Source organism: Microcoleus sp. A006_D1 (genome assembly GCF_036702805.1).
Lineage (GTDB): Bacteria > Cyanobacteriota > Cyanobacteriia > Cyanobacteriales > Microcoleaceae > Microcoleus.
In genome coordinates, this window is the sequence record NZ_JAUBVZ010000016.1 from 75,853 (window position 1) to 133,523 (window position 57,671).

Annotated in this window: 39 protein-coding genes and 2 pseudogenes (1 of these 41 running past the window's edge); 17 read left to right on the forward strand and 24 right to left on the reverse strand. The window is 46.0% G+C overall.

The genetic code is table 11. The annotated features are described in order from the left end of the window. A pseudogene (locus QUB68_RS23600) lies at positions 1–548 on the reverse strand (WD40 repeat domain-containing protein); the annotation flags it as partial. Continuing rightward, on the reverse strand, positions 545–2,599 hold the full coding sequence (locus QUB68_RS23605; RefSeq protein ID WP_332997007.1) for an ATP-binding protein: 2,055 nt from the start codon (positions 2,597–2,599) through the stop codon (positions 545–547). The pseudogene QUB68_RS23600 and the gene QUB68_RS23605, both read right to left, overlap by 4 nt. A gap of 603 nt (positions 2,600–3,202) precedes the next feature. Here QUB68_RS23605 and QUB68_RS23610 point away from each other — a divergent pair. The 5 genes from QUB68_RS23610 (at position 3,203) to QUB68_RS23630 (ending at position 11,561) form a co-directional block, all read left to right on the forward strand. Then, positions 3,203–3,583, forward strand: coding sequence for a photosystem I reaction center subunit IV (locus QUB68_RS23610; protein ID WP_332997008.1), 381 nt, complete (start codon positions 3,203–3,205; stop codon positions 3,581–3,583). Positions 3,584–3,585: 2 nt separating this feature from the next. Further along, complete coding sequence (locus QUB68_RS23615) at positions 3,586–4,500, forward strand: DNA-formamidopyrimidine glycosylase (RefSeq protein WP_332997009.1); 915 nt, start codon at positions 3,586–3,588, stop codon at positions 4,498–4,500. A gap of 354 nt (positions 4,501–4,854) precedes the next feature. Then, on the forward strand, positions 4,855–5,070 hold the full coding sequence (locus QUB68_RS23620; RefSeq protein ID WP_332997011.1) for an NAD(P)H-quinone oxidoreductase subunit O: 216 nt from the start codon (positions 4,855–4,857) through the stop codon (positions 5,068–5,070). A gap of 115 nt (positions 5,071–5,185) precedes the next feature. Continuing rightward, positions 5,186–6,157 carry a malate dehydrogenase gene (gene mdh / locus QUB68_RS23625; protein ID WP_332997013.1) on the forward strand — a complete coding sequence of 324 codons (972 nt, stop codon included), beginning with the start codon at positions 5,186–5,188 and terminating at the stop codon, positions 6,155–6,157. A gap of 835 nt (positions 6,158–6,992) precedes the next feature. After that, positions 6,993–11,561 (forward strand): PAS domain S-box protein, encoded by a 4,569-nt coding sequence (locus tag QUB68_RS23630; RefSeq protein ID WP_332997015.1) that lies wholly within the window; start codon positions 6,993–6,995, stop codon positions 11,559–11,561. A gap of 537 nt (positions 11,562–12,098) precedes the next feature. Here the strand turns inward: QUB68_RS23630 and QUB68_RS23635 are convergent. From QUB68_RS23635 to QUB68_RS23650, 4 genes are all read right to left on the reverse strand, one after another. Beyond that, positions 12,099–13,106 carry an aldo/keto reductase gene (locus QUB68_RS23635; protein WP_332997017.1) on the reverse strand — a complete coding sequence of 336 codons (1,008 nt, stop codon included), beginning with the start codon at positions 13,104–13,106 and terminating at the stop codon, positions 12,099–12,101. 365 nt (positions 13,107–13,471) lie between these two features. Beyond that, the gene (locus QUB68_RS23640) at positions 13,472–13,978 is read right to left on the reverse strand and encodes a DUF1993 domain-containing protein (RefSeq protein ID WP_332997019.1); all 507 of its coding nucleotides are present in this window, start codon (positions 13,976–13,978) and stop codon (positions 13,472–13,474) included. Positions 13,979–14,043: 65 nt separating this feature from the next. Beyond that, positions 14,044–14,277: an SDR family oxidoreductase gene (locus QUB68_RS23645; RefSeq protein WP_332997021.1), complete on the reverse strand. Its 234-nt coding sequence runs from the start codon at positions 14,275–14,277 to the stop codon at positions 14,044–14,046. 1 nt (position 14,278) lies between these two features. Continuing rightward, positions 14,279–18,259, reverse strand: coding sequence for an EAL domain-containing protein (locus tag QUB68_RS23650; protein WP_332997022.1), 3,981 nt, complete (start codon positions 18,257–18,259; stop codon positions 14,279–14,281). A 332-nt stretch (positions 18,260–18,591) separates the two neighbouring features. Between QUB68_RS23650 and acnB the strand changes: the two genes are divergently transcribed. The 6 genes from acnB (at position 18,592) to QUB68_RS23680 (ending at position 23,893) form a co-directional block, all read left to right on the forward strand. Continuing rightward, positions 18,592–21,207, forward strand: a complete 2,616-nt coding sequence (gene acnB / locus QUB68_RS23655) for a bifunctional aconitate hydratase 2/2-methylisocitrate dehydratase (RefSeq protein ID WP_332997024.1) — start codon at positions 18,592–18,594, stop codon at positions 21,205–21,207. 232 nt (positions 21,208–21,439) lie between these two features. Further along, positions 21,440–21,826 carry a hypothetical protein gene (locus tag QUB68_RS23660; RefSeq protein ID WP_332997026.1) on the forward strand — a complete coding sequence of 129 codons (387 nt, stop codon included), beginning with the start codon at positions 21,440–21,442 and terminating at the stop codon, positions 21,824–21,826. Further along, positions 21,823–22,275 (forward strand): nucleic acid-binding protein, encoded by a 453-nt coding sequence (locus QUB68_RS23665; protein ID WP_332997028.1) that lies wholly within the window; start codon positions 21,823–21,825, stop codon positions 22,273–22,275. The genes QUB68_RS23660 and QUB68_RS23665 overlap by 4 nt, the downstream gene beginning before the upstream one ends. A 193-nt stretch (positions 22,276–22,468) precedes the next feature. Next, positions 22,469–22,894 carry a hypothetical protein gene (locus QUB68_RS23670; RefSeq protein ID WP_332997029.1) on the forward strand — a complete coding sequence of 142 codons (426 nt, stop codon included), beginning with the start codon at positions 22,469–22,471 and terminating at the stop codon, positions 22,892–22,894. A gap of 135 nt (positions 22,895–23,029) precedes the next feature. Beyond that, entirely contained in the window at positions 23,030–23,359 is a 330-nt protein-coding gene (locus QUB68_RS23675) for a type II toxin-antitoxin system VapC family toxin (RefSeq protein ID WP_332997031.1), read from the forward strand. 153 nt (positions 23,360–23,512) lie between these two features. Continuing rightward, positions 23,513–23,893, forward strand: a complete 381-nt coding sequence (locus QUB68_RS23680; protein WP_442923117.1) for a cupin domain-containing protein — start codon at positions 23,513–23,515, stop codon at positions 23,891–23,893. A gap of 185 nt (positions 23,894–24,078) precedes the next feature. On the opposite strand, the gene QUB68_RS23685 is transcribed toward QUB68_RS23680, so the two are convergent. The 6 genes from QUB68_RS23685 to QUB68_RS23710 form a co-directional block, all read right to left on the reverse strand. Beyond that, positions 24,079–24,738 (reverse strand): pentapeptide repeat-containing protein, encoded by a 660-nt coding sequence (locus QUB68_RS23685; RefSeq protein WP_332997033.1) that lies wholly within the window; start codon positions 24,736–24,738, stop codon positions 24,079–24,081. A 164-nt stretch (positions 24,739–24,902) separates the two neighbouring features. Further along, complete coding sequence (locus QUB68_RS23690) at positions 24,903–26,561, reverse strand: ABC transporter substrate-binding protein (protein ID WP_332997035.1); 1,659 nt, start codon at positions 26,559–26,561, stop codon at positions 24,903–24,905. Between the two features lie 161 nt (positions 26,562–26,722). Next, entirely contained in the window at positions 26,723–28,261 is a 1,539-nt protein-coding gene (locus QUB68_RS23695) for an adenylate/guanylate cyclase domain-containing protein (RefSeq protein ID WP_332997037.1), read from the reverse strand. Between the two features lie 2 nt (positions 28,262–28,263). Continuing rightward, positions 28,264–28,608 (reverse strand): slr1659 superfamily regulator, encoded by a 345-nt coding sequence (locus QUB68_RS23700; RefSeq protein ID WP_332997039.1) that lies wholly within the window; start codon positions 28,606–28,608, stop codon positions 28,264–28,266. A gap of 46 nt (positions 28,609–28,654) precedes the next feature. Then, on the reverse strand, positions 28,655–29,233 hold the full coding sequence (locus QUB68_RS23705) for a slr1658 superfamily regulator (RefSeq protein WP_332997041.1): 579 nt from the start codon (positions 29,231–29,233) through the stop codon (positions 28,655–28,657). 160 nt (positions 29,234–29,393) lie between these two features. Then, positions 29,394–31,337, reverse strand: coding sequence for a SpoIIE family protein phosphatase (locus tag QUB68_RS23710; protein WP_332997043.1), 1,944 nt, complete (start codon positions 31,335–31,337; stop codon positions 29,394–29,396). Positions 31,338–31,892: 555 nt separating this feature from the next. Between QUB68_RS23710 and QUB68_RS23715 the strand changes: the two genes are divergently transcribed. Continuing rightward, positions 31,893–32,483, forward strand: a complete 591-nt coding sequence (locus QUB68_RS23715; protein ID WP_332997045.1) for a hypothetical protein — start codon at positions 31,893–31,895, stop codon at positions 32,481–32,483. Between the two features lie 211 nt (positions 32,484–32,694). On the opposite strand, the gene mnmA is transcribed toward QUB68_RS23715, so the two are convergent. Beyond that, the gene (gene mnmA / locus QUB68_RS23720) at positions 32,695–33,786 is read right to left on the reverse strand and encodes a tRNA 2-thiouridine(34) synthase MnmA (protein ID WP_332997047.1); all 1,092 of its coding nucleotides are present in this window, start codon (positions 33,784–33,786) and stop codon (positions 32,695–32,697) included. 299 nt (positions 33,787–34,085) lie between these two features. On the opposite strand from mnmA, the gene QUB68_RS23725 reads away from it, so the two are divergent. Next, the gene (locus QUB68_RS23725; protein WP_332997049.1) at positions 34,086–35,726 is read left to right on the forward strand and encodes an NAD(P)H-hydrate dehydratase; all 1,641 of its coding nucleotides are present in this window, start codon (positions 34,086–34,088) and stop codon (positions 35,724–35,726) included. Between the two features lie 247 nt (positions 35,727–35,973). Then, positions 35,974–36,501, forward strand: coding sequence for a peptidoglycan-binding domain-containing protein (locus tag QUB68_RS23730; RefSeq protein ID WP_332997051.1), 528 nt, complete (start codon positions 35,974–35,976; stop codon positions 36,499–36,501). Positions 36,502–36,551: 50 nt separating this feature from the next. Here QUB68_RS23730 and QUB68_RS23735 read toward each other — a convergent pair whose 3' ends face one another. The 5 genes from QUB68_RS23735 to QUB68_RS23755 form a co-directional block, all read right to left on the reverse strand. Further along, positions 36,552–42,425, reverse strand: a complete 5,874-nt coding sequence (locus tag QUB68_RS23735) for a trifunctional serine/threonine-protein kinase/ATP-binding protein/sensor histidine kinase (RefSeq protein WP_332997052.1) — start codon at positions 42,423–42,425, stop codon at positions 36,552–36,554. 335 nt (positions 42,426–42,760) lie between these two features. Next, positions 42,761–43,234, reverse strand: coding sequence for a tellurite resistance TerB family protein (locus QUB68_RS23740; protein ID WP_332997054.1), 474 nt, complete (start codon positions 43,232–43,234; stop codon positions 42,761–42,763). Between the two features lie 359 nt (positions 43,235–43,593). Continuing rightward, positions 43,594–45,495, reverse strand: a complete 1,902-nt coding sequence (locus QUB68_RS23745; protein WP_332997056.1) for a M61 family metallopeptidase — start codon at positions 45,493–45,495, stop codon at positions 43,594–43,596. Continuing rightward, positions 45,492–46,172, reverse strand: a complete 681-nt coding sequence (locus QUB68_RS23750; RefSeq protein ID WP_332997058.1) for a Crp/Fnr family transcriptional regulator — start codon at positions 46,170–46,172, stop codon at positions 45,492–45,494. Before QUB68_RS23750 ends, QUB68_RS23745 begins: the two co-directional genes overlap by 4 nt. A 239-nt stretch (positions 46,173–46,411) precedes the next feature. Beyond that, the gene (locus QUB68_RS23755) at positions 46,412–47,296 is read right to left on the reverse strand and encodes a 3'(2'),5'-bisphosphate nucleotidase CysQ family protein (protein ID WP_332997060.1); all 885 of its coding nucleotides are present in this window, start codon (positions 47,294–47,296) and stop codon (positions 46,412–46,414) included. A gap of 420 nt (positions 47,297–47,716) precedes the next feature. Here QUB68_RS23755 and QUB68_RS23760 point away from each other — a divergent pair, with 420 nt between their 5' ends. Further along, positions 47,717–48,766, forward strand: coding sequence for a glycosyltransferase family protein (locus QUB68_RS23760; RefSeq protein WP_332997062.1), 1,050 nt, complete (start codon positions 47,717–47,719; stop codon positions 48,764–48,766). Between the two features lie 312 nt (positions 48,767–49,078). Here the strand turns inward: QUB68_RS23760 and QUB68_RS23765 are convergent, their stop codons facing one another. The 3 genes from QUB68_RS23765 to QUB68_RS23775 form a co-directional block, all read right to left on the reverse strand. Beyond that, entirely contained in the window at positions 49,079–51,004 is a 1,926-nt protein-coding gene (locus QUB68_RS23765; protein WP_332997065.1) for an alpha-amylase family glycosyl hydrolase, read from the reverse strand. Between the two features lie 254 nt (positions 51,005–51,258). After that, positions 51,259–52,152, reverse strand: coding sequence for an Rpn family recombination-promoting nuclease/putative transposase (locus tag QUB68_RS23770; RefSeq protein WP_332997067.1), 894 nt, complete (start codon positions 52,150–52,152; stop codon positions 51,259–51,261). Between the two features lie 311 nt (positions 52,153–52,463). Then, entirely contained in the window at positions 52,464–52,958 is a 495-nt protein-coding gene (locus QUB68_RS23775) for a hypothetical protein (protein ID WP_332997068.1), read from the reverse strand. Between the two features lie 199 nt (positions 52,959–53,157). On the opposite strand from QUB68_RS23775, the gene QUB68_RS23780 reads away from it, so the two are divergent. Beyond that, a complete protein-coding gene (locus QUB68_RS23780; RefSeq protein WP_332997070.1) occupies positions 53,158–53,376 on the forward strand; it encodes a hypothetical protein in 219 nt (72 codons plus the stop codon). A 216-nt stretch (positions 53,377–53,592) separates the two neighbouring features. After that, positions 53,593–54,597, forward strand: a complete 1,005-nt coding sequence (locus tag QUB68_RS23785; RefSeq protein ID WP_332997072.1) for an MvdC/MvdD family ATP grasp protein — start codon at positions 53,593–53,595, stop codon at positions 54,595–54,597. A 203-nt stretch (positions 54,598–54,800) separates the two neighbouring features. Here QUB68_RS23785 and QUB68_RS23790 read toward each other — a convergent pair whose 3' ends face one another. From QUB68_RS23790 to QUB68_RS23800, 3 genes and pseudogenes are all read right to left on the reverse strand, one after another. Beyond that, positions 54,801–55,664: an Npun_R2479 family HD domain-containing metalloprotein gene (locus QUB68_RS23790; protein ID WP_332997074.1), complete on the reverse strand. Its 864-nt coding sequence runs from the start codon at positions 55,662–55,664 to the stop codon at positions 54,801–54,803. Positions 55,665–55,901: 237 nt separating this feature from the next. Then, positions 55,902–56,006, reverse strand: a pseudogene (locus tag QUB68_RS23795) (Mo-dependent nitrogenase C-terminal domain-containing protein). Positions 56,007–56,832: 826 nt separating this feature from the next. Continuing rightward, positions 56,833–57,671 carry the final stretch of a hypothetical protein gene (locus QUB68_RS23800; RefSeq protein WP_332997076.1) on the reverse strand. It continues 3,208 nt past the right edge of the window, so 839 of the gene's 4,047 nt are visible here — the last part of the coding sequence; its start codon lies beyond the right edge, outside the window; the stop codon is at positions 56,833–56,835.

Here is a 57,671-nt window from a genome sequence, read left to right on the forward strand (position 1 = left end):
TCCCAGATTTTCAGGGTATGATCATAGGATGCCGAAATCGCCGTGAGGCCGTCGGGTGCGATCGCCACTGCTGTTACCGAGGAACTATGACCCGTGAGAGTCCGCAGCGAACCTTCTAGCGGTCGCTCTAAATTAGCCTTCACAGGCCGCAACCAAGGAGAATCTTTTGACTCCTTTGCTTGTGCCAGCATCGCCTGAATCTGGGGCATTTCAAAATCCAAAAACCTCCCCAACAACTGCCCTACGAGTTGCGTTTTATCCTTCTCCAAAAGGTGCGCCGACTTGCGAATTGCCCCTTGAATCAATCTCAGAGTTTGACTTTGCTCCTCCGACAGCAACACATCAGAAATTCTCGCCAAATTGTAGTCATCAATTAGCGCTTGCACCCCCAAAAAATCCAGTTTCATCTCAATAAAACCGAAATCCGTCAACCAAGCGCAATAACGGTCAACCTTCCCCCGTTTCGCAAATCTCTTCGGTTGGTATTTCAACAGCAAATCTCGATCTTCCTGACACTGCTGCGCCAACCACACACCTAAATCGCTCATAGTGGCGCTCCTCCTGTAGAACTATCGCTAATGTCATCGTTAATGTCATCCAGTGTTATTCCCGCCGACTGCACAGTTTCATCCGCTTCGAGAAACTGCCTAAAAATGTTGTGATAGATAGTGTATCGAGTTTCCTTCCCTACTTTCTCATGTCGCAAAAACGAATTCCATTTTCCGAGAACCTGCTGTACTTTTATCACATTTTTCTCACGGGCAGATTTAGCCAACCAGCGACCAGAAACTGCTTCCTCTGCTTGCGACAGGAAATAGATAATCCTAACCTTCAATTCCAGCAGAGGATCGTCTTCCCTGCCTATCATCTGTGCCCAGTGTTTTTGATAATATTCCTCCAAACCCGCGGGCAAATCATTTAAATTCACATCATTGTACGTGCCGCCTTCAATCTCATCAAGTACGTGGCGGAGATAGATAAACTTCTTTTCGCTTTTTTCAGCTACCGCCGTCACAAACTGTTCCCGCTGCAAATTTCTATCCTTAATCCAATCCTGAATTAACTGGCTTCTATCCGTGCGTTTTGCCAGAAAAGCCTTGACATCTTCGAGACTTTCTGCATCGTACTTCATCAAATCAAAAACAGTCTTATTAGCTGTCGAAATTTGCAAAGATTCCGGCCGCTTGGAAACAATAAAATAAACGTTATCATGCAAAAGATTAGGCAAATGCAAAACATTGCTGCCACTATTTTGCAAGCTCAAATCAACTTCATCCAGCGCATCGATAATAAAAATTATTTTTTTGTTCGTGCTAGACTTAGCGCTAACTTCCTTCAGCAACTCGTCTAGAAAGCTGTTATTGTCGAGGGCATTTGCCGGCAGTCGCGGATACTTGTCTTTAAGACCAAAACCTTCAATCAACTGAATGTAAGCATTTTCCAAAAAAGTTTTAGCGCTGACAATCCCGTCCGGTTGCGAGTTGAAATGAGTAATGCAGCGGCGCTTCAACAGCACGACACAAGCAGCCATAATCGCGCTTTTCCCAACACCCGGTTCCGCTTCTAAAACAAAATAGCCATTCCGTTTTGTCCTCAGAAACTCGTTAATTGCTTCAAACACAAATTTCCGACCAGTAAAGTCTTTAATTCTGTCCTGAATAATCGTCTCAGACTTGAAAGAAATCGGCAAACCGGGTGCAGTAGGATCGATATATCTTTGCAGCAAAGCCCGAATCTGCGCCAAGTCGTCGCGGATGCCAATTTCCATCGCGCCCAATTTTGCCATCACTTGACAAATATCTTCGCGAGTCGCCACCGCCTCCAACTTGTCGAGAATCTCCCGATTTTGCAGCCCCAACTCCTTGAGATCCGCCAAAGCAATTTGGTGCAAATTCAACAGCATCGCCGCAAACTTTTCTCCTCCCTGCGCCGCATCTCGTTTCAGCACTTCGCGGTACGCCTGCGGGAATGTTTCGTAGAGTCTTTGCGCCACAAAATCCACGATTTCGGCATCAAAAGTTTTCCCCTCGCTGCGGGCGAATTCCCTGATGAATCTTGCCCAATCTGCCGGTGTCAATCCCGTAACTCGATCGAACTCCGCAGCATCCGCCGAAAAAATCAGAGTCAGTTGCTCTTCGGAAATATTTAAACTCCTTGACAAATCTGCCCCTTGTGTGTTAATATTCTGCCAATATTCAGGAGTCTTGTCGGCTAATTTATCTAAATCCTGTTCTGGATAGGGCCAATTTTTCGTTTCGGCGATCGCAATTAACTCATCCGACTTCGCCACATCCTTGAGAATATAGCCGATCGCCTCACCAGCCGCCTTAATCAAATCGTGATTATCAAGAATATTCGGATTTTTTGCCAACTTTTCGGCCATCCGATTCCCCAAATCATTAGCCGCAATATTCCCCGCGATACCGCCCGCGATCGTTGCTAAAATAGCAATGCCCCCAACGACGGGATTAGCCATCGCACCCAATGCTGCTGTCACACCCGGATTGGCGATCGCGCTAGCAATCATTGGCGCAACACCCATCACCGCACTGCATCCAATAACCCTAACTTTAGTATTAGCTAAATCAACTAACGACATACTTTAAATATTCCCCGCACTTTGCAATAGTTTAGCGCGGCAAGATAATTAAATACAAGGTTAATTAAGCAAATCAACAACACGGCAAATTCGGACACGGCAGTGCCGTTTCCCTACCCCAAAATCATCGGTAGGGACACGGCACTGCCGTCTCCTCTTATAGGTAGGTTCATATCACCATCGCGAGATTAATTGTAGGGACACGGCACTGCCGTCTCCTCTTATGGCTGGGATCATCTCACCATCGCGAGATTAATTGTAGGGACACGGCACTGCCGTCTCCTCTTATGGCTGGGTATCCCACCCAAAAAATACAATGCCCCCGCCAAAAAAACACAATCCGCCCGCCACCCTACAAAATCGGATTTGTAAACTTTTCTATCAAGCCGATCGCACAGCTTGTATTTAACGGATAATGTCTGTTTATTTATTTTTGTCCCCCAGCGATCGCCCTCAAACATATTTACTTTTCTTTACAAACCAGCAACCAAAACACAGCGCGGGAAACAATAATTTCGTTACAGACTTTAAATGCGTCGCGCGATCGACTAAAGTAAAAAAAATGGCTTTATCCGTTTATTTATCGCAAAGGAAACAAAGCTCATGGTTCAACGCGGTTCGACAGTTCGGATTCTCCGCAAAGAATCCTACTGGTATCAAGAAGTGGGCACCGTTGCTACGGTAGACCAAAGCGGCATTAAATACCCAGTTATCGTTCGCTTTAACGCCGTAAATTATGCAGGCGTCAACACCAACAACTTCGCCCAAAGCGAATTAGTGGAAGTGGCAGCACCCAAAGCCAAAGCCAAAACAGCAACTCCAGTCGCTTCCGGCGGCAAGCAAACCACCCTCGACGAGAAAACCCGCAAAACCGGCAGCGGAGCAACCCCCCAGCAGCCGAAAACTGACGCCGACAGCAAGCCCGGTGCCGAAGCTCCCGGAACCGTCGAAGGTTCGCCCAATCAAGGAACAGAACAGCGCTAATTGTGCCGGAACTGCCAGAAGTTGAAACTATTTGCCGGGGTTTGAATCAACTTACCCTCGATCGCGAAATTTTGGGCGGAGACGTGCTGTTAAATAGCTCGATCGCCCGCTCAATCTCTGCGACCGATTTTTTGACAAAACTCAAAGGAAAGTCGATCGAACGGTGGTACAGGCGTGGCAAATACCTTCTGGCAGAACTATCCCAATTGACAGAAGCAGAAAGGAAGACGGACAAAGTTGGGAATTTTCCAACTCAAAATCCCAGTTCTTCCCTTCTGCCTTCAAAAGCCGGCTGGTTGGGCGTTCACCTGCGGATGACTGGACAATTGCTGTGGGTAAACGAATCCGAACCCGTGCCAAAACACACGCGAGTGCGGCTATATTTTGAGGGAAACCAAGAACTGCGCTTTGTGGATCAGCGCACCTTCGGGCAAATGTGGTACGTGCCCGCAGAAACAGAAGTGGACAGCACAGTCACCGGCCTGAAACTCCTAGGCCCGGAACCGTTTTCAGACGAATTTACCACAGAATATTTAGCCCGCAAGCTGCACCGACGGGCGCGACCAATTAAAACAGCATTGCTAGACCAGTCACTGGTAGCGGGTTTGGGCAATATTTATGCAGATGAAACTTTGTTTTTGTCGGGAGTAATGCCGACAACTCTGTGCGCGGATTTGACCGCAGAGCAAATCGATCGCATCCATTCAGCTATCATTCAAGTTCTACAAAAGGCGATCGCCTCCGGCGGCACCACATTTAGCAATTTTCTCAACGTCCAAGGCGTGAATGGCAACTACGGCGGCGTTGCTTGGGTGTACAATCGCGCTGGTCAACCCTGCCGCACTTGCTCTACAACCATCGAAAAGATAAAATTAGCAGGGCGATCGACTCATTACTGCCCCGCGTGTCAGAAATAACTTCTCACTCTCTTTGTCTGCGGAGGCAGACTTCGTTTGTGTAGTCGCGGTTTCAACCGCCGAGTCTATCTTGAGTCTGCGGAGGCAGACTTCGCTTGTGTAGTCGCGGTTTCAACCGCCGACTCAATCAACCGCCGACTCAATCAACCGCCGACTCAATCAACCGCCGACTCTTCCGACTCTTCAGTCTGCGGAGGCAGACTTCGCTTGTGTAGTCGCGGTTTCAACCGCCGACTCAATCAACCGCCGACTCAATCAACCCCCGACTCAATCAACCCCCGACTCTTTTAACTGGTATTAAAGCCAAATCAGCATTAAAATTTATATACTTTTATAAACAAAACAGAGCAACCTATGGCAATCAAAAAAGGCAGTATAGTCCGCGCAATTCGCGAAAAACTGGAAAACAGCCTAGAAGCCCAAGCCAGCGATCCGCGCTTTTCCTCCTATCTATTTGAAACAAAAGGCGAAGTGATGGATGTTCGCGGCGAGTACGCCTTCGTCAAATTCGGCAAAGTCCCCACCCCGAATATTTGGCTGCGGGTAGACCAACTCGAAGATTTTAAGTAACTCATCGAAACTAAACATCACGGTTCTTAATCTCAAGTAGGGTGCGCACCGCGCACCTTCCCGAATTAAGCTCATTCCTAAAACCTAACATCTAAGATCTAACATCTAAAATCGAATGAATTCCCCCTCAAATTATCCATCAACCCGCGTCTCAATTATCGGTGCCGGCAAAGTCGGTAGCACCTTAGCCCAACGAATTTCCGAGAAAAATTTAGCAGATGTAGTATTGCTAGATATTGTCGAAGGTTGGCCGCAAGGCGTTGCTTTGGACTTGATGCAAGCCCGGGGAGTCGAACGCCACGATCGCCAAATTATCGGTACAAACCATTATACAGATACAGCTAACTCAAATATCATCGTAATTGCCGCCGGCATCCCACGCAAACCCGGTATCAATCGGGAAGATTTAATTAAAATCAATGCTGCAATTGTCACCGAAGCTGCAAAAAGCGCGATCGCCCATTCCCCCGAAGCAATCTTAATCGTCGTCACAAATCCCCTAGATATTATGACTTATCTAGCATGGGAAGCTACGGGTTTACCAAAACACCGAGTTATGGGTATGGCGGGAATTCTCGACTCATCCCGCTTTCAAACTTTTATTGCTATGGAATTGGGCGTTTCAATCGCCGAAGTCAATGCAACTGTCCTCGGTTCCCACGGCGATTTGATGGTTCCCTTGCCGCGATATTCCACTGTCAACGGCATTCCCATCGCTCAACTTATGGATGCTGGGGCGATCGATCGCATTGTACAACGCACACGCCACGGCGGCGCAGAAATTGTCGGATTGATGAAGACTGGTAGTGCTTATTTTGCACCCGCATCTTCTACCTGTTTGATGGTGGAATCTATTTTATTAAATCAATCGCGACTCTTGCCTTGCTCAGTTTATTTGGATGGTCAATATGGCGTACAAGATATCTTTTTAGGAGTTCCCTGTCGCTTGGGATATCACGGCGTTGAACAGGTAGTCGAACTTGAACTCAGCGATACCGAAAAAGCAGCTTTAATTGAATCTGGTAAAGTGGTTTCCAAAAATATTGAGGAAGCAAAGGCGATACTAAAAACTGCTGCAACTAAGTAATCGCGAGTCAACGGAAACTACAAAAAAATCACGGCTATCGTAAAATCGGGCGGTTTCAACCGCCATCTTATCTATATTAAAATTATCTGCGTTCATTTGCGTCGATCTGCCTTACATCTGCGGTTCACCGATCGATCAAAGATTTATAGAATTCAAATCTAGTATATTTTAATAATTTCAATAAATAACAGCGACCGCCTAAAATAATTAGAGTGCCCAGAAAGCTATCTCAAAGATCGAATCAGCCCAAAAACTATATAAAAGTGAATTTATGACTAATAAATCGAGAATTAGCGAAAACTAGAGAAAAAGCCGATCGCTCAATTTAGACAAAATTTAATAGAGGCGCTCCCAACAGGATATTCGATCGCAAAGCCGAGGAAACCATAGATCGAGTTTTCGGTAATAATAAAAAAGTGACAATTGCAACCGCAGGCGATCGCAAAAAATGTCACGATTAGTCAAGACTCTGGGCGCACTCCCGCCATGAAACCGGGTTTCTCGTTTCCAGTTTCCCAGCTTCCCGGACTCAATTACGTTAAGAAACCGGGTTTATGCGTAAGTTGGGCGAGTACAATTCTCAATTATTGACAATTGATGACGCAGCCAATCACCGATCGCCCGTTTTTACCGTAAATATACTGAGTCAAGATACTCGATTGACCTCCAAATCTAGAAAAAATACGGATATGCAGGACGAGTAGCTGCTAAGTGCTAGCAGAAGCAGCAGAATTTGTCCTTTGCCTTGTTGATTTACCAGGCTCGACTTGCAGAGCGCTATGGGGATGCTATGTACCTCGATACCAAATCGCAAAATAACTAAACAAATAACATTATGTTTCATGAATACCTGTATCAAGAAGTAAGCAATCTGCGCGAAAAGCTAGCTCGCCTAGAAAGAGAAACCCAGTCTCAAACCTGGTTCAAAAAGCTGCAAGCGCTGATGGGAGTAATTGGCAAAATTCGGGAATCCCTAGACTTAGACACAATATTCAAAATCACAGCCACCGAAGTCCGGCAACTCCTAAATGCCGATCGAGTCGCCGTCTACCGCTTTCTCCCCGAGTCCGATTGGAACGAGGGCGAAGTAGTCTCCGAAGACGTGCTGCCCCAATACAGCCCATCTTTGGGCGCAAAAGTTCACGACTACTGCTTCGGCGAACAATTTGCAGCCAACTACGCCAAAGGATACGTTCAAGCTGTCAGCGACATCTACAAAGCCCGGTTGAGCGGCTGCCACCTCAAAATCCTCAAGCGATTTCAAATCAGAGCAAACTTAGTTGTACCCCTGCTGCAAGGGCAACATTTGTGGGGATTGCTGTGCATTCACCAGTGCGGCGAACCCCGCGATTGGCAGGAAGACGAAATCGAATTTGCTAAACAAGTAGGAGAACACCTAGCAGTCGCAATTTATCAGGCCGAATTGCACTTGCAAACCCAGAGGCAAATAGCAGAAATCGAATCGGCGCAGCAGAAACTCCGCGACAGCGAGCAAAAATATCACCAAATTCTCGATTCGATCGGCGATATGGTATTAGTCAAAGGCCCGCAATCGAAAATCGTCTGGGCAAATCAAGCATTCCGCGACTACTACGGCATGACTGAAGAGGAACTTCAAGGCATGGTAGACGCACCTTTCGCCGATCCCGATAATACTCTCCAGTACATCAAAAATGACGCCTTCGTATTTGAGACCGGACAGACTCTGCAAATTTCCGAAGAACCGGCGACGCGCTACGACGGAGAAGTGCGGCTGTGGAGCACAGTCAAAACACCCATCCGCAATCAAGACGGCTTGGTCACAATGACTGTCGGCGTCTCCCGCGACATGACAGAACGCAAAGCAGCAGAAGAAGCCGTCAAAGCCAGCGAAACCAAATACCGCAGCCTGGTAGAAACCTCTCAAGACATGATTTGGTCGGTCGATGCGATCGGCCGCTACACCTTCGTCAACCCAGCAGTTAAATACATCTACGGTTACGAACCAGAAGAAATGATCGGTAGGCCCTTCTCCGACTTTGTGACACCAGAACAAAGCCGGAAAGATTTAGCAGTTTTCGCCCGCCTGCTTACCGGAGAATCAGTTTTTCAGTACGAGACCACCCAAATCGCTAAAGACGGCAGCATGAAACATTTGATGTTCAATGCGATCGCCCTGTACGATGAAACCGGAAACGCGATCGGCACCACCGGTACAGCCACCGACATTACCGATCGCAAGCGCGCAGAAGCAGCCTTACAACACGCCAACGCCGAACTAGAAAGCAGAGTAGAACAACGCACCGCCGAACTGCGCCAGACTTTTGCCGCCCTGGGTGCCAGCGAAGCCAAGTTCCGGACGATCGCAGCTACCATCCCCGGAGCTCTGTTTCAATTTTGCAGCAGCCAGGGAGTGTGGAGAGTTGACTACATGAGCGATGGCATCGAAGATATCACCGGCATCGCAGCAGCAGACATAATGCGAGACATCACCTCCTTCATTTCCCGTATCCATCCCGAAGACTTGGAAAGCTACATTGCTTCGGTGAACGAAGCCGTCGAAAATATCGACCTGTGGCACTACGAAGGGCGGTTAGTCAAGCCCGACGGCGAGATTCGCTGGTGGCAGGGCGACTCCATGCCCACCCGCAGCGAAACCGGCGAAATCGTATTTTCCGGCGTCGCGCTCGACATTACCGATCGCAAAGTTGCCGAAACCGCCATCCGCGACAGCCAGCGGCAGCTCAAAGAAGCCCAGAGACTCGCCCACGTCGGCAATTGGGAATTCGACCCAGCTACCGGAACCACCACTTGGTCGGAAGAACTCTTCCGCATTTTCGGGCTCGAACCTGCCGCCTTTGCGCCCACCCTAGCCGAACAAATCGCTCTGATCCATCCAGAAGATTTGGAATTGTGGCGGACCCAAGTACAGCGGGGACTCGAAGCAGGCACTCCCTTTGATTTTGACTTCCGCATTTGCCGTCCCGACGGCACGGTGCGGCACCTCAACGCCTTGGGCCGCGCCGAAACCGATGCCAGCGGCAAGGTAGTAAAATTGTTCGGCACGGCGATCGACATTACCGATCGCAAAGCCGCCGAAGCAGCCCTGCGGCAAGCAGCAGCCGAGTTGGAAGACAGAGTGAGCGATCGTACCGCCGAACTTTCCCAAGCAGTCACTCAGTTAGAACAAGAAATTGGCGATCGTAAACAAGCCGAAGCAGCCGTACAAGTTTCCGAGCAAAACCTCCGAACCATCTTTAACAATGTCTACGACGCTATCTTCATTCAAGACTTAGAAGGTAACATTCTTGATGTCAACGATCGAATGTTAGAAATGTACGGAGTTAGTCGGGAACAAGCAATTAAATTATCAATTACAAAGGACTATTCAAGCGATGAAAATCCTATTCAACTAATGAGAGAACTTTGGGAAAAAGTATTATCAGGCGAAAGCACCCGTATCGAATGGAAATCTAGGCGACCCAATGATCGTTCCACCTTTGATGCAGAAATTGCTGTGTCCAGAATTCATCTCAACGGCAATCTCAGCGTCATTGCCAATGTGCGAGATATTAGCGATCGAAAAAAAGCAGAAGCAGAACTACAACGCACTCAACAATTTATGGAATCCGTGCTCAACACCATACCCGTAGGAGTAGTTGCCAAGGATGCCCAAGAACTGCGATTTGTACTGTGGAATCCCGTAGCCGAAGAGTTGCTCGGTTTCAGTGCAGAACAAGTTATGGACAAAAATGATTACGACTTGTTCCCGACAGAACAAGCTGATATTTTTACTGCCAAAGACAGGGAAGTGCTCAACAGCGGGCAAATTGTAGAAATCGACGAAGAAGATGTTCAAACCGGCCAAGGAGAATCGCGGATATTTCACACCAAGAAAACATCCATACTCGGTGCTGACGGCACTCCGCAATATCTTTTAGCTGTCACCGAAGATATTACCGATCGCAAACTATCAGAAATTGCCTTGAGGCGCTCGTCAGCCCAACTCAAGCAACAAGCCGATCGAGAAAAATTGCTCAACAACCTCACTACTCAAATCCGCAATTCCCTCGACTTCGACAGCATCGTTACAGTCGCAGTTCAAGAAATTCGCGCTTTTATGCAGATCGATTGCTGCAATTTTGCCTGGTACCGCGACGACGGAGACCAGCCATACTGGGAAATTATTAAAGAATCTCGCCGGGCCCAACTTCCCGATTTAACAGGTCGCTATCAAGCTTCCGATTTCGGTCTGATTGGACAACAAATCTTGCAGATGGAAATGCTGCGGGTGGATGATGTCGAAACAGTCGCCGATCCTGTCTGGAAACAAACCGTTAGAGCAATGGGCTACCAATCGCTATTAATCATTCCCATGCAGGCACTTTCCGGGGTAGTGAGTGCAGTTAGCTGCTGCAACAGCCGTTCTGTGAGGCCCTGGACTGATAGCGAAGTCGAATTGTTGCAAGGGATTACAGTTCAATTGGCGATCGCCCTCAATCAAGCCGATCTTTACGCCCAAACTCGCAATAAAGCTCGGGAATTAGAGCAAACCTTAGAGCAATTAACCAGCGCTCAATCGCAGTTAATTCAAAGCGAAAAAATGTCATCTCTCGGTCAACTCGTGGCAGGAGTCGCCCACGAAATCAACAACCCAGTTAACTTTATTTACGGCAATCTCAGCCACGCCAACGACTATACTCAAGACTTGCTGCACCTGATCGAACTTTACCAAAACCACTATCCCGATCCCGTCCCGGAAATTCTAGAGGAAGTAGAAGCAATTGAACTCGACTTTTTGATGGACGACTTGCCGAAACTGCTTACCTCGATGAAAGTCGGTGCAGACAGAATTCAGCAAATCGTGGCATCTCTGCGCACCTTCTCCCGCATGGACGAAGCAGAAATGAAAGCAGTCAACATCCACGACGGCATAGATAGCACTCTGATGATTTTGCAGCACCGGTTCAAAGCAAAACACAATTCTCCCGAAATTGAGGTGATTAAAAAATACGGTCAATTGCCGTTAGTAGAATGTTATGCCGGACAGCTAAATCAAGTATTTATGAATGTCTTGAGCAATGCTTTAGATGCTTTGGAAGAAAGAGACTCGCGACTTTCTGCCGACCAAATGCGGCAAAATCCTAGTATCATCTCCATCAAAACTGAAATGCCCCAACCCGATCTAGTGCTGATTCGGATTTCTGACAATGGGCCGGGAATGACAGAGAGTATCTGCAATCAACTTTTTAACCCATTTTTTACCACTAAACCTGTGGGAAAAGGCACTGGGATGGGCTTGTCAATTAGCTATCAAATTGTTACAGACAGACACAACGGCTCGCTGAAATGCACTTCATCGCCGGGAAATGGTGCAGAATTTGCGATCGAGATTCCGCTCAAAGCTAATTGCTATAACAGTTGACAGTTGACAGTTGACAGTTGACAGTTGACAGTTGACAGTTACATATAGCCTTTCTCAGAAAGATGAGGTACTATCCGACATAGGGCATAGGGCATAGGGCATAGGGCATAGGGCATAGGGCATAGGGCATACCTCACCACGCTTGAGAACCGCTATAGTACGAGAATCAAACCGTTTATGTTATAGCAACCGCCACATCGGTGAGGACATAAATAACTTCATGAATAGAGCCGATACCCGTACGGAATCAATGGTTTGATTCGGGTTATGCAACTGTCAACTGTCCACTGTCAACTGTCCACTGCTATAAGTAGCTGGACATAAACAAATATAATAATGTCCGAAGAGAGGAACGAAGCAATCGCAGGGTTTTGGGATTACTTGGTTGTCTCTTCGGACACGAAATATATATGTCGATCTACTTAAAAGGCTACTAGGATCTATTCATGACATTATTTATTGTTGTCGGTCTCTTCGGACATGATATAATTGGCGATCGAATTCGCTTTTCCGGCGATTTGTGATGCGGCGACAGAATCAAGCCTGTGCACTTTCACTATCTAGCATCTTCATCTGAGGTTCGCCGTAGCGTGTTCCAGCGATCGCAGATGCAGAAATCACTGCTTCAATCTGAGTCAAGTCTTCCGAGGATAAATTCACCTCAACGGCTGCCAAAGATTCCGACAATTGAGTTCGTTTGCGAGCACCAATTACTGGTACAATGTTATTGCTTTTGGCAAGTACCCAAGCAATCGCAATTTGGGTCGGGCTAACTTTTTTCTCGGCAGCGATTTGCTTGAGTTGTTCAACTAAACGCTGGTTCAGAACCATGTTTTCCCCGCTGAATCGGGGCAAGAAGGCACGGAAATCATTGGGTGCAGTGGGGATGGAACCGCTCAGCAATCCCCGCGAGAGCACGCCATAGGCTGTCACTCCGATGCCAAGTTCTTCAAGCACTGGAAAAATTTCAGTTTCAGGGCCGCGGCTAATCAGGGAATACTCGATTTGAAGGTCACAGATGGGATGAACTGCATGGGCGCGGCGAATTGTGTCTGCACCCACCTCCGACAGTCCGATATGGCGCACGTAGCCAGCTTTTACTAAATCGGCGATCGCGCCAATGGTATCCTCGATCGGCACATTGGGATCGAGTCGCGCCATGCGGTAGATATCGATATGCTCGACTCCCAGGCGATTCAGGCTGTAAGAAGCAAAGTTTTTCACCGATGCGGGTCGCCCATCTACACCAATCCATCCGCCATCAGGCGATCGCAAAGCACCGAACTTGACAGACAGCATAGCGCGATCGCGACGGTCTTTGAGCGCCCGACCAATCAGCATCTCGTTCTGTCCGCATCCATAAAAGTCACCCGTATCCAATAACGTCATACCGCGATCGATCGCAGCATGGATCGTAGCAATACTTTCATCATCATCCGATGAACCGTACATCCCAGACATTCCCATACATCCGAGCGCTAACGGGAAAACTGTTGGGCCTGTGGAGCCGAGTTGACGGGGTTGGATGGTATTTGCAGCAGTCATTGTTTTTTGGTTGAGTATTTTGCGTTTGCTAGTATCGAATTCTTCACAATTAGTAAGGGTTAGCAGTGGGGCGGACAATTATCTCGCTGAGATGGAGATCGTCGGGTTGCGCGATCGCAAATGTAATTGTATTTGCGATCGCCACAAGCAGGAATACAAAGTTTTCTCAATCCTTTTATTCCTATTCTGGCATTTTCACCGCCGCTCCTACCTCGAACTAAGGAATGAAAATTTAATAACTGTTGCTTATTGCTTGTTACCAGGCAGAGCCTGGTAACGCAGATCCGGAGGAAGAGCCTCCTTTTAGCTCGCAGCTTACAGGAGAGAGGACTGTAGGAGGTGTTTAAGTTATTAAATTTTCGATCCTAAGAGGGTTTACCTAAGAAGTCCATTTTACCCAGCTCTACACCGTTATGGCGGAGAATGTCATAGGCAGTAGTGACATGAAAATAGACATTGGGAAGAATGAAAAAAAGCAGATAGGGCATCCCCTTAAAACTCATGGATTCTTTTCCCATGGGTAAGACAATTTCCTTCTCCTCCGAGCCATCGATTTGAGCGGCAGTAAGCGTATTGAGATAAGCAATCGTATTATGAACGCGAGCGATTAGTTCGGCAAAAGTAGTTTCATCATCTGCCATCGCAGGCGCATCTAATCCTGCCAATCTTGCAACACCCCTGCGTGCAATGTCAGAAGCGATTTGAACTTGCTTGCTCAACGGGAGCATATCTGGATACAGGCGACTACCGATCAGCACAGGTTCGATCTTTTTGGCTTCGGCGTGAGCAGCACCTTTTTCCAGAATGACTGCTAGATTATTCAGCGATCGAATCAGCGATGGTACTGAGGCTTGATACATAGAAATAGTCATCAGTATTTTTTCCTAAGATCGCGTCATCACTAATCTTATCTCACAACACGGGGTCGGCTCGATCCCTAATAGGTGCTAGCGGTGGGGCGGACAATTATTTCGCTGACATCGACCTGATCAGGTTGCTCAATCGCAAATACGATCGATCGCGCGATCGCATCCGCCGGAATACAGATTCTTCTGAATTCTTTCATCCCCATTCTGGCATTTTCATCACTGATGCTATCAGCTAATTCCGATTCCGTGACTCCCGGAGAAATCACCGTCACCCGAATATCACCGCCGACTTCTTGTCTCAATTTAACCAGACTTCATATTGCCCATATTTATCAACATTTCTGTCACCGTTAAACTGTCCAAAGGTTTAGAAAACCAATATCCCTGAGCTAATTCGCAGTCTAGTTCCCGAAGCTGTCCTAATTGTTCGGCTGTCTCCACACCTTCGGCGATCGCATTTAATCCCAAATTGTGAGCCAAAGTTACGATCGCCCGCACAATCTGCAAAGGCTGACCCCCGCCGTCACCGTTTTCGACAGCACCCAGCCGACTCACAAAAGATCGATCGATCTTCAGCGTATCCAGCGGAAAGCGGTGCAAGTAACTCAAAGACGAATAGCCAGTACCAAAATCGTCGATCGACAATCGAATATTTCTACCTTTTAATTGGGCGAGTACAATATTAGCTTTAGCCACATTTTCTACGATCGCGCTTTCAGTGATCTCCAATTTCAAACAATTCGGATCGCAGCCTGTTTCTGCCAAAATTTCATCGATTTGCTCAATTAAATTCGGGAAACCTAACTGTTTCGGAGAAAGATTGACGCTGATTGTTAATTGCGAAGGGTCAATAATTGGAAAGTGGAAATTGGGAATTGGAAATTGGGAATCGGTAATTGGCAATTTTCCCCCTGTTCCTCCTGCCCTGTTCCTCCTGCCCTGTTCCTCCTTCCCTGTATCCCTTACATCCGTTAAATCCGTTACACAATCCGCTGCCGAACTGCCCTTTTCCTCCTTCCCTGTATCAGTTAAATCCATTACATCCGTTAAATCCGTTACAAAATCCGCTGCCGAACTTCCTTCTTCCATCAACATTTCTTGCCAAAGGCGCAATTGTCGGCAAGCTTCCCGCAGCACCCAGGCTCCCAAAGGCACGATCAAGCCAGTTTCTTCAGCTACAGGAATAAAAGTAGACGGCGGCACTAGACCCCGAACCGGGTGCTGCCAGCGCACCAAAGCCTCAAAACCCTCGATCGCACCGCTGGCGATCGAAACAATCGGTTGGTAGTGCACAATAAAGTGCGAACATTCATCTTTACTCGAACCTAATTCCTCCTTACCAAAAATAGCCGACCGCAGGTCAGTTTCTAACTGCAACAGCGAGATAGTTTGATCGTGCATCGCCAAATTAAACACCTCGTAACGCGCCTTTCCCAAAGCTTTAGCGCGGTACATAGCAATGTCAGCATCGCGCAGGAATTCTTCGGGGTGAGCGTACAGATTCGATTCGCCTCTTGCGTCGGATGCTGGCACTTCGCCTCCACTGAAAACAATGCCGATACTAGCGGTGGTAAATACTTCGTGTCCTTCGATATTAAACGGTAAAGTCAGTTCTGTTTGTATCCTGTTAGCTGCTTGGGTGGCGTCGCTGAGGCTCTGAATGTGGTCTAGCAAAATAGTGAATTCGTCTCCCCCCAGCCGGGCGACGGTATCAGAAGCGCGCACGCAGGTTTGCAGTCGGTGCGCGAAGGCGACTAGCAGTTTGTCTCCTAGAATGTGTCCTAAAGAATCATTAACTACTTTGAAGCGGTCTAAATCTAGGAAAAGTAAACCAAATTTGTATTCGGGGGAATGTTTGGATCGGCGGATAGCTTGTCCTAGTCTGTCGATGAACAAAACGCGGTTGGGCAAACCCGTCAACGCATCGTGAAAAGCGCCGTGCAGGAGTTGCTTTTCTACTCGCTTGCGCTCCGTGACATCTCTGATAATAATCTGGGCGGCGGCGGAGCCTTGATAAGTAGCGGGGATGCCGACAACTTCAACGTCGATTATTTGTCCGTCGAGCCGCATCAGTCTTTCTTCCGCAAGCTCTATCGGCTGATTTTCTTCTTCGACTTGCCGAATGCGTTCTCTGGTTGTTTCCACATAATTTGGATGGACGAAATTCAATACCGGAAAGCCGATTAGCGCTGCCGGAGAGCTGGCACCCAGGAGTTTAGCGCCTGCTGCATTGATGTAGGCGATTTTCCCTTGACTGTGAACGGCGATCGCCTCGGGAGATAATTCTACTAAACGGCGATAGCGTTCTTCACTTTCTTGAAGAGATACTATCAACTCGCAGCGCTCTTTTTCCGCTTGCTGGCGTTCCAGTTCCATTTTGTGAGCCGCCAGAAATTTACCGATGCTTTGAGCCATCAATTCTATGATTTCTCTTGCCTGCGATTCAAAATTTTTCAGCCTGACTTCTGGCGCACAAAAGCTCAAAGTGCCATAAATTTTATCGTTGACAAATATCGGCGTCCCAATGTAAGACTGTATGTTCAAATCTTGATAAACTTTATGGTCGCCCGTTTGCAGTATTTCTTTGATGCGAGAAGACGCGATGGTTTTTTTCGATTTAATCACTGGCGCACAGTAAGTATCGCTAAGATTTAATTTTAATCCTGTTTTAAAATATTTAAACTCGCTGATCGCGGAACGAATAATAAACGATTGACTTTCAACTTTAGCCAGGATACCAATAGAGAGTCCAAAAATCAAACAGCCTGCTGTTAGATAATCATCAACCAGTTCTTGAAAATTTTGATAATGATAAGTTGTAATCCGGTGCAAGTGTTTGAGATTTGCACTGAAGCTGGCTAAATCTTGAGACTTTAAAAATAGTTCTTCTTCCGAGCGCTGGCGGTCGGTGACATCGGTTTGAACTCCAATAAAGTGAGTCAACTGTCGCTGCGAGTTGTAGACCGGAGCAATAGAAAGTTCGTTCCAAAAAGCCGTGCCGTCTTTCCGAAAATTACGCAATATGACTTGGCATTTTTTACCTTCGGCAATAGCAGTTTGCAGCTCTTTTGCAGCAGCGGAATTCGGGTTTTCCCCCTGCAAAAATTGGCAATTTTTCCCAATTAATTCGTCTCGCCCATAACCGGTGATCCGCTCAAAACTGGGATTGACATAAATGATTGGATAATCTGCAACTGTGGCGTCGGCGATCGCAATGCCGTTGCTGGTACTCTCCATCGCCCGTTCCATCATTTGCAAGCGCTCTTGCGATCGAATGCGCTCGATCGCCGCAGCTAACAGATTGGCGATCGCTTCTACAAAATAAACGTCATCTTGATTGAAAACCCGCGGTTGCTTGGTGTACACCCCCAAAATCCCCCAGACAGGCGACTCAGCAGTATTCGCTGGTTCTGCTTGTCCCCAGTTCTTTTTTGCCACTCCCCGATTGCCGGGAACAATCACAGTCACGCCGCTGACAGCATGGTGGTTGTGCAGCAGCGGCGACTCGCTAAAGCGCGTTTCCCCCCGCAAATCTGCGACAATCGTCGGTTCATCGACTAGCAATGTGTAACCTGCTTGCGATCGGGCAGAAGCGGTAACAGTAGCACTACCGACAAGTCCGGGCTGCCAGCCAACTCCCGCTCGCAGCAGAAAAGTATGACTCGATGGCAACAGTTCCAAAAACTGGCAATACTCGACATCTAGGGTTTGGGCAATTAACACCGCAGCTTTGTCCATCAGTGCGGACAAATCCGTTTCCGCCAGCGCCTGCTGCCCCAAGTAAGCGACGGCTGCTTGCTGGCGGGCCCGCAAGTGGATTGACGCCAGCAATTCCTGCTCCTTGGCGGCGGCTAGCTTGCGCTCGGTAATGTCGCAGAACACCGACAGCACAGTTTTTTGTGACAGCAATGTCAAATACCGCATCGATACTGTTGCCCAAAACAGCGCGCCGTCAGCTTTTTTGAGGCGGACTTCTGTTTCGCGCACGTGTCCGTTGCGAGCGAGCATATTCAGCAGTTCCTGGCGCTCTGCGGGGTTGTTGTAGAGGATGGAGGCTTTTTGGCGGTCGATCGACTCAAATGCTGTCAGCCCGAAAGCCTGATGGCATAAATCGTTGCTATAAAGAATTGTGCCGTCAGCCAGACTGCTGACGATCATGGGCATCGGCATCGAATTGGCGATCGTCAGCAGTAATTCTTTAGTTGCTTGCAACTCTTGGTACAAGTCTGGCTTAGATGCACAGCCCTGATAGTCTTGACAGTTTTCAGGGATAAAACTTTCCATTTTTTAATTGATCCATTTCTTCGGACAAATTTTTTAAACTTGTGGTAACTGACGATTCTCAGATGCAGAGGACGATCGACAGTACCCCCACCACATTAATCTTAACCAGAAGAATGCAACTGAAGAGCCCAAAACTGCTCCCTTGGAGTTTAATGTGCCCTCCAGATGGAGGGCACATCTGTCTTTAGTATGAATATCTACAGTTTCTGATGTTGCGTTAAGTTTTTATGTATAGCGGGGTACTTTGCCCAACAAGAGAGCACCAGCCCCTAATCTAAAAAGTAATGTCACCTGCAAACAACTACCCAACAGTATCCGAGGAGAGAAGAGAAATGCTTGAATCTTACCGCCAACACGCTGCCCAACGCGCCGCCTTGGGAATTCCACCGCTGCCGCTAGACGCCCAGCAAACCTCAGAACTTTGCGAATTGCTGAAAAATCCGCCCCCGGGGGAAGAGGAAGCCTTAATTGAATTATTGCGCGATCGCGTGCCCCCCGGCGTAGACAGCGCCGCCTACGTCAAAGCTGGTTTTTTAACCGGCATTGCTAAAGGCGAAATCCACAGCCCCCTAATTGCTCCCAAATGGGCAGTCTACCTGCTGGGGACAATGATGGGCGGTTACAACGTCCAATCTTTAATCGATTTACTCAATCCCACTGCCGAAACCGCCATTCCCGCCACCGCAGCCCGCGCCTTGAGCAAAACTCTGTTAGTATTCGACGCTTTCCACGACATTCTCGCCCTGTCGGATACCAATCCCTACGCCAAGCAGGTAGTGGATTCTTGGGCTGCTGCCGAGTGGTTTACGGGCCGCCCCGAACTAGCCGAAGCCATTACCGTTACAGTCTTTAAAGTCCCCGGAGAAACTAATACCGATGACTTGTCTCCCGCACCCGAGGCTACCACACGGCCGGACATTCCCTTGCACGCTTTGGCGATGCTGGAAAGCAAGATGCCCGGAGCTCTGGAAACGATCGCCCAATTGAAGCAAAAAGGCCATCCCGTCGCCTACGTCGGCGATGTTGTCGGCACCGGTTCCTCGCGGAAATCGGCGATCAACTCCGTGCTGTGGCACATCGGTAACGATATTCCGTTTGTGCCCAACAAGCGCAACGGCGGTTATATTCTCGGAAGTGCGATCGCCCCGATTTTCTTCAATACCGCTGAAGATTCCGGCGCATTGCCGATCGAATGCGATGTCGCCAAAATGGAAACCGGCATGGTAATCACCATCCATCCCTACAAAGGCGAAATCACCAACGAAGCCGGAGAAATCATCTCCACCTTCACCCTCAAACCCGACACAATCCTAGACGAAGTTCGCGCCGGCGGCCGAATTCCGCTATTAATCGGACGCACTTTAACCGACAAAATCCGCGAAGCTTTAGGACTAGAAATCAGCCCGATTTTCACTCGCCCAACTATTCCCGCCGATACCGGAAAAGGCTTCACCTTAGCCCAAAAGATGGTAGGGAAAGCTTGCGGTTTGTCCGGCGTTCGTCCCGGTACATCTTGCGAACCATTAATGACCACAGTCGGTTCCCAAGATACCACCGGGCCAATGACTCGCGACGAATTGAAAGAACTTGCTTGTTTGGGATTTAGCGCCGATTTGGTAATTCAAAGTTTCTGCCACACCGCCGCTTATCCGAAACCAGTTGATGTCAAAACTCACCACGAATTGCCCGATTTCATGGCACAGCGGGCGGGAATAGCTTTGCGTCCCGGAGACGGCATTATTCACTCTTGGCTGAACCGGATGTTATTGCCCGATACAGTGGGAACTGGCGGCGATTCTCACACTCGTTTTCCTTTGGGAATTTCCTTTCCGGCGGGTTCGGGATTGGTGGCATTTGCTGCTGCCTTGGGCGTGATGCCTTTGGATATGCCGGAATCGGTCTTAGTGCGCTTCAAAGGTGAATTGCAACCGGGAGTAACGCTGCGGGATGTTGTGAATGCAATTCCCTATATTGCAATTCAAAAAGGTTTGCTGACAGTCTCGAAACAGAATAAGATCAACGTCTTTTCTGGGCGGATTATGGAGATTGAAGGTTTGCCCGATTTGAAGGTCGAGCAGGCTTTTGAATTGACCGATGCCTCGGCCGAGCGTTCTTGCGCCGGATGCACGATTAAATTGAGTGTGGAGACTGTTTCTGAGTACATTCGTTCTAATGTCGCGCTGCTGAAAAACATGGTGGCGCGGGGCTATCAAGATGCGCGGACGATGATGCGCCGGGTGGCGAAGATGGAGGAATGGCTGGCTAATCCGGTGTTGCTGGAGGCTGATGCTGATGCGGAGTACGTGGAAATCATCGAAATCGATCTCAACGAGATTACTGAACCCATTGTGGCTGCACCGAATGACCCGGATAATGTGAAGCTGTTGAGTGCGGTTGCGGGCGATCGGGTAGATGAAGTATTTGTCGGTTCCTGCATGACAAATATCGGTCACTACCGCGCCACTGCGAAGGTGTTGGAAGGTTCAGGAGAAGTGAAAGCTCGACTGTGGATTTGTCCGCCAACTCGGATGGATGAACAGCAACTGAAAGAAGAGGGTTATTACAGCATTTTTGGAGCCGCTGGAGCGCGTACAGAAATGCCGGGATGCAGTCTTTGTATGGGCAATCAAGCCCGGGTTAAAGATGCGACGACTGTGTTTTCAACTTCGACTCGCAATTTCAACAACCGCATGGGAAAAGACGCGCAAGTTTATCTCGGTTCGGCGGAATTGGCGGCTGTTTGTTCGCTGTTAGGTCGCATTCCCACAGTCGAAGAATATATGGAGATTGTGGCGAAGAAAATCAATCCTTTTGCTAGCGATTTGTATCGCTATTTGAATTTCGATCAAATTGCTGGTTTTGAGGATGAAGGGCGAGTGATTGCTTTGGAAGATATGCCTCGGATTGAGGATATTTTGGGGATTCCTGAGGGTGTGTTGAGCAAGTAAATTTGGGGCGGGCGATCGCCTGCCTTTTGTTTACAATATAAGTAGGGGCGGGTTCACCAACAATCTCTAATTCACATCCAGGATATTGAGAAACCCGCCCTAGCCCCACTAGAAACCAGATTTCTGTCTGGATCTCTAACAGCCCAATCCTAGATTTATCATAGAAACCGGGTTTCTTTTCGTAAATCGTGCGATCGCACTTCATAATAAATCCGACAAAGGATAAAAAAATATGTCTGACCAAGCTTTAATCAGTGAAAGTCCAGCGACAGCAACTTCAGCGCCAGAAACTCGCATTGGCAATGAAATTGTAGAGTTTCTCAGTGTAATTCAGCAAACTCCGAGAGCATATTGGCCGAATTTGCTTCAGATGATGCGGTTATTTCTGGAAACTGTGACAGTTAAGCCCGAATTATCGGAACCCGCCGAGACACCTGAAAATGTAGATTTTACTAAACTCTCGAAGGAGGAAAGGATCAAAAGAAATCAACCTGCGATCGAATTATTGCGATCGTGGCGAGAGGATGATGATGATAAACAAGAACAAAAAGAAACTGCGGAATATCTTGAACAAGTGATAAATGAAGATCGGATGTCTAATCGACCATTGTTTCCATGAGCAGAATAATTGTTTTGGATTCCGGCCCATTAGGAATGGTGACAAATCCTCAAGCCAAACCTCCTTATTTGGAATGCCAACTTTGGCTAGCATCGTTACTAGATAATGGCGCAATGGTAATCCTGCCTGAAATTGCTGACTATGAGGTGCGGCGCGAGTTAATTAGAGCCGGAAAAGAGAATGGTCTTAAAAAGCTTGACAAATTTAAAAATGTCCTGACATACCGTCCTTTGACTACGGAGGTAATGCTTTTAGCTGCTCAGTTGTGGGCGGATGCACGAAAGAGAGGAAGGCCAACGGCAGAACCCAATGCACTTGACGGCGATGTGATTCTGGCGGCTCAAGCAATCTTGGAAGCAAATGCAGGGAATGAGGTGGTAATTGCTACAACAAATGTGGGGCATTTGTCTCAGTTTGTGGATGCTCGCGAATGGCGATCGATCCAGTAAAGTTCAAGTTTTAACAAGTAACAAATTTCAATATATAGCGGTTCTCAAAAAAGTCAGGTATGCCCATAGCCCTATGCCCTATGCCCTATGCCCTATGCCCTATGCCCTATGCCGTTCGCGTACCTGATCTTTCTGAGAAAGGCTATAGACTATTTTGCTAAACTAAAGAGTAAGTGACACCAAGGAGATGATTATGCCTGAACAAGTTAAAGAAAGCGAACTCCCGCCAGCTAGCTCTGTTTCATCGGAAACATCCCCAGCTATTTCTGTAGCGGAGAAAGAAACCGCATCTCCTCAACCTACCTCTGTTTCACCGCCCAAAGCGTCTATGGAATGGATCGTTTTGGAGATTGATAAAATTCCTCAAGCATACTGGCCGAATTTACTTGAGATTATTCGCCTGTTTCGCGAAAGTGTGATGATTAAAGGCGAACCAGTAGATGCTTGGGAAAAAGTTAAGTACGATTTGAACAACCCCGATCCAGTTGTGGATGCAGCAAGGCAGAAAGCTTTGAGCGAAACCCTGAGATTATGGCGAGAAGAGGGAGATGAAGAGGAGCAAAAAGAAACCTGGGAAATTCTCAGTAAGGCTTTAGATCAAGGTGGCGTTTCTATCTAATAAACTAGATCCATGAGCAAATTTGTAATTTTGGATTCTGGGCCTCTCGGAATGATCACAAATCCCAGATCCACGCCCCTAACTCTAGAGTGCCAACTTTGGCTGGACTCTTTACCGTCGCAGGGTTATAAGGCTGTGCTCCCTGAACTCGCTGACTATGAAGTTCGACGCGAGTTAATTCGTGCGGGTAAGGTGGCAGGCATCAGACAACTTGACTTACTCAAAACTCTGATTCAATACCTTCCTATTTCCACAGATGCAATGCTTCTAGCTGCTCAGTTGTGGGCGGATGCGCGACTGAGAGGAAGGCCAACGGCAGATCCCAATTCACTTGATGGCGATGTGATTTTGGCGGCTCAAGCTATATTATTAGCAAATCAAGGAAATGAGGTGGTGATTGCTACCACAAATGTGGGGCATTTGTCTCAATTTGTGGATGCTCGCGAGTGGCGATTAATTTCATAAAGCTGGATGATGAGAGAAAAACTTAAGCCAAAGCCCGTTAGCGAAGCCCGCCCCTACGGGAGGCTCATCAACGAAGAGGATCGCACTTACGCAGTCCCTGATATACTTTCAACTATAGATATTTCTACAGACACCGTTAGCGAGATCAACAGGATGGTGGAAACAGTGGACACAATCGAAAAAATGGACGATGCCTCGCAAACCCGGTTTTGGGGTAAAGTTACAGTCATAGACGCGGGCGATCGTTACAAGATCAATCGCATCGAAGTCAAACCGGGACACCACATCCGCACCCAAATGCACTATCACCGCAGCGAGCACTGGGTTGTCGTCTCCGGTACCGCTAAAGTTATCTGCGACGACAAAGAGACCATTCTCATGCAGAAACAGTCAACCTACGTGCCCATGAATACGGCTCACCGCGTGGAAAACCCCGGCGTGATTCCTCTGGTGATGATTGAAATCCAAAATGGCGAATACCTGGGTGATGATGACATTATCCGTTTCCCCCAAGATGCCGCTGACGAAGATTGATCTCAAATCAAGTTAAATAACTCTTAGGTTTGATCGTTCGGACTTCAGTCCTCATTCATCTGAGGCTGAACGGAAAACTAAAATTACGGCACTTAAAATTGTAGGGGCAATTTCGGAAATTGCCCCTACATCATTATATTAAGGTTGTTAAACACGATAGTGTGATATAGCAATTGGCGATCGTCCTACGGCAAAGCAGCGTTTTTCAAATCCACATTTGCCATATTGGCATCCTTTAAATTAGCACCAGTCAAGTCCGAACCGTTCAAATTAGCGCCCGTCAAATTAGCGCCGGTCAAATTAGCATCCCGCAAGTTGACTCCCATCACATCTATTCCCGACAAACTGCCGCCCCGGAGGCTGACATTAGCTAAATTCGCTACAGACTGACGGGCATTTCTCAGGTTCGCACCTGCCAAATTAGCACTTTCCAAATTAGCGCCGATTAAATTAGCGCTGGTGAGGTTGGTATTTTTCAAACTGGCAATTACTAAACCAGCGAGACTCAGGTTAGCGCGGCTCAAATCAGCACCTTCCAAATTTGCCCCGTGCATTTTAGCCGCAATTAAACTCGCACCTTGCAATTTAGCTTGTGTAAGATTTACTTGGTTGAGTTTGGCTTCGTTGAGGTTAGCACCGTTCAAATTTGCACCGCTCAAATTTGCACCGCTCAAGTCTGCCCCGCTGAGATTCATACCACCAAGCTGCGCTCCTGTCAAGTCACATTTGCTGCATTTTTTAGTTTCTAATAGTTGCTTGACTTGCGATACGTTTTCTGCTTTCACTCCAGAAGCAAAAGCGATCGCGATTAGCAGCCCTGTTGTTGTTAAGATTCCAAATTTCATATACTCACCCTCAGCGATGTCTCTCTCTCTCTAATAATATCCAACATTTTTTGAGAGAGTTGGGTGATTAGTCTCTTCGATAAACTGTGACAATCATCACCCTGTTGTGCACAAAATATGATATGGTTATGAACGTTTCAACTCCACAAATTGATTGTAAACAATTATTGCTTTTTCAGGAACCAAAAAGGAAAGGATTGCGTCGGTTCTAGACGGACACCAGTAATATTATTCTGAGCAAAAGTATAGTCCTTATCCTGCCAAAGAGGGATGAAAGGTACATCTCTACCTAGTATGTCCTGAATTTCGCCAAACAAAGCTTTGCGGGTTTGAGGGTTTGCTTCTTGGCGCTGCTTGGCAATCAGTTGATTTACTCGATCGCTATAATAAAACGAACCCTGACCCTGACTAGCACCCTTAGAGCACCCGCTGGCCGCCGAACCCGTCGCACAATCCAAAAACGGCTGAATGTAATTGTCAGCGTCGAAAAAGTCGGCGTACCAATCCACTAACACCGCAGGATAAATCCCCTTCTCTATATTCTGAAACAAAGTCGGAGATTCGACACTGTTAACTTCTACCTGCATTATCCCGTCCATTTTGAGTTTGGCTAGCGCTGCGATCGTACTCGCCACTAACGCTCGCTTTGTGGAACCAGTAGGATGCCAAATTTGCAGAATAAACGGATTGGCGGCCGAATATCCCGCTTTGGTTAACAATTCCTTGGCCTTGGCGGTGTTGGCGTCGCCGTACAGTTCTTTAAACACCGGTTTATTAACGTCGAAGGTTGTGGGAATCAGACTGTACAGCGGTTGTGCTTGTCCCCGGAGGACGCGATCGTTAATCAGGGGCCGATCCATCGCCGCGGCGATCGCCTGTCTCACCTCTAACTTATCCAGCGGTTTAGAATTGATATTCAGCGTCATATAACTAACTGTACTGCTCTCCCCCGCGATTTCCTGCCATTTCCCTTTTTTCGCTCCCTCGTCCAAGCTGCGAACTTGATCCGCATCCAGGGATAAATAAGCTATATCGATCGCACCAGTCCGAAAAGTATTGAACAAATTTGACGAACTAGAAAGCAGCAAAATGTCAATACCTTTATTAACCGGCTTTTCTCCCCAATACTTATCAAACACGTCAAACCTGAGAGAATCGCTACCGTACTTCGCAAGTTTATAGCGCCCAGTTCCCACAAACGTATCCGGTTTAAATTTACCGTCCCCAATTTCGTAAGCTTTCGCAGAAATCGGACAAAGACCGGCAAATGTCAGCAGAGAAGGAAACGCTGCAAAAGGTTTTTTGAGTTGAAAAGTTAATTCATATTCGCCCGTCGCTTTCACCGATGCTACTGCATCGCCCAACAAGAAAGACGGACGGCCGCCATTTTTGATAAACCGCTGCAAGGAAAATTCCATTGCTGCGGCGTTAAACGGTGTGTCGTCGTGAAAAATAACGCCTTGACGCAGGGGGATTGTATATGTCAATCCGTCTTTGCTAACTTTTGGCATTGCTGTGGCCAAGTGGGGGATTAACTTTGTCGTTCCCGACTCGTAGGTGTAGAGAGTGTCGCCCAAATTTCGCAGCAATTGCCCAGATATGGTTTCGTAAGCGTCCGCAGGGTCGATCGTCCGCAATTTCAAGGTTGTGCCAATTGTAACGCGATCGTTGTTGGGCGAATTGGGCGAATTGGGCGAATTGGGCGATCGAGAAGCTCCTTGTCCGCAACTTGCCGTTAACAAGCAGCACAGGCAGAACAGAGCTATAATTTTGATCGCTGAAGGTTTTATAGATATTCTCGGCGGCAGCTTGTTGATTTTCATAGTTATTTGTTGACACTCCAAATTACTAATTATATTATCAGGACTTATGGACTTTTAGACTAAAAACTCAGTTTCTTCTACTTGTTTCTATTTGTTCCCAGGCAGAGCCTGGGAACCAGTTACTAAACTAATGACTACTGACTACTGACTGCTGTCAACTGTCAAATTCCTTTGAGGAGCGATCGCCAATCCCGACAGCGTTTCAAGTAAATGCGAGCTACCCGATCGCTCGGATTAGTCCGCAAACACTCTTCAAACAATTTTCCCGCTTCTCGGAACTCCTTGCGATCGCACAGTAACATCGCTTCAGTATATACAGCCAAATTTGCTAGCTTTGCTGCCAGAATTTCCGGCGGATCGGCATCAAATACCTCATAGACTATGACATATTGAGATTTTCCTTTTACCTGTACTTTATCCACAATCCGAATACAATAATCAGCCGAATTTCGCAACCGTTCCAAAGTCTGCTGAGAAATTAACAGAGGTACGCCGTAATCTTTAGTCAATCCTTCAATCCGAGAGGCCAAATTAACAGCATCGCTAATCACAGTGCTGTCCATGCGGCTGTCACCGCCCACTGTCCCCAGCATCAAAGAACCAGAATTTATCCCAATGCCAATTTCAATCGGGATGTAGCCGACACTTTGACGGTGTTCGTTGTAATCAGTCAGAATATTTAACATTTCAATACCAGCTTTCACTGCATCATCTGCACAGTCGCTAAACAAAGCCATAATTGCATCGCCGATGTATTTGTCAATAAAGCCGTTATTGCTAGTAATAGCAGGCTCCATCCGCGAAAGGTAAGCATTGATAAAATTAAAATTTTGTTGCGGCGTCATAGTTTCCGAAAGCGTCGTGAAGTCGCGGATATCCGCAAACAGCACCGACATTTCCGACTGCACTTGGTCGCCTAAATTGACATCAAGAATACTTTCATATCCCAATAAATATAGAAATTGATGAGGCACAAAGCGCCCGTAGGCATCAGTTAATTCTGATTCGGCATCCAGGGATTTTTCCAAATTCTGATTCAGCTCAAATAGTTCCTTAATTAATTTCTGACGCTCGGCTTCAGCTTGTTTGCGTTCCGTAACATCTTGAAAAACTGCGATCGCAAAAGCAACTTTACCAGCCTCAAAAATGGGCGTTCCCCAAGTCTCAAGGGGAATTTTCTTGCCTGGTTGATGAATTTCCAGATCGTCAGCAGTCGCATTTTCGCCCCTCAAAGCTCGAACGATCGGCAAATTCTCAAAAGGATAGATATTATCAGTTCCCGCGACATAAATTTGATATGTTTCTGACAAATTCTCAACTTTGTTTAACGTTAAAACCCCCTGACCGAGCAACTGCTGTCCGGCGTGATTGACGTAGTAAGGTCTGCCTTGAGCATCGAGCACGGCCACGCCTACCGGAATTGCTTCCAGAAATTGAGCCAGCTTGATTTCGCCTTCGCGCACCGCCTCCAATGCCCGATAGCGCAACTCACTTTCCACTGTATCGGAATGTTCGGCAGTAGTTTCCAGCAAGATTTCCAGATCCGCTTTTTCCTCCTTCAAGTCTTCCACTTGCTGGCGCAATCTTTCTATCTCTAAAAGTAGCTGTTCTCTAGATGGTTGTTCTTCCAGCATAACCCGAGAATTTGCGCCTCGACTAACAAAAAATTGCTCAACATCCTGCACTCTAAAAGTCATCATTTCTATATTAATTCCAACTGTAAAGCAGGCATCAGCCGCTGCAAATTCTTCAAAGATTTACTTTGCCAAGCTATGCGTTGAGAGCCTTGTACTGCCATTTGCAGCCGGGATTTTTTACGCACCTCAATAATAAACTTCGAGAGCATATTAATGCCCGAACTGTTCAAAAATTCTAAGTGCTGCAAATTAAGGGTAATTTTCGCGGGTTCTTTGTCGGCTACCTTGCCCAGCAACTGCACTATCGGCGCGTACTCCGCAGGCCCGCTCAGTCTCAGAGAGCCAATAAAACTCACAGTTGCCGTTGCTGGATCGTAGCAGATCAGGTAATCTTGTGTTTTAATTTCCATTTTCTCAAAAAAAAGTCCCTTAGATAAGATCGATCGCCCACGAGGCCTATACTATCAATTGCACCATCGTTGTCACCGCAATTACTTCCGGGTCTTTTTGCACGGTCTGGAACTTCCAGCCGATTTTGGCGGTATAATCGCTGAGCATGGTCAGCAAGCCCAATCCAGAATCAGTACAGCTTTCCTCAGCAGCATTTTTTTCCAGCCGATCAATGTACAGCTCGTTTGGATCGGAGGCCAGCAAATGCTGGATGTAAGCTTGAAACTTGCCCACAGATGACCCGGGAATGCTGTTAGCCACTGAGAAAATCAGTCGATCGCTCTCTAATTGCAGTTTAATGTCGATCGGGTGCTCCGAGCTTTCATCATTAAACTTCATCGCATTCTCTAATAACTCGTTAGCAATGTAGCTAACAGCACTTTTAATTTCAGCTTGTCTGTCAATTGTCGAGGGGTCGTCTTCGTTTCCTGGGAAAAAAGTCGTCAGGTAGTCAGCCAGAAAATCTGCGGATAAACCGTTGTTCCGCCACCGCTGCTTGAGGGGGATCGAACTCGGGGAAAATCCAATTATTAAGTATTCTTGGCTAGGTGACGGCTCGATGAAATCGCCGAAAGTCTGAATCATCTTATTTGTTGTTTGTTAGTTGTTATTTGTTATTTGTTGGTTGACTGTTGACTGTTGTTACTGGTTATTAGTTATTGGCGAGTTGCTACCAATGCCCTGTTTGCCCTGTTTGGCCTGTTTGGTCAATGCCCTGTTTGGGCAATTCCCAATTCCCAATTCCCTATTTTTGTTTGAGTACCAGCAATGTGATGTCATCAAAAACTTTTTGTTCGCCGATGTGCGATCGCACATCGTCAATTACAGCGTGCCTGATTTCTGCCGCCGTTCGCTGCCAATTAATCTGTATTACGTCAATTAACTGCTCTAACCCGTACAGCGCTTTATCCATATTTTCAGCTTCCGTAATCCCGTCAGTGTATAACACTACCACATCTCCCGAGTGCAACTGCACAACGGTTTCAGCAACAAATGCAGCAATATCTGCATCCAGCCCGATCGGGAAACCCAAATCGATCGTATCAAACCGCTCTACAGAACCGTTACACCGCACCACAATCATTTCTTCGTGCTGGCCGCTCAACTTCAGCATTCCCTCCTCATAGTCGAGCAAGGCAAGACTGGCATTTTTATCGCATTTCATCCGCTGCACGTTATCGTAAATTGCACTGTTAATAGCAGTTAAAAATCTCACCGGATCTGGTTCATTGTAGGCGAGCAAAGTTCTGACTGCCGTTTGAACCATAATCATTAAAACCCCACTCTCCAATCCGTGTCCCGTCACATCACCAATCCCAATTTTCACTCTACCTTCGTGCTGGAGTACATCGTAATAGTCACCACCTACTTCATCAGCAGCTTCCATAAATCCGGCAATATCTAAGCCGATAACTTCCTTCAGTTCTCGGTCTTTCGGTAGCAGCATCTGCTGAATCTTGCGAGTGACATCGAGTTCGGCGCTCATCCGAATATTTTCAGCTTTTAGGCGATCGTTGAGAACAGTAATTTCTAGGTTTGCATGAACTAAAGCGTCGGCAATTTTGTTAAACGCACCCACAACTTGCCCGAGTTCATCTCTGTTATCCAAAATAATTTTGTGGTCGAGATTGCCGCTTGCCATCTTTTTTGACGCTTCGTCAAGCACAAATACAGTTTGAATAACTGCCCGGTAAAAAGATACAAACAAATAAATAACTATTGCTAAAATTATTAACACAAACAGAGAAATCATGTGTTTTTTCGCAACAAAACTATCAATCCGCTTTTGCAAGAGAAAGTCTAATTCATTGAGAGTTTCGTCCCATAGTTCAAAACTGGAATTCACAACTCGCTCGCTGCCATCGAGATAGGCATAATATTCCACTACGGCTGTGGGATAAATCAGTTTATCTATTTGCCCAGTCAGCTGCTCTACTACCGAGTTAAATTTTCTCAAATGCTCGCTTAATTTAGGTCGCAGATTCCCCTGAGGATTATTGCTAAATCCTACCTCCATATTGATTGCTAAATCTTTATTGAGTTCTCTCAATTTCCCCGCAAAAGTAATCAGTTTCGCTCTTTCTTCAGGTGTGGCATCGGAACGCGCGCTACTTTTTTGAGAAACTAGCCTAATCTCTGACAAGATTTTTTGCATTTCTGGAAGCTTCAGCAAAGTAGCATCCATCAAATAATAGGTATCTAAATCTGGGTCTAATATTAGATTGGAAGTATCGCCGACGTGAGCGCTCAATCTATTAATGTCAGATGCTAATCTTTGATATACAACATCGTAAGTTTCTATACTCCACTGGCTGCGACGAAGTTTAAAATTTTGCCAATTTTGATAAATATTGTTAAATTTATCGGTAGAAACTAAGCTTTCTCCTAATTGGCGATCTGTATTTGCCAAAGATTGAAAGTTGGCGTCTATTTGGGATTCTAAATTTGCTGTGGAATCTGGCTGACTAAAATTGGTACTTAAACCATGATAATTTAATAGTTGAAGTTTTGGTATGTATTCCCTCAACTGGCGCAGCGGGCGCAGGTATTGATTACCGTAGATTTCTTTTTGGGCAAAATCAACCCTGCTGTTAATTTCGGAAATCAGCAGGTATATGACCAAGGTTAACGGCATCGCAAATAGAAAACCGATCAAGGTAAATTTTTGAGGATAGCTCAGTCGATTCATTAAATGGATTCCTAGGGATTTTCTGTTCATAATCGATACATTTCAACAATATTGTACTAAAAAAGTAGCGATCGCTACTAAAGTAGTTTCCGAGAACATCGCTCTTGAAAACCAGAATCCTACAATTAATCAGCGATAACTTGCTTAATTTATAATGCGTTCCCGTCCTGCGGCAACAGATTGTGCTGCATCAGTTTAATGTCGTCGGCTCAGCTCGCCTCCCACAGTCTAAAGCACCTTGAGCGGTTTTGGCACGATGAATAGTCATTTGTACTGAGATTCTCAACCAGAATCAGATTTTTTTCAGAAGATTTACTTAACCCTAAATTTTTGTCAATACCAGCAAACTCAGAGTAAAAATTAAGTAATAACTGGGTAGTGCAATTTTCCTGAAACATAAGTGTCCGCAGCGAGGATAAAATACTTGTGCCGCACGACTCGGTAAGTCGGTTCTGCACAAAGGAACAAACAGTACCAACAGCAGTGTCTAAATAAATATCTGCATTTGAGTGCTCAGGAGCGATCGCGCATGGTGTAAAGTGAGGCAGAGGACGTATGAGCAAACCAATCTCCGAAAATAACTCAAATAACTCTCAAAACAGTCAAAAACGAGCCCAAAAGCAGCCCAATCCTTTAATGTTGGCTTTAGTGCTGACAGGAATTCTGGCCTGGGAAATGTATCCGGCGCTAATCCACACCGCAGCGGCTAACGCAGGTGCGATCAAAAATTCCCTCGCCCAGCGGGAGAGTCAAGAGCAGCCAACCCCGCAGCAACTGCCCGCAGCCGCGGTGCCAAAAAAAATAAACTCTTCGGGATTGGCACTAAATAGTTTAAATTCCGAACCGGGCAATTTCGCCGAAGGTACGCGCCAAAATCCCCCCAACCAATTACCCGCAACCGTTGCAGCCACAGTTATCCAGGAGTTGTCGCGCCAAACTGGGATTGCTGCTGACAAGTTAAAAGTAACTGAATCGAGCCGGCAAAGTTGGCCGAATACTTGTTTGGGAATCGTAAAAGCTGATGAAATTTGCGGCCAAATGATTGTCGAAGGTTGGCGGGTTGTGGTTTCTGATGGCCGCCAAACTTGGGTTTACCGCACCAATGCTAGGGGAAATGTGTTGCGTTTGGAAAAGAAAGCAGGTTAGGCAAATCTTAGCCTGTGAGATGAAAAATAAGTTTCCTTTTGGCACAGGCAAGATGCCTGTTCCACAAAGAGTGGATTTTCTTGTGGGAGGTTTCTTGTGGGGCGGGCATCTTGCCTGCCTCTTTGTGGCACAGGCAAGATGCCTGTTCCACAAAGAGTGGATTTTCTTGTGGGAGGTTTCTTGTGGGCGGGCATCTTGCCTGCCTCTGACATCAATTTGGGAGTTTTTTTCTTTCGATGATACCGCCGCCCAACAGCACGTCTTTGTCATACCAAACAGCGGCTTGTCCGGGGGTAATGCTCAACTGTGGTTCGTCAAAAATCACTTTGACTCTTGTACCGCTGGCTTTTTCGTCTGCTGGGGAGGGTTCTACAGGAATAATTGTAGCGGGGACGGGTTGCGATCGATAGCGAATCTGCACAAAAGCCCGAATCGGAGCAGTCGGTTCCGCCACAGAAACCCAATTTACCCGATCGACCGTACACTCAGATTCTACCGCCAACTGTCGATCGCCCACAATCACCCGATTAGCACCAGCATCAAGTTCAATCACATACAGCGGTTCCGGTGCAGCAATCCCCAGCCCCTTCCGCTGGCCGATAGTGTAGTGGTGCACGCCGTCATGCTGTCCGAGCACCCGCCCTGCCTTGTCCACAATGTCACCTTTTTGCGGCGCAATGTACTTGTCCAGAAAAGCCCGCATCGAACCGTTACTTTCCACCAAGCACAAATCCTGACTTTCCGGCTTATCAGCGGTTGTCAAGCCAAATTCCGCCGCGATTCTGCGAGTTTCAGTCTTGGTAATTTCCCCCAAAGGAAACTCCGTACCCGCGAGCAAATCCTGTGTTAAATCATACAAGAAATAAGACTGATCTTTCGCAGGGTCGATCGCCCGTAGCAACTGATAGCGACCCGTAGCAGTATCATAAGTAATGCGAGCGTAGTGTCCCGTCGCAATCTTTTCAATACCGAGTTCTTCGTGAGCATACTTGAGCATCGGCCCAAACTTCACAGTTTTATTGCACTGCGAACAAGGCAGAGGCGTAATTCCTGCACTGTAACCGTCCACCAAAAAATCGACAATACTTGCTTTAAAGACATCACGGCTGTCAACAATGTGGTGGGGAACGCCCAAATCTTCGCAAATTTTAGCGGCATCGACCATTCCCTCAGAGCAGCACTGACCTTTGCCTTTCATCAACCACAGCGTTAAACCCACCACTTCATAGCCCTGATGGTGTAAAATTGCGGCTGCTGCGGAACTATCGACCCCGCCGGAGAGGCCTACGACAATCTTGTTCATGATAGAGAGAAATTGCTATTTTACTGTTATTTCGTTCGATCAAGCTAATTGATTATACCACAAAAATACTACAAAGAAGACCGGGCGGTTGAAACCGCGTCTATACAAACGAAACCCACCTCCGTGGGTTGAAGACTGAGCGGTTAAAATTAAGGAATGAGAATTAAATAACTTACAATTTGATTGTTCTTGTGGGATGGGCGTCCCGCCCGTCCAAAAAGGACGGGCGGGGCGCCCATCCCACAAACTTGTGGAAGTTATTTAATTCTCATTCCTTAGCTAAAATTTTATCACTAATTATGAGTATTCAAAAATTTGTTGTCACCGCCGACCAAATGCGGCAAATAGAAACGAGAATCTTTGTCGCTGGAATGCCCCAAGCCGCTTTAATGGAAAAAGTCGCCGGACTGATTGCTAGACGCATTCAGGCGGAAGGAAGTTCGGCAACGGATTATGTAACGGATTTAACGGATTTAACGGATTTAACACCAGGGAAAAAGATTGTTAAGTCTCAATTGCCAGCAATCGGCGTATTAGTTGGGCCGGGACATAACGGCGGCGATGCTTTGGTTGTGGCCCGCGAATTGCATTTTAAAGGATTCCCAGTAGTTATTTACTGCCCGTTTTCTAAGCTTAAAGAACTTACAAAAAGTCATGCTGATTATGCGCGCTATTTAAATATTCCATTTATTAATCAAGTTGAACTGTTAAAAAACTGCGATTTGCTCGTAGATGGTTTATTTGGATTTGGATTAGAACGAGAAATCAGTAATCCCACAGCCGCCGCGATTGAGGAAATAAATAATTTAAATATCCCCATTTTTAGCATAGATATTCCATCGGGAATTCATACAGATACCGGAGAAGTTTTGGGGACGGCAATCCGGGCAAAACATACATTGTGTTTGGGTTTGTGGAAAATGGCATTTCTGCAAGACAAGGCGTTAGAATATATCGGTACGTCGGAGTTGATTGATTTTGATATTCCCACAGCAGATATTGCAGCGATATTGGGCGAGTTTCCAGCAATACAACGCATTACGAAAGCATCGGCAATTCAGCATTTGCCATTACCCCGATCGCCAATTTCGCACAAATATACTAACGGTAACATACTAATTATTGCAGGTTCCCGCCGTTACAGCGGAGCCGCTATTTTGTCAGCATTGGGAGCAAGGGCTAGCGGTGTCGGAATGCTGTCAATTGCTGTTCCTGAGTCGATTAAACCGATGTTGAGCAGTCATTTGCCAGAAGCCTTAGTTATAGGATGTCCCGAAACCCCAAGCGGTGCAATTAGGGAGTTGCCGGTAGCAATTGATTTGGGTGTGTATGATGCGATCGCAGTGGGGCCTGGTCTGACATTGGAAGCAGCAATAGCTGTAGAATCTGTACTTGAGTGCGATCGACCTTTGGTGTTAGATGCCGATGGTTTAAATATTCTCGCTCAACTCGGCACAGTCCCCATTTTGTCGGAACGCTCAGCACTGACAATTATCACGCCTCATCCGGGCGAATTCAAGCGTTTGTTTCCCGAATTAGCCGACGAAATGGGCGAGGATCGAATTGCCGCAACTCAAGCAGCGGCAAAGCTTTGCGGTGCAGTGGTATTGCTCAAAGGAGCCAGAGTTTGCATCAGTTGGCAGGATGAGGGCGATTCCCTACGGGATAGCTACGCCGCGCGTACCGTTACCTATGTCAATCCCGAAAGCACCCCAGCCCTCGCCAGAGGCGGCAGCGGCGACGTTTTGACGGGCTTGTTGGGGGGACTATTGGCTTGTGCGGGCGATCGGCATCCAGCCCCCGAATCAGTTGCAGCAACAGCCGTTTGGTGGCACGCTCAAGCCGGAATCATGGCCGCCAAAGAGCGAACGGAATTAGGAGTAGATGCGTTTACTTTGACACAGTATTTAATTCCAACATTGCGGGAATTTTCTAAGTAGATAATCAACAGTATTTTGTAAATATTTTGTAGGGTGTGCACTGCGCACCTCTATATTTTGTAGTGACAATGGAAGTCTTCAGGAAAATCACAGGACTTGCATTCCTAACTACAAACACATTTGCCTAACTCAAATGAGTGACACTCAAGTGAGTGACACTCGAAAAAGTGACTGTGCAGTCATCAAGCCTACCAGTTATACCTGAAATATCCAAGACCAGAACTTAACTCTTGAAAGGAATCAGATTATGTATACCGAAGAAAGAACCACGAACAATGAAACTCTGGCTCTCGCCGCCGATCCTAATGCTGGGCAAAATCTAGAATTTGCTGAAGCATCTAGAGTTATTAAACCCACTTTGCGACGCGGTTCTACAGGTCAATCTGTCAAGGAACTGCAACAGCTTCTATTTCATTGGCAATATTATTTCGGTCTGATTGATGGTATTTTCGGCGTCTATGTTGAAAGTGCCGTTAAACAATATCAACACCGCGTCTTTTTACCTGAAGATGGGATTGTGGGTTCTCTAACCTGGCAAGCACTATACTCTGGTGCACCTATTAAGCCGATTCTGATGATTGGTAGTTCAGGTAATGATGTCAAACTTGTTCAGAATGTCTTGAAGTTGAATGGATACTATTTCGGTGTAGTTGATGGATTCTTCGGGCCGATGACAAAAGTAGCAGTGATTCAGTTCCAAATGGCTAAAGGTTTACCAGCCGATGGAATTGTCGGGGCGAGAACTTGGCACGCTCTCAGCAAGTTACCGCATTAATCACACTTAAAATCGTTATCCTTAAGTAGGGACATGGCATTGCCATGTCCCTACTGCTCGTTGATGGAAATGCTGCGTGCGGGAATGCCGATCGCAAATTCGGTTCCCCTTCCCGGCGATGAAAAACATTCTAAGCTTCCCCGGTGTTTTTTTGTGATGATATCGTGGCAAATTGGCAATCCCAATCCGGTTCCTTTGCCTTCAGCTTTCGTTGTAAAGAATGGCGTAAATAGTTTGTCTTTGATGTGTTTTGACATTCCAAGTCCATTGTCAGCTATCCGAATCTTCACTTGACGATTTGTCGGTTTTCCGCTGCTGTTGTCCGCAGAGGTCGAAATTGTAATCACATTGGGATTGCTCTCAATCTGTTTGTAGGTTTTGCCAAAATTAGCTTCTTCGAGAGCATCGATCGCATTAGCGATCAAATTCATAAATACCTGATTCAATTGTCCCGGATAGCATTCTATATTAGGCAATTCCCCGTAGTTTTTGATGACTTGAATAGTCGGGCGATCGCTATTGGCTTTCAGGCGGTGCGACAAAATCATTAATGTGGTATCAATTCCTTCGTGAATATTTGCTAGTTTTTTCTCAATCCCGTCGGTACGCGAGTAATTTCGTAAAGATTGCATGATGTCGCGGATGCGATCGGTTCCCAATTTCATCGAGTCAATCATTTTCGGCAAATCTTCTACTAAATATTCTAATTCAATCGCTGCTATTTCATCTAAAACTTGTTGTCCCGGCTCAGGAAAGTTGTCTTGATAAACCTGGACTAAACTTATCAAATCGCTAATATAGTCTTTGGCATGATGCAAGTTACCAGAAATAAAACTAACGGGATTGTTCACTTCGTGCGCTACTCCAGCCACCAGTTGTCCGAGTTGCGAGATTTTTTCAGTTTGAACTAATTGTGCCTGAGTTTGTTGGAGTTGAACGAGTATTGCTTCTAAGTCTTCAGCTTTTTGTCTCAGTTGAACTTCCGATGTTTGCAGAGCTGTTTCGGCGCGCTTGCGATCGCTAATATCGCGATTAATTACCAGGGCGTGGGGTTGCCCATCGTACTCAAAAAAGTTTGATTTTACCTCAACATCGCACAGCGTACCATCTTTTCTATGTATGACAGCTTGACAGTTAAATTCTTGGCGTCTTCTCATCGTTTGTTGGAATTCCGCGAATAAATGCAGATACTCTGGGAGAATATAATCTGGTGGATTTAAATGCAGTAATTCCTCCTCAGAATAGCCATAAATTTGACAGAGTGCGGGGTTAGCTGCGATGAATTTACCAGTCTCCAATTCTATCAGCGAAAGTCCGTCTGCTACCGTCTCAAATATGCTGCGGTATTGCTGTTCTTTTTGGACAAGTTCGACTTGAAACTGTTGCAGGCTTTCGAGAGATTCATTCAACTGGCGGGATTTGTGTTGTTCGCGGGCGTAGAGGCGGGCGTTTTCAATGGCGATCGCCGCTTGTGCCGTTAACAGTTGCAACAGTTCCAGCCGATCGCGCGTAAATGCTCCAGTCGCCAGATTATTCTCTAAATACACAATGCCAATCAACTTACTTTGATACACAATCGGCGCACATAAAATCGACTTTGGCTGGCAACTTTGAATGTAAATATCCGCTTGGTAAATTGTTTCTTGACTTGCATCACTCAATACCAGCGGTTGCTGAGTTATCCCAACGTATTTGACGATAGAAATAGGAATATCTGAGCTATTTTCAACCAGCATTGACTCCTGAAATATTGCTGATGTCATGCGGTTAGTATCCGACACTTCAACAAACAATTGCCCGTCTCGTTCTAAAATAATGCAGCCTTTTTGCGCGCCAGCATTTTCTAAGATAATGTGCAGCAATTTTTTCAACAACTTTTCTAAGACAATTTCACTATAAATTGCCTGAGAAGCTTTGATTACCGTGGCTAAATCCAAGATATTAGCATGACTGGATGTACTCGCAGTTATAGTTGCAGCTATCCGCGAATCGGCAGCTTCAGGAAATAAATTACTATAGTATTGTTCGAGTTGACGGACTTTAGCTGTCGCGCCCCACTGGATATAGCACAATCTGGCATCGTTGAGATAATTCTTGACGAAAATCAGCCGATTTTGCGATAAATAAAATCTCGCTGCTAATTCGTTAACGAGTGCGGCATCTTGAATGAAGCGGTTTTCTATTGCGAGGGCGATCGCACTATCGTAGCATTCTGCCGCCTCATACTTTTGTCCCGACAACCGCGCCACTTCCGCCCGGATAGCTAAATATTTGTGTTGGTAATTTGCAGGGCAGTTTTTCGCAAATTCTCGGAGCTCTTCCAGGCTAATGTTGAGCTGTTCTAGGTAGATTTGGCGATTTTCGCCCTCACTGGCATTTGTACAAGCAGCAGCCAGGGCTATGGCGCGGTGGAAGCGAAAAACCACGCCCAGAAAACCCCCCGCTGCACCAGCAAAAAATTCAACACCAGTATTAGCATATTCTAATGCTCGATCGACCTCACCGAACCAATTCGCTACGGTGAGTTTGTACAAATAAACCACAAAACAAGTTATCAAGTCTGCCGAGGATTCAGCAAACACTAAAAGCGATTGTTCGTCGATAAAACTTGGGGGACTTTCAGCAGTCTCCGCAGGGCAAGTAAGTTGATAAATTGCCTGTTTATTTAACAAAAAATACGCTAGCATATTGCGATCAATTTTTTCCAAAACAGGGGTGAATTCATCAATAACTTCTGCGGATCTTTGCAGCGATTCATTGCCAAAAAAACTGGTTCCGAGATAATTAACCGCAGCATACCCTGAATACTGATAAACACCTGTCTCTAAACCCTTATTAAAAGCTTTGAGCATTACAACTTTGCACTCATCAATATATTTATTGTGGTGCATTAAATCTGCCCAAATATGCAAAATACAAGCACCTAATTCAGACAAATCCCAACGTTCGTAGAGATGGATAGACAGTTCTCCTGCTTCGCAACCAGCCTCAATTTCGCCATATTTAGCAATCAAAGCCAAGGCATACGAAACGTAGCCAAAGGCGGAAATCCGGCAATTGCCATGTTCGATTGTTAGCTGAACTAACTTCATCCCGCAGAGAAATTTAGCATTGGGACTGGTAAAAAAGGCGATCGGGTCAAGTTCTTTCAAGATTCGGTGGGCGGCGAGTTGCAGCGGATCGGTGAGTGTTGGTAAATCTACTAAATCGGCCAACAACCGTTGACCTATCGTAGCTTTCGTCTTCGCCAACTCCCTGAGCAAATACTCATCATCCGGGTACGCTTCAAACTCAATTCCCAAAAATTGCAAAGTTTCTATACCCAATTGATAAGCAGCCGGTAAATCATTTTTCATCCGCAGACAAGTCATCTTTAACTCATTAACCCGACACCGTTCTAACAATGTCCTAGTTTGTCGAAAAATTCCATCTATAATTGCTAAAGCTTCGTCATATTTCCCATTCAAACATTCCGCTTCGCCCAATTCAAAATTGAGCGCCAAAGTTAACGCATAATTATCTTCCCAACTTTTTGCTGGCAAACTATTGCAGCCCGATTGGAAAAAACTCAGCGCAGTTTCAAAGGCAGAAGCAGCTTTCGCAGTTTTGCCCGCCTGCAAGTTTAACTCTGCTAATTCATAGCGTTGAATAAAATCGCAAATCAAGCCGCGAGCAAAATTCAAATGATTGACAATATCAAAAATTCGTTCTTGGCGTTCAGCTTCGCTGCTTCCTTGCAATAACAAACGCCCGATCGCCAAATGAACTACTTGTTTCTGTTCGTCAGCAATCATCGCATAGGCTGCTTGCTGAACGCGATCGTGCATGAATTTGTAGCACACCTGTCCGGGCATTTTTCCCAACTTTTCCAACTCTTCCGGCTCAAATAATTGCGGTATCCGATAAGCATCTCCTACAGGTAAAATCAACCCCACTTGCAGCGCTTCCCACAAATCCTGTGCTGTTTCAGTCCAAGATTGTTCACTAGCCACCGACAGCATATCCAAACTAAACTGATTGTCTATACAAGCCGCTATTTGTAAAATTTGTTGGGTTGCAGTTGATAAATTCTGAATCTTTTTCACCATCAACTCAACAACGTTTTCTGAAATTTCCTGCTGTTCAATATGTTTGATATCCCACTGCCACTCAGCCGCCTGCAAATTGAATTTTAGGAAACCTTCTTGATGCAAATACTTGAGCAGTTGCTTGATAAAGAATGGATTGCCGTTAGTTTTTTTTACGAGCAAATTTGCCAGCGGTGTCGCAGTTTCAGCAGCACAGCTCAAAGTTTCAGCAACCAATTGAGTAGCGCGGCCAATTGTTAGCGGTTCTAAAGTTATAGCTGTCATCGGAACTCCTGCGGCCCGAATTGCCTCATTTGCCAGCATAAACGGATGCGTCGGGCTGACTTCGTTATCCCGATAAGCAACAATTACCAGCAAGTAAGGCATTTTTCCGAGGCAATTTTGTTCGTACATCTTGACTGTTGCAGCATCTATCCACTGACAGTCATCGAGAAACATTACTAAGGGATGTTCTGCACTCGCAATTGCTTGGACGAACTGCTGCATCACTCGACTGAAGCGGTTTTGAGATTCAATGGGGCCGAGTTCTGCTACGTCTGGTTGCGGGCCTAAAATTAACTCTAACTCGGGGATGGCTTCGATCGCAACTTTAGCATTAACATCCAAAACTTGCAGCAGTTTTTGTCGCCACAAGTCAATCTGAGCTTGGCTTTCGGTCAAAATCTGCTGCACCAAGCTCCGCATAGCTTGATTGAAACAAGTGTAGGGAACATTGCGCTTGAATTGGTCAAATTTGCCCGAAACCAAGTAGCCGCGCTGCCTGGTTAAATTGCGGAGAATCTCGTGTACTAATGCTGATTTGCCAATCCCAGAATAGCCACCTACCGAGACAATTTCACCGCTGCCTTTGCTGACGCGATCGAATACTTGCAATAATTGTTCTATTTGCTCTTCCCGCCCGTAAAGTTTTTGGGGAATTAACAACTGACTCATCGCATCCAGTTGTCCGGGGATAAAGTTAGAAATTGTACCTAAATTCTCTATTTGATTCTGGCAGCGTTCTAAATCTGCTAACAATCCGGCTGCACTTTGATACCTGTCTTCGGCATTTTTTGCCATCAATTTTTCCACAATTTCCGCCAAAACTTGGGGAATTTGCGGATTTAATTGTTGAATAGGAATCGGTTGTTTGGCAATGTGACAGTGGACTAATTCCAGCGGATCGGTGCTGCGAAATGGCAATTTTCCTGTGAGCAGTTCGTAAAAGCTGATACCGAGGGAGTAGAAGTCGCTGCGGTAGTCTACAGCGCGATTCATCCGCCCGGTTTGTTCGGGCGACATATAGGCGAGAGTTCCTTCTAGGCGATCGGGATTTTTTAAGTTTGCCGTTTCTTTGTTTAACCGCGATGCGATGCTAAAATCAGCGAGTTTTACTTGATTTGTTTCGGCATTTATGATAACATTAGCTGGTTTTATATCTTTATGAATGATTTGATTTTGATGCAGGAATACTAAAGCTTTGGCTAATTGGATGGCGATGTTTAAGAATTGGGCGATCGGCAATTGGTAGCGCGCAACAGACAATGCTGATTCTGTCTGTGCTATCCACTGTTTGAGCGAGATGCCACCAAAATCTTCTAAGACTAATACTAAGCAGTTTGGGTGCGTTTCTAGGCGATCGACTTTGACTGTATACTGGCAATCGAGATATACGGTTATCTGATATTCGTGTTTTAAACGAGTTATCTGTTCTAGGGTAGGATATTCGGTATTTAAAACTTTGAGGATGGCAGGCTGTCGGTTTGCGATCGATACTGCCCGATAAATAGCTGTGTTAGTTCCTTGGTGGATGAGTTCTTGCAAGTCATAGCCAGAAATCCTTAAAGCTGGGAGCATAAATTTTGATTCCCGTCAATAAATCGGTTTCTAACTCTACAGTGCACCATGCACAATAGAAACAACAGAGTGAAATTACGGACAAAAGAAAATAATAGTTGCCAAACTACTAGCGTAGCTCATACCATTTGAGATTTGAGATTTGAGATGTTAGTCAGCCGTAGGGTGCGGATTCATCGACTATCTTCAAGAAACAGCGACAATCGAGCGATGCACCCTACGACTTATTGCTTACGCATGGAGTCTTATTCGCGGTTTATACGAAAAATCCCAGGTTTAGTAACGAGAAATACAGCAAGAAACCAGGAATAAGCCGATCGCGCGCAAGTCCCGAACTAGCCTTTGATAAACTGTTCTAATTTGTGAGCCATCTTCTCTACAATTCCCTGCGAAGTATCTGGCGCCGATGCTTCAGCTTCAATACGCTTGACAGTATCCTCTGGAAGATTCAGCAACTGCACTAATTTTTGATAAGCTGCGGCTTCGTCAGCGTTAATTTTTGGTTCATCGGGAGTCCGAGAACTAGATGAAATCACTTCATAGCCAAGTTGCAGGACTAATTCCCTTTCATCTTGAGTTTCTAGTTGGTGGATCAACTCGTCAAGGGGGATATTTTGCATGATGTAATCCCGGAGTTCCTGCTGCATTTGTTGTCCGTCGGTATCTGGCGCAAACAAACGGCAAAAGCGATCTAACATTAAATTAACTTCTTCTGTCGCCAGTTCGCCATCAGCCCAGGCCATAGAGGCCACAATTCTCAGCAGGTTCATCTGGCGGGGCGTAATTGATGGAGGTGGTGGGGTTTGCATGATTTAAATTGGTAATTGGTAATTGGTCATTCGTCATTGGTCATTCGTCATTGGTCATTCGTCATTGGTCATTCGTCATTGGTCATTCGTCATTGGTCATTGGTGTCTACTGAATATCTTATGTAGTACCAGTCTGCTGTTTGACGATTAGGCCTCGATCCCCCCTCACCCCCCTTAAAAAAGGGGGGAACCGGAAGCGCGCTCAAAGTCCCCCTTCTTAAGGGGGATTTAGGGGGATCTGGCCTCTGCTAGAAGCGAGATTTCTCTGGGTTTTAGCGGATTGTTGACACGGCTTTGGGAATTGAAAATTGGGAATTGAGCGTGATTCCTTTTTGTCTTCCCCTTCCCATTAATTTATCTCACAAATTCGATAGGGGAACACCCAGCCATCCCATAAAGTTTTGTTTCTGAATAGCCGTGGGTCGATCGACTGGTACGATCGAGTAGCGCGTCGGCCGCGATGTGGCGAGAGTAACGCGACAAGTCCGCAGTTCGTCTTGGTGAAAAACTGTTACTTCGATCGTGTCTCCCGGCTGATAATCCTTAAGCCTCTCGCTCGCTTGTTCTGCATTTACCCGAAAACCGGCGATCGCCAGCAACTCGTCCCCAGCGTCAATTCCGGCCAATTGTGCCGGAGATCCTGCTTCGACAAATTTAACCGTTTGCCGCCCGTTTTCCGCCCCCAACGTCCAACCAATCCGAGGCGAGGCGTCAGTTTCATCTACCAAAATTTGCAGCCCGAAAGGTTGCAGATATTTGTCGTAAGGCAACTCTTCTGTGCCGTCTACATAGCGCGCAAAAAAGTCGCTCAAATCGATGCCTGCGACGGACTCGATCGCACTTTGCAACTGTTCGGGAGTAAAGCCTATTTCTGTCGGCAGCGAGTGAGAATTTAACTTACCGTTTGATGTCAGATGCGCAGGCTTGGCCTCTGTTCCAGACTTTTGGTCAAAATCTGTATTTTCAGCAGCCTGACCGTTGCCAAACTGCTGCCACATCAAACGCATCACATCGTCGAGCGATCGCGCGTTGCCGTGTTTTGCCCGAATCAACAAATCCAGCAAAAACGAAACAACTTCCCCTTTCAAATAATAGGAAATCTGCGAATTGTCGCTATTAGCATCCCGGCGATAAAGTTTAATCCAAGCATCCCAACTCGACTCGCTCGCAGGCTGCACCTTCCGTCCCGGAGTCGTCTGCAAACGAGTGATTTCCTTAGCCAAATTTTGGAAATAACCTTTCACGTTGTAGATACCAGCTCGAAAAGGAATCACCAAATCGTAATAACTGGTCGTGCCTTCACAGAACCACAGAGAAGGAGTATAGTTCTCTTGTTCGTAGTCAAATACTTCGAGAGCTTTCGGTCGAATGCGTTTGACATTCCAGAGGTGAAAAAACTCGTGAGCCACCAATTGAATAAAGCGTTCGTACTTTTCCTTAGCCCGAAAACCAAAACGCGAATAGTTAAGAGTACAGCTATCCTTGTGTTCCAAACCGCCAAAACCAGACCCAGACAAATGCAGCAAAAACACATAACGGTCGTAAGGCAAACCGCCGAACATTTGAGCCTCGACTTCGATCACTTTTTGGATGTCTAGAATCGCCCGCTCTGGTTCAAAATTGCCTTTCCCCCAAACTACTAGCTGGTGGGGTTTTCCCATCACTTCAAAATCATAAGCATCGTGACAGCCAATCTCAAAAGGACTATCGACAAGCGTGTCAAAATCCGCAGCAGCAAAAGTCATATCCTGTCCGCAAACAGGCGGCAAGGTAGTCACTGTGCGCCACTCTGGCTGCGGCGGCACAACTGTGACGGTGTAGGAGTTGCGCTCAAAACCGGGTACGAAAAAGCACAGAGCCGCTGGGTTGAAATAACCGTGAGTCGAGTCTAAATGATTGGTTCGCACTGTTAGTTCGTTGGCAAAAATTCGGTAGAAAACCGTGACATCTGACACTGAATTTGTCTCGATTTGCCAGTGATTTTTGCTTTGCTTGCGCCAAGGTAAAGCACGCGCGCCCGATCGCGAGCTAAAATCTTGCAGGTGGCGGGCGTACTCTCGAACCAAGTAAGAACCGGGAGTCCACACAGGCATTTTTAAATCCAGCACCGGCTCCGACCAACCTTGCACGCGCAAAGTTACTTCAAACAGGTGGGATTCAGGATGGGGCATCGCTACCGAATAGTGAATTGTCGGTGCTGTTAGTTGTGCCTTCACGTTGTCGGCAGCGGGCGAGGTATCCAAAGAAGTAACATCAGTCATTGACTTGCCAAATTCATCAAGTGCTTGAGGTTGATCAAATGGATAGTTTGGTGGTCTGGATCGATTTTTATCCAGCCTTTACTATCGAGTTTTTCCATAATTTTGCTGGTTTCATCTAGGTTGATACCTGTCACATCAGCTAAGTCTTCATAGGGGATATTGAAGATATCTTTGCCCTCAGCAGTTTTCTGACCGTAGTTTTCTCCCAGCTCGACTAAAGTATTTGCTAGTTTAACCGCTGGCTGGCGGTTCTGGAGTTGAGACCGCAGATTAGTTTGGCGCAGCCGCCGCACCATCAATTGCAGCATCCGGTGGTGCAATTGCGGGTCTTTAAATAAGGTTTGGATAAATCGCTGAGCCGTGACGCTGATCAGGCGCACGGGTGATAGAGCAAGTACGTCATTCGATCGCGGAGATTCGTCAAGAATCGCCATTTCGCCGAAGAATGCACCCCGTCCTAAAATAGCCATTGATACAGCTCGATCGTTTGACAGGCGCCGGACTTTCACCCAGCCGGACACCACAAAGTAAATCGCGTTGCCCCAAGAATCCTCCATCACCACAGCTCTACCGGGGGGATACTCATGCTTGACGGCATTTGATAGCAGCCCTCCCAAGGTTTCTGGGTTAGCACCTTTAAATAGGGGGAACAGCTCACTGAAAGCTTCTGTTTTCATGCAAACTCGCAAAGCGTGGGAAATATAATTAGGCGACAGCCAACAGCTAGAGAACGATCGATGTTTGAGAAAATAAACAATCTGTTGCTGCTATACAAGATTGACACAAAACAAACGAGACGGACAGACAGGATATACAGATGAGAAACTTACTTCTTCTAATCGCTCCTGTAATTGATGATAAGGGTACAGAGCCGCGGTTCGCGTAAAATTGGCAGATTCTTTAATCCTCAACGGGTTTACACGCCTGTCACTGCCTGTTTAACTTTGCCCAACAGAGATTCTATGTAGTCCGGCCAGCCGATCGCGATCGACTGAGTGTGCGCCAGAGACTGCGGCTCGATCGCATCTGAAGTCCACCTCAGCGGTTGACCTTGCAAGTCGCAACAAACCAATCCGGCTGCTTTGGCTAGGGCGAGAGGGCCGGCAGTATCCCATACTTTAACTCTGCCGTTGAAATACAGGTACAAACCGGCTCGACCGAGGATCACTTCCATCACCTTTAAGCCAAAGCTACCCAGCGAGTAAAATTCGGCTCCCGGGATGCTTTGGGCGATCGCCCGGGCGTAGTTTTTCTGGTCTCTGTCGCCGAGAATAATTTTACAATTGAACGGTGTCGGAGCGGGGGGTTTGCAAAGTGCGATCGGCTGCGGCGAAGAGGTTCCCACAGTTTGGAACAATCCCCAATCCTTACCACCAAAATACATTTGGTCAAAAGCCGGGGCGTAGATCCAGCCGGCCACCGGTTCAGCCTCAACCAGCAGCCCCACCATCACAGCGTAGTGCTGTTTTCCCTGAATAAATCCCTCCGTCCCGTCCAGGGGATCGATGCACCAGAGGCGCCGGTAATTAGCCCGGTAAGCTGCTCTGGAGGCGCTGTTTTCCTCGGTAATCGTGCCGTCTTCAGGAAACAAAGCGCTAAATGCTGCTGATAGTTGTCCGTCTAAGTAGCGATCGATACTCGTCACGTAGTCGTCCGGGCCTTTCTCGGAAACTTCAAAAGGTTCCGCTGCAAGCTTGTGGGCTTCTTGACCGCACTCCCGCATGGTGTAGCGAATTTTTTGGTCTTGCTCAGGAGAAATATACATGAGGTTAAACATAAATGCTTCAGCTAACTTCAGCATAAAAGCTTAACTCCTTTGAATCGATCGATCGACCCAAGTCACTAGATATCTTGCAAAAGTCTTTTTAATCAAATTTTGGAACAGGCAAGATGCCCGTTCCACATCAATATTTTTTTATGTGGAACAGGCAAGATGCCTGTTCCTAGTTATTTTTGCAAGAGGTCTACTGTTTTTGACTCTCAAGGATTGGCGCGCGGGTGTCCTTGAAACCCAATTTGCCAACCATCTTGGCGGTTGCGAGACAAGCCCCAGACAGGATTCGCTGAATTCAAAAGATTCATCGGTAGCATCAAATCTAAAATCTAAAATCTAAAATCTAAAATCGAGCGATCGATCGCACCAGCACTTTCAACTGTAGAGGATAGAATCTTTCTCAGGTTCGATCGTTTGTCCCAGCCCCAGCATGGTAAGGAGAATAATTTGAAATATCATTTAGCATTAGGTCGCAAAATAGACCTCGATGGCATTGACCGCGATGCCCAACTCGGCAAGTGCCCCCGCCACGTCCTGCGGGCTATGAGAGACCGCTTAAATGCCACAGTTCACGCCCCGGACGGCGAAGCGATCTCGCCCGGCGACAAGGTGCGATCGAAAATTTCTTCTAAACCCGAACATTGGGCCTTAGCGCGCAAATTGTCCGAGCAAGTCAGCAGCGACGACGTGATATTTTGTACCGGCGAGGACATTGGCATTCCAGTGGCGGCGGTGTGCGGGGCCCTGAAGCAGCGCCCGAAAATTGTTGTATATTGCCACAATATCGATCGGCTGCGCGGGCGCGTCGCCCTGAAACTATTCGGTTTGGCCGACAAAATTGACATATTCATGGCCTGCGCCAGCCCTCAAACAAACTTCGCGCGCAGCTATTTAGGTCTACCTGAATCCCGCATTTTATTGCTGCTAGAACAGACAGACACCCAGTTTTTCACACCAGGCCCCGTTTCTGCCGACAAAAAGCGCCAAACAGTGGTTAGCGTCGGATTAGAAAAGCGCGACTACCGACTTTTAGCAGCGGCAACTGCTGACTTAGATGTTGACGTAAAAATTAGCGGCTTTTCTAAAGATGCCAAAGCTTTATCGCAAGCTTTCCCCGATACCATGCCCGAAAATATGTCCCGCAAATTCTACGAATGGCCGGATTTAGTGCAGCTTTACCGCGATGCAGACGTAGTTGCAGTTTGTTTGACGGACAATAAATATGCTGCTGGAGTGCAGGGTTTGTTGGAAGCCGCGGCCTGCAAACGCCCAGTCGCCATTACTCGCACTCAAGGTATGGTAGATTATTTAGCGACGGATGTTGCCAAAGTCGTAGATGTGGGAGATGCAGCAGGTTTGCGCGAGGCGATCGTCCATTTGCTAAAAAATCCTCAAGAAGCTGAATCTCTGGCGCAGCGCGGCTACGAAACGATCGCGAACCAGCACAACAGCGAACGTTATGTCGATATTTTAGTCGAGAAATTGCGATCGTTTTAATCAAACCCTAGGGTGCTTGTGGCGCACCCTAAATCACGGGCTAGAAGCCCGTGCCACAAAACAGAAATTTTCTGGTGGAACAGGCTTCGACGCTGTTCCTAAAAAATAAGTGAAACCAACCAAAAAGCCTGCTGATGAACATACTAGAAGCCCGTCCCACAAAACAGAAATTTTATTGTGGAACAGCGTCGAAGCCTGTTTCTAAAAAATAGGTGAAACCAGCCAGAAAGCCTGCTGATGAACATACTAGAAGCCCGTCCCACAAAACAGAAATTTTATTGTTGTGGAACAGCGTCGAAGCCTGTTCCCTACTCAAGACTCCCGTCCACTCACCCACTTATCCCGCCATTTCACAGTCCCTTCCGAAGCCAAAACCCAGCGGCGACAAACCAAATTTTCTCGCAGCGGCGACAAACCTTCCCGCAGCAGCGCATACTTATAAGAAATCAACTTCCCCGCACTTTCATTAAAAGGAATTTCCCCAAACCAAGTATTAGTATTGATATACTCCAGCGGGTAAGCCTTACTAATATCCCAATTCCCCAACTCAGGACAATCTCCAATCACCACAATTCTTTCCCCAGGCTGACTTTTCACACTGTTAAGCTGTGCCCGCACAATAGTTTTCGCCTTAACTCGCTCTCCCACGCGGCTAAAAATCATTACTTCCCCCGCGCCCAACTCTAAATTGTACAGCATCCCCCCTTTAACTTCAAACTTGCGGCGCGATAAAACCTCCGTATGCTCTCCATCAGGCAACTCAGTATCAACCGCTTCAATTGTAATAGAATTGCCCCGATTCATCGCCACAAACACCACAGAATCGCGATAGCGGCGCACGTAACAATAAACATCAGCAGTTAGATATTTTTGCCACTGACTCCCCATCGAAATAGCTGGATTGAGCCGCCGCAATCCAGACAGCAACCGCACATCTCGGTAAATCGGCGAATCAGTATCCCACTTTTCCATCATCGGGCGGTTGTAAGGGTCATTTCCCCCTTCTGTATCATCGTGCAGATACTGTTCAGTGCCATAATAAAGGCACGGAATGCCACGACTCGTCATCATTAAACATATCGCCAATTGCAACATTTGTCGATCGGCATTCAACGACTGAAACCTCGGCATATCGTGATTGTCAATAAAAGTAATCAACTCCGTCGCCCCGTAGTAGCGGTGATCCAAGTCCAGAACATCTTGGACTAACTTAAATCCCGCTTCCGCCCCCTGTCCCAATACTTCTCGAATTGCCACGCACAGACCAAAATCTAAAATAGTCATCCCCGACTCATTGACAAATTCCACAGAAAGGTCATTTCTCGGGTCGCTATAAATCCACTCGCCAAAAATAAAAACATCAGGTCTATGTGTTAAAATGTCAGCAGTAAATTCCTGCCAAAACCAAATCGGCATATGCTTAACAGTATCAACCCGCAAAGCATCAACACCTCTATCCAGCCACTGTTTAATTGCTGACTTAATGTAACTACGGTAAGCAATATTGTTTTCGTTGAAAGTCGCCAAACCCGACAGTTCACAGTTTTGGACTTGCCATTCATCTTCCCAGTTGGTAACTTCGCCATAGTGGTGATACCAATCATCTTCATCATCGTTAAAGTCAGCTATTTTGACGCCATCGTCGTAGAGTTCCCCTTTTTTGCCGCTAAAATCCGGGTTGCTGTGATTGCAGACAATATCGAGCACGAGTTTCATTTTTCGCTGGTGCAACTCATCTACTAACTTGTCAAATACGGTATCTTTAGTTTCTTGTGTTTGGTTAACAGAAGGATTATCGCCTTTGGCAATAAACCGGGGATTTAGTCGCTTGAAATCTTTAGTCCAGTAGCCGTGAATCGCAGCTTGTTCGACAAATAATGCCTCTACTTGCTCGAACAGCGGCGTCAGCCAAACTGCGGTAACACCCAAATCTTTTAAGTAGTCTAGTTTGTCGATAACTCCCTGCAAGTCGCCGCCCCAATATTTGCCCCAATCTTTGCCTTCTGGATCGTAAAGTTCAGGGTTTGGGCCTTCGTTATTTGTGGGATCGCCATCCTGGAAGCGATCGACTACAATGAAATAAATTGTTTCTTGTCGGAATTCAATGTCTCTGGTGTAAAGGAATTCTAAATCGAGTTCTGTTTCTAGCTTAACTTCTTCTATCAGAGACTCAATTTTTTGTTCTGGTTCTGTAACTTCGTATTGAGAGGAAGTTTGATCGGGAGTGACTGGTGTCATGAGATATATTTTTTGATATTGTAAGATTGGTCAGTTATTCGGAGTTAGAGTCGGAGATAGCTTTCCCCTCTTACTGACTTTTACAGGATCATACGGAATTTACTCGTTTAATTAAATCTTCCTTTAGACAGATGGCGGAGTCATCTATAGGGTTGTAGTGAGGACTTCGATCCGAGCGAGTTTTAGGAGGACTGAAGTCCTCACTACAAAGCAATTTAATTGTGGTTCGTAGTGAGGACTTCAGTCCTTCCTTTCTATTCCTCCCGCAAGTTTTGGATATCTTCAACACTCAAACCAGTAGTTTGACTAATAGTTTGATTGTCAAGCACATTGACAAGTTGTCTGGCAATTTCCAGAGCCTTTTCTCTCATTCCTAGCGCGAGTCCTTCTTCTAGTCCTTGTTCTCGCCCTTCTTCTAGTCCTTGTTCTCGCCCTTCTTCAATTCCCTTTCGCAAGATTCCCTGCTGATCCATAATATACCTCTCGCGATCTTCTAAATCTTTCAACTCTTCAGCATTCAAGTTAGTTTCATTAGCAATAGCAAAAGCTTGTTGTATTTCCGAGACATTTTCCATTGTTGACGGTACTACTTCCAAACTGGGGGCATTTTTCATAAAATAAACCCACTTATCAGTCAAAGTTTCCAACTGATCCAATTGTTTGTTGAATTTCGGCAATTCAATAAATATCATTTCCATCCCTGGATCTGGATACTCAAATAAACGCTTTTTCTCCTTGAACACAAAGTGAGAAATTACTTCTCGGTCATTTGCAAACATTTCAAAATCAGTAATTGTCAAAGCAATTACAGGTTTTAACTTAAAGTAACCTTCGCCGCGAATCAGTTGTGTCGAGTAAGTTTTCGCAGTATTGTAAACCACCCGTTTCGCAAAAGATTCTACATTTAAAACTTGCATTTCGATAATTACAGTTGCGCCTCCTGCAAGTCTAGCTTTGACATCCAGGTAAGAGTCTTTGAGATACTGGACTCTCGATGCTAAATATGGATCGATAATTTCCAAGTCGGCAATGGTGGGATTGCCATCATAAATCATCGCATTGAGAAAGCTGATTAAGATTGGTTTGCTTTCGTTACCACCGAATATTTTTTTGAAGGCAAACTCGATTTTGGGGTTAATGAATCTCATGGTTAGTTTTCGAGTTCTTAGCGCTTTAACGACTCAATCTATCTGCCAATGATAATCAAAACATTTAAAGACTTGCTGAGTGCTGCGGGTATAGCCATATTTTACGATATTGCGATTGCTGAACATTAAGATTTTTTAGCTAATTTAAATTATAACTTATACCCTAACAATGCAGCACTAAAATTGGTTTGTAGTGAGGACTTTAAGTGGGCAAGCACAAAAAAACATAGTATCTGGTAGGGGCGGGTTTAGCCAATAATCTATGATACCAGCCAGTTTATCAAGGCAAAACCCGCCCTCTCCCCATGCTTCTATTCCGTCAAATCGACTTGTCGAATCTCTTCTAGCGTCATATCCAAACATTGCGCGATTTGCTCATCACTCAATCCTATTGCTTGCAAGCGAGCAATCGCCTCAATTTTCGCCTGCTGCTTTCCCCGCAGAAACTCAGGCGACTCTTCAGATGACGTGCAGATATTCAGCGAGCCGATTACATTATTATGAGCGACATGATAGCCATTAATAACGCCACCAGTAACGTTGCTAATCATCGACTTCCGAATCAGCGTCGATCGCAAATTCAACTTATTAACCTCTTCTCCAAAAGAATCAGAGAACAACTGCCATAACTCGTAGCCCACATCTTTAGCATAACCCTCAGTACAATTCAGCGCTTGAGCAATATCGCCGTACTTTTGCCGCTTCAAAACGCCCTCAATCACGCCAACTTGCATATCATCTAAATGCTTGCCAGTTTTCGCAAAGACCACTTCATCTGCAAAAGCCAGTGCTTCCTTAACGTTCACCCGCGCCTCCTCACAATATCCGAGCGATCGAACTAAAACCGTCTAGATCCGACTATTTTCGCCTTTAATACAAAAACGATTAAAGCTTTATCAAAACTTTTTATATTATACGACTTTATCCGACCTTTTTCGACTATACAAATTTATTGTTCAACTGTAGCATTGTGAAAGTAAAACAATCGCTCAAAGAAACTAACTTATGACGACTACCCAACTCGCTCTCGACAAAAAAGCAAATCCTTTGATGATGCACCTGAGCATCTTGCCCAAGTACGGCATCTCCCAAGAGCAATCTAGCTACGATCCCAGCACCCAGACTTCCAACATCACCTCCATGAGTGGCTCCTGGTCTACTCGCAGTGGCTCCAGTATTTTTCAGTTTGAACCTAGTGATGACGACCAGCAAGAAGACGACTAGAATTTGCTCTGACTAAGGTAGTTTTTTGCTTGCCATCTGATTTCTTGAAAGACCTGCATGAATTTTTGCATGACAGGTCTTTCACTGTCAACTTTATTTCAATTGATTTGGTTGTGATACCAGTTTCAACAAAGAATGCAGCCGCACACAAGCTCGAAACCCATACAAAATCCGTCCTTTCCAATCTAAAATCTAAAATCTAAAATTTAAAATCGTATGACTGACCTTTTAATCGTGACTTCCGAGACAGACATTCATGCGGATGTCGTTATCAACGAATTGCAAAAATCAAATATTCGAGCAATTCGATTGAATTCAGAAAGTTTTATTCAAAAAAGCCAATATGCTTACTCGTGGCAAGCTTCTGGCAATCCCACTCAAAGTTTTTTGTCCTTTGAAGACTCCTTGAGAGAAGTTCAAGAAATCGGTGTGATTTGGTGGCGCAAACCCGACGACTATAAAGTTTTTCCAGAAGTTGATGATGCTTGGGCAATCAAATATTGTCAACAAGAAACAGAATCTTTGATGTACTCTCTGTCTGGTTTATATCCTAAAGCGAGGTGGGTCAATAACTACTACAAGATTAGATTGCCATCCCATCGGATCAACCAAATCCCCATTGCTCAAAAACTGGGAATTACTATCCCTCCCACACTCGTCACAAATTCCTACGATGCTGCTTGCAACTTTGTCACAGAACAGGGAAAGTGCATTGTCAAACCGATGCGCTACTCTGGTTTTTTACATGATGACAAGCAGTATGCGTGTTATACTCGCCCCATTGATGTCGAAACACTTGAGGAATTTCGAGACAGCATTCGATTGGCACCTGTTTTTATTCAAAAACGCATTCAAAAGAAAGCAGAATATCGTGTTACATTAATTGGCAAGCAAAGTTTTGTTTGTCGCATTGATGCCAAACATACCAACGATGCAGACGTGACCTTAGATTGGCGAGTCACCGAACCAAACAAACTCGTTCATGTTCCCGACAATCTGCCGATAGATTACCTCAACAAACTCCATCAAATGCTTGACGAGTTCGGCTTAAATTTTGGTGCATTCGACATCATTCGCGACGTTGACGACACGCTTTATTTTATCGAACTCAATCCTAACGGACAATGGTATTGGATAGAAATTCTCACTAAAATGCCGCTAGTTCGCGCAATGGTTGAACTCATCGAATATTTAGCGCTTCAATATCAACAGGATTGCTGAATTATATCAAGACTTACGCATTTTATTGGGATTGCTTTCTCGCAATGACCAGGAATCAGATTGACCATAATATCGTGGGCGGGGCGGGTTTATTATATTGTAGATTATAGGCAATTATGGTTGGTGAACCCGCCCCTACAAGAATTGTGGTCAATTGACCGGACATAATATGAGATTGCTTCGTTCCTCGCAATGACAAGCAATTAACGAACAGCAGCCACCTCCTCAACTTCCACCTCAGAATGTTCCACGCGGAACACATTTGCACTTAAATTAGCAACAATTTGTTTCCCCTGTTGCGTTAGTTCCAAATAGCCGATCGCATCTTTGACATACCGATAAACCACATTCCAATAAAACTTAGGATACCCATCCCGCAAATCCGCCGGATTGTGATACCCCAACACCCGATTTTGACCAGTCTCCTCAAACTCGTAAAACAGCCCAGGAAGCTTTTGCAAATATCGCGGATCGCTCAACTGACCGATTAAATCCGCCGCCCGCACCAAGCCCGGATAGTTCACAGTATCTTGATGGTCTTCATCCCGAGGAACCGGGAAACGAGTTAACTCAATATTCTGCTTAACCAAGTCCGCATCAATCAGTCTGTGACCCCCAAAACGTTCCTCAACAAACATTTTTCCCCGATCCACATGATAAGGCGTCAAACTCGCATCAGTCGCCCCCCGAGGCAGCGTTAATTTCATGTCGCCTATTCCCGTCGCATAAAGTCCCAAATCTGTTCTATCTTGCCGGCAAACGCCCTTAACATATCCGATATCGTGGCACAGCAAAGCAATGTGGAAATGCAGCCAATTTTCGCAGGAAACACCACCCTCGCGGATGTGCTTCCCGCGCAGAATTTCTTGTCCCACCAAGGTCACTAAAATAGTGTGTTCTACATTGTGGTAAAGAGCATCGCTATTCGCAATATTTTCTAAAGCCATACTCGCTACCCAAGCAATAATTTCGGCATAGTCAGATTTGAAGCCGCCGTAGGTGTGGCGGTAGCCTTCAATCAGCCGATTTACAAAAGCGTTAATCAGCAGTTCGGTTGCGTTAAACATATTTACTTCCATGAGCCAAAATAGCTAGTTAAATTATTTTTATTGTTATGGTTTGTGCTGCTACCGTTTAATGTTATTATTGATTTAACAGCGACGGTGGATGTCTGCTGCTATCTAGAAGCATCATACTAATATTATCAACGATTATTGCTTGTATTACGGATAGAACGACTAGCAGAGCGATGCACCCCGTAAATAATTGAGATCAATGGGCGATCGAGGTATGACACCCCTCAATCAGCAGTAGGGCGTTATATCCTCCCCGCATACGTCAGCCAAAAACGAAAGCTCTCGAAAACGCAACCCCACTAATTACTCATGCACAGGATTCAGCTTGCACATCGGCGGTATGTGGAAAAGACGATCTCCCCAGAGCTGGAGATCTCAAAAGGACACCGTGCGGAGTATAAGTTGGCACAAACACGCCCGCTGCTTGCCGATCGAGCCACTGTCGCACTGGTTGGACGAGGCGATCGCCAAAACTTAAGTATTGGCACCGATTTTTAGGAAAAATATTTGTAGTCTAGTTCATGATTGACCTCAGTAATTATTACTAACAGAAAGTTATGAATCACTCTTCTTAATCATCAACCAAATCCGCCGTTACTACAGTGACGCAAATCAGTTTTTACCGTGACACTCGCAGCCACAAAATGCGATTCCACCCTAAAAAATGTGATTGCAAGTCCGCACGCCGATCAACCAGTCTTGGGGGATTCATACCTTAATTTAGTAAAGCCATTCGATATTCTGTTCTATGTTTTACCCTCACTCGTTTAGTCAGCAATATCATACCCGATTTTTTGCTCCCAAGGCTAGAGAGTCAGATCAAACATTAATAGCTCTGCTTTACCGTGGGCTTCGGCTCACCTTTTTCTACAATTGTTTGATGATTTATCTTAATTTACACTCTCAAGTCGCGGCGGGAAGAAAGGTATTTTTACTTATTGATTTTAGGAGATTTATGGATTATATTATTAAATAATGGGAGTGGTTGATTTAGTTTAAAAAATTCCACCACTTCTATTATCTAATAATACCTCGTCAAGGCGGCAATGTCAAGCTTTTTATCCCACTAAAATCGTCTATTTTTTTTAATTTCTTAAAAAGAATAGACGATTTTAGTAAACCAGTCATCTAGGGGCGACAGGATATGATGGCCCAAGACTCAATCCCAGGATTGAAATTGTACAACCCAATGCTGTACAAAAGCAGTAATGCGATCGCGCCTAGTTTCAAAAGTAGCAGCAATCCAGATAAACACAATCCCAAAAGCCAAACCTATCGCCCATTTAATCAGCGGATAATCGAATATCAGAACCACCAACTGATAGAAAACATTGATTAAAAAAAATCCTGTTCCCACCAACAAAAATGCCCGAACTCGCAGTGCCAAACCCGCTGCAATCGCCACCAAACTAAGAGCTCCTGCAACTAAACCGTGGCTTTGCTGAGTCAAAAGAGGTATCCCGCAAATCAGCGCAGTGGCGAGCATCCGCAGATTGTGGCGCAGCGGTTTTTGTGCTGGTAGTTGCAAAGCGCGATCGAACTGAGCAACGTAAAGGAAAGAAAGCCCTAAAGGAGTAAAATAAAACTCTGGCTGAGTCAATCCCATTTGTCCAAACCATCGCAGCAATATCCAGTCAATTATCGCCACACTCACATAGGTAAAACGGACTTCCTGTTTTTCCCAAGCTAGGAAAACATAAAACCCAGCAGCTATCAGCAAGCTAATCGGATAAAACTTCGCCGGAGATTCCAGAATAACAACTAGGGGAATCAGGGAAGCAATTATTTGCCAAGGTTTTTTTGACCAACCCCAGTTATCCCAAGGTAAAATGTAAATGAAATAGGCAAATAGAGAAGTGAGGGCAACTTTCCACGGCGCTAGCGGCCCGGAAATGTACTTGACTAAAGGCGTATTGAGCCAATAAAGCCGGATGCCAAAGGCTTCTAGCCAACCGAGGTAGATCCAAATTTCTCCCCATTGGCGATCGAGATTATTTC

What these genes read in the sequence shown, in the direction of transcription:
- QUB68_RS23605 (WP_332997007.1), bottom strand. Translation starts at nt 2,599, where the DNA reads ATGTCGTTAGTTGATTTAGCTAATACTAAAGTTAGGGTTATTGGATGC.
- QUB68_RS23610 (WP_332997008.1), top strand. Translation starts at nt 3,203, where the DNA reads ATGGTTCAACGCGGTTCGACAGTTCGGATTCTCCGCAAAGAATCCTAC.
- QUB68_RS23620 (WP_332997011.1), top strand. Translation starts at nt 4,855, where the DNA reads ATGGCAATCAAAAAAGGCAGTATAGTCCGCGCAATTCGCGAAAAACTG.
- mdh (WP_332997013.1), top strand. Translation starts at nt 5,186, where the DNA reads ATGAATTCCCCCTCAAATTATCCATCAACCCGCGTCTCAATTATCGGT.
- QUB68_RS23630 (WP_332997015.1), top strand. Translation starts at nt 6,993, where the DNA reads ATGTTTCATGAATACCTGTATCAAGAAGTAAGCAATCTGCGCGAAAAG.
- QUB68_RS23635 (WP_332997017.1), bottom strand. Translation starts at nt 13,106, where the DNA reads ATGACTGCTGCAAATACCATCCAACCCCGTCAACTCGGCTCCACAGGC.
- QUB68_RS23640 (WP_332997019.1), bottom strand. Translation starts at nt 13,978, where the DNA reads ATGACTATTTCTATGTATCAAGCCTCAGTACCATCGCTGATTCGATCG.
- QUB68_RS23650 (WP_332997022.1), bottom strand. Translation starts at nt 18,259, where the DNA reads ATGGAAAGTTTTATCCCTGAAAACTGTCAAGACTATCAGGGCTGTGCA.
- acnB (WP_332997024.1), top strand. Translation starts at nt 18,592, where the DNA reads ATGCTTGAATCTTACCGCCAACACGCTGCCCAACGCGCCGCCTTGGGA.
- QUB68_RS23660 (WP_332997026.1), top strand. Translation starts at nt 21,440, where the DNA reads ATGTCTGACCAAGCTTTAATCAGTGAAAGTCCAGCGACAGCAACTTCA.
- QUB68_RS23665 (WP_332997028.1), top strand. Translation starts at nt 21,823, where the DNA reads ATGAGCAGAATAATTGTTTTGGATTCCGGCCCATTAGGAATGGTGACA.
- QUB68_RS23670 (WP_332997029.1), top strand. Translation starts at nt 22,469, where the DNA reads ATGCCTGAACAAGTTAAAGAAAGCGAACTCCCGCCAGCTAGCTCTGTT.
- QUB68_RS23680 (WP_442923117.1), top strand. Translation starts at nt 23,513, where the DNA reads ATGGTGGAAACAGTGGACACAATCGAAAAAATGGACGATGCCTCGCAA.
- QUB68_RS23685 (WP_332997033.1), bottom strand. Translation starts at nt 24,738, where the DNA reads ATGAAATTTGGAATCTTAACAACAACAGGGCTGCTAATCGCGATCGCT.
- QUB68_RS23690 (WP_332997035.1), bottom strand. Translation starts at nt 26,561, where the DNA reads ATGAAAATCAACAAGCTGCCGCCGAGAATATCTATAAAACCTTCAGCG.
- QUB68_RS23695 (WP_332997037.1), bottom strand. Translation starts at nt 28,261, where the DNA reads ATGATGACTTTTAGAGTGCAGGATGTTGAGCAATTTTTTGTTAGTCGA.
- QUB68_RS23700 (WP_332997039.1), bottom strand. Translation starts at nt 28,608, where the DNA reads ATGGAAATTAAAACACAAGATTACCTGATCTGCTACGATCCAGCAACG.
- QUB68_RS23705 (WP_332997041.1), bottom strand. Translation starts at nt 29,233, where the DNA reads ATGATTCAGACTTTCGGCGATTTCATCGAGCCGTCACCTAGCCAAGAA.
- QUB68_RS23710 (WP_332997043.1), bottom strand. Translation starts at nt 31,337, where the DNA reads ATGAATCGACTGAGCTATCCTCAAAAATTTACCTTGATCGGTTTTCTA.
- QUB68_RS23715 (WP_332997045.1), top strand. Translation starts at nt 31,893, where the DNA reads ATGAGCAAACCAATCTCCGAAAATAACTCAAATAACTCTCAAAACAGT.
- mnmA (WP_332997047.1), bottom strand. Translation starts at nt 33,786, where the DNA reads ATGAACAAGATTGTCGTAGGCCTCTCCGGCGGGGTCGATAGTTCCGCA.
- QUB68_RS23725 (WP_332997049.1), top strand. Translation starts at nt 34,086, where the DNA reads ATGAGTATTCAAAAATTTGTTGTCACCGCCGACCAAATGCGGCAAATA.
- QUB68_RS23730 (WP_332997051.1), top strand. Translation starts at nt 35,974, where the DNA reads ATGTATACCGAAGAAAGAACCACGAACAATGAAACTCTGGCTCTCGCC.
- QUB68_RS23735 (WP_332997052.1), bottom strand. Translation starts at nt 42,425, where the DNA reads ATGCTCCCAGCTTTAAGGATTTCTGGCTATGACTTGCAAGAACTCATC.
- QUB68_RS23740 (WP_332997054.1), bottom strand. Translation starts at nt 43,234, where the DNA reads ATGCAAACCCCACCACCTCCATCAATTACGCCCCGCCAGATGAACCTG.
- QUB68_RS23745 (WP_332997056.1), bottom strand. Translation starts at nt 45,495, where the DNA reads ATGACTGATGTTACTTCTTTGGATACCTCGCCCGCTGCCGACAACGTG.
- QUB68_RS23750 (WP_332997058.1), bottom strand. Translation starts at nt 46,172, where the DNA reads ATGAAAACAGAAGCTTTCAGTGAGCTGTTCCCCCTATTTAAAGGTGCT.
- QUB68_RS23755 (WP_332997060.1), bottom strand. Translation starts at nt 47,296, where the DNA reads ATGCTGAAGTTAGCTGAAGCATTTATGTTTAACCTCATGTATATTTCT.
- QUB68_RS23765 (WP_332997065.1), bottom strand. Translation starts at nt 51,004, where the DNA reads ATGACACCAGTCACTCCCGATCAAACTTCCTCTCAATACGAAGTTACA.
- QUB68_RS23770 (WP_332997067.1), bottom strand. Translation starts at nt 52,152, where the DNA reads ATGAGATTCATTAACCCCAAAATCGAGTTTGCCTTCAAAAAAATATTC.
- QUB68_RS23780 (WP_332997070.1), top strand. Translation starts at nt 53,158, where the DNA reads ATGACGACTACCCAACTCGCTCTCGACAAAAAAGCAAATCCTTTGATG.
- QUB68_RS23785 (WP_332997072.1), top strand. Translation starts at nt 53,593, where the DNA reads ATGACTGACCTTTTAATCGTGACTTCCGAGACAGACATTCATGCGGAT.
- QUB68_RS23790 (WP_332997074.1), bottom strand. Translation starts at nt 55,664, where the DNA reads ATGTTTAACGCAACCGAACTGCTGATTAACGCTTTTGTAAATCGGCTG.